At 70.5% G+C, this 53,448-nt stretch carries 62 protein-coding genes (2 of these 62 only partly in view); 26 read left to right on the top strand and 36 right to left on the bottom strand.

Going from position 1 to position 53,448, the window contains the following annotated elements; genetic code table 11:
• A protein-coding gene (locus tag V5F53_RS14070) for a Gfo/Idh/MocA family oxidoreductase (RefSeq protein WP_393995232.1) crosses the window boundary here: on the bottom strand, positions 1 to 893 show its 5' portion. Its footprint begins 91 nt before the window's first position; only the first 893 of its 984 coding nucleotides appear in the window; its start codon is at positions 891 to 893; its stop codon lies off the left edge, out of view.
• A gap of 277 nt (positions 894 to 1,170) precedes the next feature.
• On the opposite strand from V5F53_RS14070, the gene panD reads away from it, so the two are divergent.
• Positions 1,171 to 1,626 carry an aspartate 1-decarboxylase gene (gene panD, locus V5F53_RS14075; RefSeq protein ID WP_393995231.1) on the top strand — a complete coding sequence of 152 codons (456 nt, stop codon included), beginning with the start codon at positions 1,171 to 1,173 and terminating at the stop codon, positions 1,624 to 1,626.
• A gap of 68 nt (positions 1,627 to 1,694) precedes the next feature.
• Here panD and V5F53_RS14080 read toward each other — a convergent pair whose 3' ends face one another.
• Positions 1,695 to 2,387, bottom strand: a complete 693-nt coding sequence (locus V5F53_RS14080) for an outer membrane protein (protein ID WP_393995230.1) — start codon at positions 2,385 to 2,387, stop codon at positions 1,695 to 1,697.
• Positions 2,388 to 3,181: 794 nt separating this feature from the next.
• Here V5F53_RS14080 and uvrC point away from each other — a divergent pair.
• The 5 genes from uvrC (at position 3,182) to V5F53_RS14105 (ending at position 7,864) form a co-directional block, all read left to right on the top strand.
• Entirely contained in the window at positions 3,182 to 5,365 is a 2,184-nt protein-coding gene (gene uvrC, locus V5F53_RS14085; protein ID WP_393995418.1) for an excinuclease ABC subunit UvrC, read from the top strand.
• Between the two features lie 96 nt (positions 5,366 to 5,461).
• Entirely contained in the window at positions 5,462 to 6,106 is a 645-nt protein-coding gene (gene pgsA / locus V5F53_RS14090) for a CDP-diacylglycerol--glycerol-3-phosphate 3-phosphatidyltransferase (RefSeq protein WP_393995229.1), read from the top strand.
• Positions 6,103 to 6,354 (top strand): molybdopterin converting factor subunit 1, encoded by a 252-nt coding sequence (moaD, locus tag V5F53_RS14095; protein ID WP_393995228.1) that lies wholly within the window; start codon positions 6,103 to 6,105, stop codon positions 6,352 to 6,354. The genes pgsA and moaD overlap by 4 nt, the downstream gene beginning before the upstream one ends.
• A gap of 3 nt (positions 6,355 to 6,357) precedes the next feature.
• Complete coding sequence (locus tag V5F53_RS14100) at positions 6,358 to 6,879, top strand: molybdenum cofactor biosynthesis protein MoaE (RefSeq protein ID WP_393995227.1); 522 nt, start codon at positions 6,358 to 6,360, stop codon at positions 6,877 to 6,879.
• A gap of 442 nt (positions 6,880 to 7,321) precedes the next feature.
• Positions 7,322 to 7,864, top strand: a complete 543-nt coding sequence (locus V5F53_RS14105; RefSeq protein ID WP_393995226.1) for a hypothetical protein — start codon at positions 7,322 to 7,324, stop codon at positions 7,862 to 7,864.
• A gap of 272 nt (positions 7,865 to 8,136) precedes the next feature.
• Here V5F53_RS14105 and V5F53_RS14110 read toward each other — a convergent pair whose 3' ends face one another.
• On the bottom strand, positions 8,137 to 8,388 hold the full coding sequence (locus tag V5F53_RS14110) for a hypothetical protein (protein WP_393995225.1): 252 nt from the start codon (positions 8,386 to 8,388) through the stop codon (positions 8,137 to 8,139).
• Positions 8,389 to 8,811: 423 nt separating this feature from the next.
• Here V5F53_RS14110 and V5F53_RS14115 point away from each other — a divergent pair, with 423 nt between their 5' ends.
• A complete protein-coding gene (locus tag V5F53_RS14115) occupies positions 8,812 to 10,233 on the top strand; it encodes an MFS transporter (protein WP_393995417.1) in 1,422 nt (473 codons plus the stop codon).
• A 656-nt stretch (positions 10,234 to 10,889) separates the two neighbouring features.
• Here the strand turns inward: V5F53_RS14115 and V5F53_RS14120 are convergent.
• From V5F53_RS14120 to V5F53_RS14130, 3 genes are all read right to left on the bottom strand, one after another.
• A complete protein-coding gene (locus tag V5F53_RS14120) occupies positions 10,890 to 11,633 on the bottom strand; it encodes an RlmE family RNA methyltransferase (RefSeq protein ID WP_393995224.1) in 744 nt (247 codons plus the stop codon).
• Entirely contained in the window at positions 11,630 to 12,877 is a 1,248-nt protein-coding gene (locus tag V5F53_RS14125) for a Ppx/GppA phosphatase family protein (protein ID WP_393995223.1), read from the bottom strand. The genes V5F53_RS14120 and V5F53_RS14125 overlap by 4 nt, the downstream gene beginning before the upstream one ends.
• Positions 12,878 to 12,992: 115 nt before the next feature.
• Entirely contained in the window at positions 12,993 to 13,742 is a 750-nt protein-coding gene (locus V5F53_RS14130) for a transaldolase family protein (RefSeq protein WP_393995222.1), read from the bottom strand.
• 162 nt (positions 13,743 to 13,904) lie between these two features.
• On the opposite strand from V5F53_RS14130, the gene V5F53_RS14135 reads away from it, so the two are divergent.
• Entirely contained in the window at positions 13,905 to 14,264 is a 360-nt protein-coding gene (locus tag V5F53_RS14135) for a hypothetical protein (RefSeq protein ID WP_393995221.1), read from the top strand.
• Between the two features lie 598 nt (positions 14,265 to 14,862).
• On the opposite strand, the gene V5F53_RS14140 is transcribed toward V5F53_RS14135, so the two are convergent.
• The 7 genes from V5F53_RS14140 to V5F53_RS14170 form a co-directional block, all read right to left on the bottom strand.
• Positions 14,863 to 15,249: a DUF2023 family protein gene (locus V5F53_RS14140; RefSeq protein ID WP_393995220.1), complete on the bottom strand. Its 387-nt coding sequence runs from the start codon at positions 15,247 to 15,249 to the stop codon at positions 14,863 to 14,865.
• Positions 15,228 to 15,710 (bottom strand): flavodoxin FldA, encoded by a 483-nt coding sequence (gene fldA, locus V5F53_RS14145; protein ID WP_393995219.1) that lies wholly within the window; start codon positions 15,708 to 15,710, stop codon positions 15,228 to 15,230. Before fldA ends, V5F53_RS14140 begins: the two co-directional genes overlap by 22 nt.
• Positions 15,711 to 16,139: 429 nt before the next feature.
• Positions 16,140 to 16,349, bottom strand: a complete 210-nt coding sequence (locus tag V5F53_RS14150) for a hypothetical protein (RefSeq protein ID WP_393995218.1) — start codon at positions 16,347 to 16,349, stop codon at positions 16,140 to 16,142.
• Positions 16,318 to 16,611 carry a BrnT family toxin gene (locus V5F53_RS14155; RefSeq protein ID WP_393995217.1) on the bottom strand — a complete coding sequence of 98 codons (294 nt, stop codon included), beginning with the start codon at positions 16,609 to 16,611 and terminating at the stop codon, positions 16,318 to 16,320. The genes V5F53_RS14150 and V5F53_RS14155 overlap by 32 nt, the downstream gene beginning before the upstream one ends.
• A 155-nt stretch (positions 16,612 to 16,766) precedes the next feature.
• Positions 16,767 to 17,786, bottom strand: a complete 1,020-nt coding sequence (ilvC, locus tag V5F53_RS14160) for a ketol-acid reductoisomerase (protein ID WP_393995216.1) — start codon at positions 17,784 to 17,786, stop codon at positions 16,767 to 16,769.
• Between the two features lie 97 nt (positions 17,787 to 17,883).
• The gene (ilvN, locus tag V5F53_RS14165) at positions 17,884 to 18,399 is read right to left on the bottom strand and encodes an acetolactate synthase small subunit (RefSeq protein WP_393995215.1); all 516 of its coding nucleotides are present in this window, start codon (positions 18,397 to 18,399) and stop codon (positions 17,884 to 17,886) included.
• A 78-nt stretch (positions 18,400 to 18,477) separates the two neighbouring features.
• Positions 18,478 to 20,226 carry an acetolactate synthase 3 large subunit gene (locus V5F53_RS14170; RefSeq protein ID WP_393995416.1) on the bottom strand — a complete coding sequence of 583 codons (1,749 nt, stop codon included), beginning with the start codon at positions 20,224 to 20,226 and terminating at the stop codon, positions 18,478 to 18,480.
• Between the two features lie 664 nt (positions 20,227 to 20,890).
• Here V5F53_RS14170 and V5F53_RS14175 point away from each other — a divergent pair.
• The 7 genes from V5F53_RS14175 to lpxK all read left to right on the top strand — a co-directional run bounded on the left by V5F53_RS14175 (position 20,891) and on the right by lpxK (position 26,916).
• A complete protein-coding gene (locus V5F53_RS14175) occupies positions 20,891 to 21,382 on the top strand; it encodes a hypothetical protein (protein WP_393995214.1) in 492 nt (163 codons plus the stop codon).
• Between the two features lie 8 nt (positions 21,383 to 21,390).
• Entirely contained in the window at positions 21,391 to 22,356 is a 966-nt protein-coding gene (gene ubiA, locus V5F53_RS14180; RefSeq protein ID WP_393995213.1) for a 4-hydroxybenzoate octaprenyltransferase, read from the top strand.
• Between the two features lie 178 nt (positions 22,357 to 22,534).
• Entirely contained in the window at positions 22,535 to 23,401 is an 867-nt protein-coding gene (locus tag V5F53_RS14185; RefSeq protein WP_393995212.1) for a 3'(2'),5'-bisphosphate nucleotidase CysQ, read from the top strand.
• A gap of 19 nt (positions 23,402 to 23,420) precedes the next feature.
• The gene (locus V5F53_RS14190; RefSeq protein WP_393995211.1) at positions 23,421 to 23,660 is read left to right on the top strand and encodes a DUF4170 domain-containing protein; all 240 of its coding nucleotides are present in this window, start codon (positions 23,421 to 23,423) and stop codon (positions 23,658 to 23,660) included.
• Between the two features lie 228 nt (positions 23,661 to 23,888).
• On the top strand, positions 23,889 to 24,605 hold the full coding sequence (locus V5F53_RS14195; protein WP_393995210.1) for a lysophospholipid acyltransferase family protein: 717 nt from the start codon (positions 23,889 to 23,891) through the stop codon (positions 24,603 to 24,605).
• Positions 24,602 to 25,900, top strand: coding sequence for a 3-deoxy-D-manno-octulosonic acid transferase (locus V5F53_RS14200; protein ID WP_393995209.1), 1,299 nt, complete (start codon positions 24,602 to 24,604; stop codon positions 25,898 to 25,900). The genes V5F53_RS14195 and V5F53_RS14200 overlap by 4 nt, the downstream gene beginning before the upstream one ends.
• Entirely contained in the window at positions 25,897 to 26,916 is a 1,020-nt protein-coding gene (gene lpxK, locus V5F53_RS14205; protein ID WP_393995208.1) for a tetraacyldisaccharide 4'-kinase, read from the top strand. Before V5F53_RS14200 ends, lpxK begins: the two co-directional genes overlap by 4 nt.
• A 605-nt stretch (positions 26,917 to 27,521) precedes the next feature.
• Here lpxK and V5F53_RS14210 read toward each other — a convergent pair.
• Both V5F53_RS14210 and xseA read right to left on the bottom strand, forming a co-directional pair.
• Positions 27,522 to 27,749, bottom strand: coding sequence for a DUF2093 domain-containing protein (locus tag V5F53_RS14210; RefSeq protein ID WP_393995207.1), 228 nt, complete (start codon positions 27,747 to 27,749; stop codon positions 27,522 to 27,524).
• A gap of 97 nt (positions 27,750 to 27,846) precedes the next feature.
• On the bottom strand, positions 27,847 to 29,526 hold the full coding sequence (gene xseA, locus V5F53_RS14215; protein WP_393995206.1) for an exodeoxyribonuclease VII large subunit: 1,680 nt from the start codon (positions 29,524 to 29,526) through the stop codon (positions 27,847 to 27,849).
• A gap of 150 nt (positions 29,527 to 29,676) precedes the next feature.
• Between xseA and purD the strand changes: the two genes are divergently transcribed.
• The 4 genes from purD to V5F53_RS14235 all read left to right on the top strand — a co-directional run bounded on the left by purD (position 29,677) and on the right by V5F53_RS14235 (position 32,719).
• Positions 29,677 to 30,939, top strand: a complete 1,263-nt coding sequence (gene purD / locus V5F53_RS14220; protein ID WP_393995205.1) for a phosphoribosylamine--glycine ligase — start codon at positions 29,677 to 29,679, stop codon at positions 30,937 to 30,939.
• 8 nt (positions 30,940 to 30,947) lie between these two features.
• A complete protein-coding gene (locus V5F53_RS14225; RefSeq protein WP_393995204.1) occupies positions 30,948 to 31,379 on the top strand; it encodes an acyl-CoA thioesterase in 432 nt (143 codons plus the stop codon).
• 108 nt (positions 31,380 to 31,487) lie between these two features.
• Positions 31,488 to 32,066 (top strand): DUF1214 domain-containing protein, encoded by a 579-nt coding sequence (locus tag V5F53_RS14230; RefSeq protein ID WP_393995203.1) that lies wholly within the window; start codon positions 31,488 to 31,490, stop codon positions 32,064 to 32,066.
• Positions 32,063 to 32,719: a DUF1254 domain-containing protein gene (locus V5F53_RS14235; RefSeq protein WP_393995202.1), complete on the top strand. Its 657-nt coding sequence runs from the start codon at positions 32,063 to 32,065 to the stop codon at positions 32,717 to 32,719. Before V5F53_RS14230 ends, V5F53_RS14235 begins: the two co-directional genes overlap by 4 nt.
• A 22-nt stretch (positions 32,720 to 32,741) precedes the next feature.
• Here the strand turns inward: V5F53_RS14235 and V5F53_RS14240 are convergent, their stop codons facing one another.
• The 4 genes from V5F53_RS14240 to V5F53_RS14255 all read right to left on the bottom strand — a co-directional run bounded on the left by V5F53_RS14240 (position 32,742) and on the right by V5F53_RS14255 (position 35,843).
• Positions 32,742 to 32,975: a hypothetical protein gene (locus tag V5F53_RS14240; RefSeq protein ID WP_393995201.1), complete on the bottom strand. Its 234-nt coding sequence runs from the start codon at positions 32,973 to 32,975 to the stop codon at positions 32,742 to 32,744.
• Between the two features lie 150 nt (positions 32,976 to 33,125).
• A complete protein-coding gene (locus tag V5F53_RS14245; protein WP_393995200.1) occupies positions 33,126 to 33,470 on the bottom strand; it encodes a DUF1491 family protein in 345 nt (114 codons plus the stop codon).
• A 100-nt stretch (positions 33,471 to 33,570) separates the two neighbouring features.
• Positions 33,571 to 34,332 carry a peptidoglycan-binding domain-containing protein gene (locus tag V5F53_RS14250; protein WP_393995199.1) on the bottom strand — a complete coding sequence of 254 codons (762 nt, stop codon included), beginning with the start codon at positions 34,330 to 34,332 and terminating at the stop codon, positions 33,571 to 33,573.
• Positions 34,329 to 35,843 (bottom strand): ATP-binding protein, encoded by a 1,515-nt coding sequence (locus V5F53_RS14255; protein WP_509212389.1) that lies wholly within the window; start codon positions 35,841 to 35,843, stop codon positions 34,329 to 34,331. The genes V5F53_RS14250 and V5F53_RS14255 overlap by 4 nt, the downstream gene beginning before the upstream one ends.
• A 239-nt stretch (positions 35,844 to 36,082) precedes the next feature.
• On the opposite strand from V5F53_RS14255, the gene V5F53_RS14260 reads away from it, so the two are divergent.
• The 3 genes from V5F53_RS14260 (at position 36,083) to V5F53_RS14270 (ending at position 38,089) form a co-directional block, all read left to right on the top strand.
• Complete coding sequence (locus V5F53_RS14260) at positions 36,083 to 36,496, top strand: DUF5330 domain-containing protein (protein WP_393995197.1); 414 nt, start codon at positions 36,083 to 36,085, stop codon at positions 36,494 to 36,496.
• 189 nt (positions 36,497 to 36,685) lie between these two features.
• Entirely contained in the window at positions 36,686 to 37,111 is a 426-nt protein-coding gene (locus V5F53_RS14265) for a SufE family protein (protein WP_393995196.1), read from the top strand.
• A 282-nt stretch (positions 37,112 to 37,393) separates the two neighbouring features.
• Entirely contained in the window at positions 37,394 to 38,089 is a 696-nt protein-coding gene (locus tag V5F53_RS14270; RefSeq protein WP_393995195.1) for a lysozyme inhibitor LprI family protein, read from the top strand.
• A 120-nt stretch (positions 38,090 to 38,209) separates the two neighbouring features.
• On the opposite strand, the gene V5F53_RS14275 is transcribed toward V5F53_RS14270, so the two are convergent.
• The 6 genes from V5F53_RS14275 to V5F53_RS14300 all read right to left on the bottom strand — a co-directional run bounded on the left by V5F53_RS14275 (position 38,210) and on the right by V5F53_RS14300 (position 42,571).
• Positions 38,210 to 38,833, bottom strand: a complete 624-nt coding sequence (locus V5F53_RS14275) for a 2,3-bisphosphoglycerate-dependent phosphoglycerate mutase (RefSeq protein ID WP_393995194.1) — start codon at positions 38,831 to 38,833, stop codon at positions 38,210 to 38,212.
• A 19-nt stretch (positions 38,834 to 38,852) separates the two neighbouring features.
• Positions 38,853 to 39,680 (bottom strand): 4-hydroxy-tetrahydrodipicolinate reductase, encoded by an 828-nt coding sequence (dapB, locus tag V5F53_RS14280; RefSeq protein ID WP_393995193.1) that lies wholly within the window; start codon positions 39,678 to 39,680, stop codon positions 38,853 to 38,855.
• A gap of 30 nt (positions 39,681 to 39,710) precedes the next feature.
• Positions 39,711 to 40,352, bottom strand: coding sequence for a DUF1330 domain-containing protein (locus V5F53_RS14285; RefSeq protein ID WP_393995192.1), 642 nt, complete (start codon positions 40,350 to 40,352; stop codon positions 39,711 to 39,713).
• A gap of 43 nt (positions 40,353 to 40,395) precedes the next feature.
• Entirely contained in the window at positions 40,396 to 41,136 is a 741-nt protein-coding gene (gene pyrF / locus V5F53_RS14290; protein WP_393995191.1) for an orotidine-5'-phosphate decarboxylase, read from the bottom strand.
• A gap of 141 nt (positions 41,137 to 41,277) precedes the next feature.
• Complete coding sequence (locus tag V5F53_RS14295) at positions 41,278 to 41,880, bottom strand: class I SAM-dependent methyltransferase (RefSeq protein ID WP_393995190.1); 603 nt, start codon at positions 41,878 to 41,880, stop codon at positions 41,278 to 41,280.
• 67 nt (positions 41,881 to 41,947) lie between these two features.
• The gene (locus tag V5F53_RS14300) at positions 41,948 to 42,571 is read right to left on the bottom strand and encodes a TetR/AcrR family transcriptional regulator (RefSeq protein ID WP_393995189.1); all 624 of its coding nucleotides are present in this window, start codon (positions 42,569 to 42,571) and stop codon (positions 41,948 to 41,950) included.
• A 79-nt stretch (positions 42,572 to 42,650) separates the two neighbouring features.
• Here V5F53_RS14300 and V5F53_RS14305 point away from each other — a divergent pair, with 79 nt between their 5' ends.
• Entirely contained in the window at positions 42,651 to 43,637 is a 987-nt protein-coding gene (locus V5F53_RS14305) for an NAD-dependent epimerase/dehydratase family protein (protein ID WP_393995188.1), read from the top strand.
• Positions 43,638 to 43,651: 14 nt separating this feature from the next.
• Here the strand turns inward: V5F53_RS14305 and dnaJ are convergent, their stop codons facing one another.
• Both dnaJ and dnaK read right to left on the bottom strand, forming a co-directional pair.
• On the bottom strand, positions 43,652 to 44,800 hold the full coding sequence (dnaJ, locus tag V5F53_RS14310) for a molecular chaperone DnaJ (RefSeq protein WP_393995187.1): 1,149 nt from the start codon (positions 44,798 to 44,800) through the stop codon (positions 43,652 to 43,654).
• A gap of 275 nt (positions 44,801 to 45,075) precedes the next feature.
• Complete coding sequence (gene dnaK / locus V5F53_RS14315; protein WP_393995186.1) at positions 45,076 to 46,974, bottom strand: molecular chaperone DnaK; 1,899 nt, start codon at positions 46,972 to 46,974, stop codon at positions 45,076 to 45,078.
• Positions 46,975 to 47,192: 218 nt separating this feature from the next.
• On the opposite strand from dnaK, the gene pncA reads away from it, so the two are divergent.
• Complete coding sequence (gene pncA / locus V5F53_RS14320) at positions 47,193 to 47,867, top strand: bifunctional nicotinamidase/pyrazinamidase (protein ID WP_393995185.1); 675 nt, start codon at positions 47,193 to 47,195, stop codon at positions 47,865 to 47,867.
• 53 nt (positions 47,868 to 47,920) lie between these two features.
• Here the strand turns inward: pncA and V5F53_RS14325 are convergent, their stop codons facing one another.
• The 3 genes from V5F53_RS14325 to V5F53_RS14335 form a co-directional block, all read right to left on the bottom strand.
• Entirely contained in the window at positions 47,921 to 48,304 is a 384-nt protein-coding gene (locus V5F53_RS14325) for a VOC family protein (RefSeq protein ID WP_393995184.1), read from the bottom strand.
• Between the two features lie 103 nt (positions 48,305 to 48,407).
• Positions 48,408 to 49,016, bottom strand: a complete 609-nt coding sequence (locus tag V5F53_RS14330; RefSeq protein WP_393995183.1) for a hypothetical protein — start codon at positions 49,014 to 49,016, stop codon at positions 48,408 to 48,410.
• A gap of 12 nt (positions 49,017 to 49,028) precedes the next feature.
• Positions 49,029 to 49,670 carry a hypothetical protein gene (locus V5F53_RS14335; protein WP_393995182.1) on the bottom strand — a complete coding sequence of 214 codons (642 nt, stop codon included), beginning with the start codon at positions 49,668 to 49,670 and terminating at the stop codon, positions 49,029 to 49,031.
• 142 nt (positions 49,671 to 49,812) lie between these two features.
• Here V5F53_RS14335 and V5F53_RS14340 point away from each other — a divergent pair, with 142 nt between their 5' ends.
• Both V5F53_RS14340 and V5F53_RS14345 read left to right on the top strand, forming a co-directional pair.
• Positions 49,813 to 50,382 carry an alpha-ketoglutarate-dependent dioxygenase AlkB gene (locus V5F53_RS14340; protein WP_509213013.1) on the top strand — a complete coding sequence of 190 codons (570 nt, stop codon included), beginning with the start codon at positions 49,813 to 49,815 and terminating at the stop codon, positions 50,380 to 50,382.
• Positions 50,383 to 50,457: 75 nt separating this feature from the next.
• Positions 50,458 to 51,417 (top strand): hypothetical protein, encoded by a 960-nt coding sequence (locus V5F53_RS14345; RefSeq protein ID WP_393995180.1) that lies wholly within the window; start codon positions 50,458 to 50,460, stop codon positions 51,415 to 51,417.
• Here V5F53_RS14345 and fdhE read toward each other — a convergent pair.
• From fdhE to V5F53_RS14375, 6 genes are all read right to left on the bottom strand, one after another.
• On the bottom strand, positions 51,372 to 51,758 hold the full coding sequence (gene fdhE, locus V5F53_RS14350; RefSeq protein ID WP_393995179.1) for a formate dehydrogenase accessory protein FdhE domain-containing protein: 387 nt from the start codon (positions 51,756 to 51,758) through the stop codon (positions 51,372 to 51,374). The two genes, V5F53_RS14345 and fdhE, sit on opposite strands and share 46 nt — an antisense overlap.
• Positions 51,755 to 52,237 (bottom strand): hypothetical protein, encoded by a 483-nt coding sequence (locus tag V5F53_RS14355; RefSeq protein ID WP_393995178.1) that lies wholly within the window; start codon positions 52,235 to 52,237, stop codon positions 51,755 to 51,757. Before V5F53_RS14355 ends, fdhE begins: the two co-directional genes overlap by 4 nt.
• An 89-nt stretch (positions 52,238 to 52,326) precedes the next feature.
• The gene (locus V5F53_RS14360) at positions 52,327 to 52,500 is read right to left on the bottom strand and encodes a hypothetical protein (RefSeq protein ID WP_509213020.1); all 174 of its coding nucleotides are present in this window, start codon (positions 52,498 to 52,500) and stop codon (positions 52,327 to 52,329) included.
• Complete coding sequence (locus V5F53_RS14365; protein ID WP_393995177.1) at positions 52,466 to 52,756, bottom strand: formate dehydrogenase N subunit beta transmembrane domain-containing protein; 291 nt, start codon at positions 52,754 to 52,756, stop codon at positions 52,466 to 52,468. Before V5F53_RS14365 ends, V5F53_RS14360 begins: the two co-directional genes overlap by 35 nt.
• 27 nt (positions 52,757 to 52,783) lie before the next feature.
• Positions 52,784 to 53,134, bottom strand: coding sequence for a 4Fe-4S dicluster domain-containing protein (locus V5F53_RS14370; RefSeq protein WP_393995176.1), 351 nt, complete (start codon positions 53,132 to 53,134; stop codon positions 52,784 to 52,786).
• Positions 53,131 to 53,448: the 3' portion of a molybdopterin dinucleotide binding domain-containing protein gene (locus V5F53_RS14375; protein WP_509212394.1), read on the bottom strand. The gene runs 102 nt beyond the window's last position; 318 of the gene's 420 nt are visible here — the last part of the coding sequence; its start codon lies off the right edge, out of view — the gene reads right to left on this strand; it ends in the stop codon at positions 53,131 to 53,133. Before V5F53_RS14375 ends, V5F53_RS14370 begins: the two co-directional genes overlap by 4 nt.

Below are 53,448 nucleotides of genomic sequence, written 5' to 3' on the forward strand. Positions count from 1 at the left end.
CCGGTCACCTCCGGCGCGCGGCCGCCGCGGACGGCGGCCAGGAAGCTCTCAAGCTCGGAGCGCAGCGGCTCGGCATAGGCCACCGGCAGATGGCGGGTGGAATAGGAACCGTCGGGCCGATAGTCGAAATGCTCGGTCACCTGGCGGGTGAGCAGGTCGCCGATGACATACTTCTTGGCGGTGGCCACGTGCACCGTGCGCGCCTTGAAGGGGGTGAGCCAGTTGGTGTTGATGTGGGCCAGCACGCCCGACGCGGTGCGGAACTGGAGCAGGGCGATGTCCTCGCGCGCCGCCAGCGCCGCCGAGGTCTGCGGCTGCACCTCGATGATCTCGGAATCGGTCAGCCAGCGGATCAGGTCGATGTCGTGCACGGCGAGGTCGATCACCACGCCCACGTTGGACATGCGCGGCGGAAACGGGCCGACGCGGGTGAACGCCACCGACAGGATGTCCTCGCCGCGGATGGCTTCCTTCACCGCCCGCACCGCCGGATTGAAGCGCTCCACATGGCCGACCATGAGGGTCACGCCCTTCTGGCGGGCGGCCTCGACGATCTCCCGCCCCTCCTCCACCGTGGAGGCCACGGGCTTTTCCACCAGCACCGAGCAGCCGGCGGCGATCACGTCGAGCGCCACCGGGTGATGCAGATGGGTCGGCGCCGCCACCACCACCGCGTCCAGACCGAGGTCCAGCAGCGCGCGATGGTCGCCCACCGCCGCGCAGCCGAGGAAACTGGCCACGCGCTCGGCCTGGGCCTGGTCGGGGTCGGCCACCGCCACCAGCTCGACGCCGGACAGGTCCGACAGGACGCGGGCATGGTTGGAGCCCATGATGCCGATGCCTGTGACACCGACGCGAAGAGCACGCGCTTCAGGCGCAGCCGGGTGAGCCATGACAGCCCTCACTCCCTTTTTCACGAAGCCGGCTCCTAGCACGACAATCGAGGAAGAAGCGAGGCAAGGTGCCGAAGTGCCCCGGTGGCCCCGTTCAACAATTGCGTCCCCGTGTTACCGGCCGGCGCCCTGACGTCGCGGCCGCCGTCGATGGCGGGCACCCCCCGGCGCGCGCCCGCCCGTCCGGCTTCCCACCGGCACGCACGCCGGCTAAAGGACGCGCAAAGGCATGCGCCAGCGCATGTGCCACACCAGCGGAACCAGGCGGGAACCACTCATGCGCAAGATCGTCGCCGGCAAGCTCCACGGCATCACCGTCACCGGGGCCGACCTCAATTACCATGGGTCCATCACCCTCGACCCCGACCACTGCGAGGAAGCCGGCATCCTGCCGATGGAGTTCGTGGAGATCTGGAACCGCAATTCGGGGGCGCGCATCTCCACCTACGTCATCCTGGGGGAGCGCGGCTCGCGCTGCTGCGTGCTCAACGGCGCCGCCGCCCGCACCTGCCAGCCCGGTGACGAGGTCATCATCTGCAATTCGGTCTATGTGTCGGAGGCGGAGATTCCAGCCGTGCGGCCGCGCGTACTCACCTTCGACAAAGACAACCACGTCACCGGCCGGCTGGTCTACGAGGTCGAGCGGGCGGCCGACGGGCGCTGGCGCTTTTCCATCCGCGACGAGACCGGCACCGCCTTGCCCGTTCCCCTGCGCAGCGCGCCCCGGGCTTAAGGCCCGCCACATGCGAAAGGGGCTCCCCGGCGCTGGCCGGGGAGCCCCTTTTTCGTCCGCCGGAGCGATCAGAACTTGTAGTTCACGCCGGCCTTGACGGTGTTCAGGGTCACGCCGCCCGTCACCGACTCGCCGCTCGGGTAGGTCACGGTCTTGTCGCCCAGGTCGATGTAGAGATACTCGGCCTTGACGGTCCAGTTGTTGGTGAGGGCGTATTCGGCGCCGCCACCCACGGTCCAGCCCCAGCGCACGCCGTCGGAGGACACCGCCCACGGGCCGGTGAAGCCGGTCTTGCCCCAGGCCGCGCCGCCGGTGAAGTAGGGCAGGAAGCGGTCGAAGGCATAGCCGAGGCGACCGCGGATGGTGCCGAAGTAATCGACGTTCGAAGACGCGGTGAAGCCGCCGGCCGGGCCGCCCACCAGCAGGCTCTCCTTGCCGATGTCGGCGAATTCGAGATCGGCCTCGGCGCCCACCACCACATTGTTGGCGAACTGGAAGTTGTAGCCGGTCTGCAGGCCGCCGATGAAGCCGTTGGAACTGCCGACGTCATAGCCGTAGGTGAGGCCACCGGACGTGGCGGAGAACGAGTTGGACGCAAAGCCCCAGCCGACGTTGCCGCCGACGTAGAAGCCAGTCCACGAGAACAGCTGCGCCGGCATAAGAGCGGCCTTCACCGGATAGCGCGTGGACAGATCGGCCGCAGAGGCCGAGCCAGCCAGCAGAGCGAGGGCGGAGACACCCAGCAGGGCACGCTTCAACATGACGAATACCTTCTTGCTTCAGATCGGCTCGCCCGAGGACGATCGCCGACGATGGGAGACTTCATACAGGCCCCGGCGACACGCGTCTGTAGCCATCGCGCCACACCGGGAAAATCAAAAACGGCACGGGTGTGGCAAAACATTTCCAAATGATTGACACACCAAGTCGGGTCCCATGTGAAACAAGGCACCAACACGAGGCTGCCACCGTTGCGCCTCATTCGATGACACCTTCATGCGCACCAAAACTTGAACGGATAGTTGAGAGAGAGGAGTTGAATAGTTCACCAAGCCGCCGAACCCGCCACTTCAACCCAAGCGCGAGACCGCTCCATCCACAGACTTACGCATGGATACTCCAGGAGCGCCCGTCCGCGCCGCTTGCCCACAGGCCAACGTGAGCACTCTCGCAGGAGAAATTTGCCCAATGGTGGCGGTAGCGACGCCCTCTCGGCTTACGGTGAACGCGGCGTAAACGGGTCACGCCATTGAGACATAATGGAAACCCGCCATCGGCCGGGCCCCGGCGGAGCGGGCCGGCCCGCCGTTCCGTCGCCATGGTTGACGGGCCCCTACCCTGCGACGGCGCCGCGCCTCTGGCTCTCGCGCGCCCGACTGCCTAAGTTGCGGCCATGACCGGCAGACGCCCCAAGGATCCCCCCGAGCTCACGCGCCCCGCGCCCGATGCCCTCCCCCCGCGCGTCGCGCTCGACGCCGAGGCCGAGGCGCCGGAGACCCGCGCCAGCCTCCCGCCCGAGCCCGGCGATGACGACGACGCCGACGATCCCGCGCCGCTGCCCGGCGACGAGGCCGAGGCCGAGGCGCCTGCCGCCGCTACCCTGGCCACCGGCCGCGCCGCCATCGTGCGGGCGGTGAAGCTCGCCCCCACCGGGCCCGGCGTCTATCGCATGCTGGCCGCCGACGGCGCGGTGCTCTACGTGGGCAAGGCCAAGAGCATCAAGAAGCGGGTGCTGAGCTACACCCGGCCGGTGGGGCACACCAACCGCATTGCCCGCATGATCGCGGCGACGGTGAGCATGGAGTTCGTCTCCACCCGCACCGAGCCGGAAGCGCTGCTGCTGGAGGCCAACCTCATCAAGCAGCTGAAGCCGCGCTTCAACGTGCTGCTGCGCGACGACAAGTCGTTTCCCTACATCCTCATCACCGCCGACCACGCGGCGCCGCAGATCACCAAGCATCGCGGCGCGCGCAACCGGCCGGGCGACTATTACGGGCCGTTCGCCAGCGTGTGGGCGGTGGACCGCACCATCAACGCGCTTGAGCGCGCGTTCCTGCTGCGCTCGTGCTCCGACAGCTATTTCGAGAACCGCTCGCGCCCCTGCCTGCTGCACCAGATCAAGCGCTGCGCCGGGCCGTGCACCGGCGAGATCGACACCCGCGACTATGCCGAGCTGGTGCGGGAGGCGAAGGCGTTCCTCTCCGGCCGCTCCCGCGCCATCAAGGAGGAATTGGCCAAGGAGATGGAACAGGCGGCGGAGGAACTGGAGTTCGAGCGCGCCGCCCGCCTGCGCGACCGCCTCGCCGCACTGTCCGCCGTTCAGGGCTCCCAGGGCATCAACCCGCGCTCGGTGGAAGAGGCGGACGTGTTCGCCTGCCACCAGGAGGGGGGCGCCACCTGCATCGAGGTGTTCTTCTTCCGCACCGGCCAGAACTGGGGCAACCGCGCCTATTATCCGCGCGCCGACCGCTCGCTGGATGAAAGCGAGGTGCTGGGCGCCTTCCTGTCCCAGTTCTACGAGGACAAGCCGGCGCCGCGCCTGATCCTGCTCTCCCACAAGGTGGAGGAACAGGCCCTGCTGGCCGAGGCGCTATCCGAAAAGGCCGGGTTCAAGGTCGAAATCGCCGCGCCCCAGCGCGGCGAGAAGCGCGATCTGGTGGACCACGCCATGCAGAATGCCCGCGAGGCACTGGGCCGCACGCTGGCGGAAACCGCTACCCAGGCCCGGCTGCTGGAAGGGGTGGCGAAGGTGTTCGCCCTGCCCCACCCGCCCCGGCGCATCGAGGTCTATGACAATTCCCACATCATGGGCACCCATGCGGTGGGCGGCATGATCGTGGCCGGGCCCGAGGGCTTCCGCAAATCCCAGTATCGCAAGTTCAACATCAAGTCGGCCGACATCGTGCCCGGCGACGATTTCGGCATGATGCGCGAGGTGCTCACCCGCCGCTTCTCCCGCCTGCTGAAGGAGGCCCCGCGCGCCGGCGCCCCGGCCCCCGCCACAGCCGGGAGCGAGGACCAGGACCAGGACCAGGACACCCCAACCGCCCCGGCGCCGGCCCTCCCCTCGCCCGGCCCCGATCCGCAGGCGGGTGCGCACGCCCTTCCGGCGATTCGCCCTCCCGCCGGCCGACCCGGCCAGGACACGCCGGACACCGAGGACATGAACACCGAGGGCCCGGAGACCGACGGTCCGGAGGCGGATGGCCCCGACATCGACAGTCCCGACACCGATAGTCCCGACACCGACAATCCCCTGCCCGACGCCGACGGGGCCTCGCCCTGGCCCGACCTGGTGCTGATCGACGGCGGCCTGGGCCAGCTCAATGCGGCGCGCGCGGTGCTGGACGCGCTGGGCATCACCGACGTGCCCCTGGTGGGCATCGCCAAGGGCCTCGACCGCGAGGCCGGGCGCGAACAATTCTTCCTGCCCGGCAAGACGCCGTTCCGCATGGAGCCGCGCGACCCGGTGCTGTATTTCATCCAGCGCCTGCGCGACGAGGCCCACCGTTTCGCCATCGGCTCCCACCGCGCCCGGCGCAGCAAGGGCATATCGGAAGCCGGGCTGCAAACCATTCCCGGCGTCGGCCCCACCCGCAAGCGGGCGCTGCTGCGCCATTTCGGCACCCTGAAGGCGATTGAGCGGGCGTCCCTCGCCGATCTGGAGCAGGTGGCCGGAATCAATGCCGCCACCGCGAAGGCGGTTTATGATTACTTCCACGAGCGCCCGGCGAACTGAGCGGGGAACCCGCCACAATCGGGTTTCGCCGCCGCTCCGCGCGAATTAAACAGGGGGGGATCGCGACACCCCCACCGCTTTGGCGAAGTGACGAGCATGGCCGACGCTGCAACGCGCACCAAACCTTCCCCGCCGCCCACCGCCGCGTCCGGCCGGGGCCATGCCCTGTCGGTGCCGAACCTGCTCACCTATGCGCGCTGCGTGGCGGTGCCGCTGGTGGCGGCCTGCCTGTTCTGGTCCGACATCCTGCATGGCGGCATCTGGCTGCGCTGGGTGGCGCTGGCCCTCTACATCGCGGCGGCGGTGACCGACTTCTTCGATGGCTATCTGGCCCGGGCGTGGCAGCAGCAATCGGCCATCGGCCGCATGCTCGACCCCATCGCCGACAAGCTGCTGGTGTCCACCTGCCTGCTGATGCTGGCCTCCGACGGCACCATCCGGGGCTGGTCGCTATGGGCCGCCATCGTCATCCTGTGCCGCGAGATCCTGGTCTCGGGCCTGCGCGAATTCCTGGCGGAACTGCGCGTGTCGGTGCCGGTGTCGCGCCTCGCCAAGTGGAAGACGACGCTGCAACTGGTGGCGGTGGGCGTGCTGCTGGCAGGCCCGGCGGGCGAGGCGGTGCTGCCCGGCGTGACCCTGGTGGGCCTGACCCTGCTGTGGATTTCCGCGGTGCTGACCCTCTACACCGGCTACGACTATTTCCGCGCCGGCGCCCGCCATCTGGTGGAGGACGAGCGATGAAGATCCTCTATTTCGCCTGGCTGCGCGAGCGGGTGGGGCTGGCCGAGGAAACCCTGGACCCGCCGCCGGCGGTGGTGACGGTGGCCGATCTCGCCCGCTGGCTGGCGGGGCGCGACGACGGCCATGCCGCCGCCTTCGCCGATCCGGCGGTGGTGCGCGCCGCCCTCGACCGGCGCCACGCCAAGCCGGACACCCCCCTTGGCCAGACCCGCGAAGTCGCGTTCTTCCCGCCCATGACCGGGGGCTGATCCATGACCGCCATCGACGCCGGGGCGCCGTTCCGGGTGCAGGTGCAGGCCGAGCCGTTCGACACCGCGGCGGAAATCGCCCGCCTGTCCGCAGGCCGCGACGACATGGGGGCGGTGGTGACCTTCACCGGCCTGTGCCGCGCCGATGCCGGCGACACGCCGCTGACCGCTTTGGTGCTGGAGCATTATCCCGGCATGGCGGAGGACGAGATCGCCCGCCACCTGGAGGAGGCCCGCCGCCGCTGGCCTCTGCAGGGCGCCACCATCATTCACCGCCACGGCCGCATCGTGCCCGGCGCCCCCATCGTGCTGGTGGTCACCGCCGCGGCCCACCGCGAGGCCGCCTTCGCCGCCGCCGCCTTCCTCATGGACTGGCTGAAGACCAACGCCCCGTTCTGGAAGAAGGAGGAGCGCGCGGCCGGCGGCGCCTGGGTGGCGGCGAAGAGCGCGGACGACGCCGCCGCCGCGCGCTGGCGAGCGCCTGACGAGGACGCGCCCGGCACACCCGGCGGCGCGCCCACCTGAGATCGCCGAGGGGCCACCCAAAGCGTCCGGCCACGGGGCTGGAAACGCCTGAAAAGAAAGGGAATAGCCCCGCGTCCGCCGCAGGTCCGGGCCTCACCCGGCCTTGCCCCGGCGGTTCTCCACCACCGGCGCCCAAAGCGGCTGACGCAACGCCCGCAAGGGCCCGCGCGGCCCGCTCCGACTTCGTTAAGAACTGGTTAACACCCGCGCCGGCGCCGGAAGAGACTAATTTTCTCATATATATCAATGGATTGAAATTGACGACGGTCCGCCATCGGCGCCCCGCGCCCGGCCGCGGCGACGACCGGCCCGGGCGGGCTCCCTTTGAAAGTGGTCGACAACTGGGTAAAACAAATGTGAGACGACCCAATCGTCATCCGCATCCAAGGGAAAAGTGGGCACGCTCGGGTCAACGATGTCCTTGATGGGGTGGAGCTGAGTGATGGAAAATCCGCGCGTATTTGTGTACCAGTTCGCCACCGGCGCCCAGTGGGCCGCCGGGGACAGCGTGGAGACTTATCTCCGCCGCCTGCTGGATGTGGATTTCATCCAGAATCTGCGTGCCGACCGCCTGGCGGCGCTGAGCACTTTCCTTGATGAAGCGTTCCAGCTCGCCCATTCCCTGGGCTGGACCGGGTCCGCCCGCGAGGCGCCGCAGATGTTCTCGCTGCCGGGCACGCCGGTGGACGAGGAAGTCTACATGATTGCCTGGGAGCAGGAGGACGGCATCGCCTTCATCGCCTCTCCCTTCCCGCTGCCCTGGCTCGACGCCAAGGCCTCGCGCACCACCGATTCCGGCCGCGCCGTGCCGATCGGCACCGCCCGCCCGGCGCCCGCCACCCGCGCCCAGCCCCTGGAAGTGGCTCCGGCCAGCGCCCGGGAGGACGCCCGCGACCCTTTTTCGGATTTCATTCGCCGCGATGAGGCCGCGCGCCTGACGCGCGAGCCAGGCCAGGACGAGGAGGGCGGGCGCCGCTTCTTCTGACCTTCGGCCAGCTCCGATCCGCGCCCCGGACACGCGCCAGGGCCCGCTCCAGAATCCTGGCCCACGTTCCGGCTCAAGCGCGCGGGGAGGCCTTTCGCCTCCATGGCCCCATCAGGACCTGCCGCGCTTCCGCGCCGCATCGGCGGGGAAGCGCCCGGCGCCCGGGCCGGCCTCCAGGGCCCCGTGGATCAACGCGCCCGCGCCGTCCTCCCCGCGTCGCCCGGTGTAACAGTCCCTCAAGATGCGCAGGCCGCGGCGACAGGCACCGGCGCTCAGGACCGGCCGCCCGGCGGCGGCGCATCGCGACGTGCGATGGCCTCCAGCATGCGGCGCTGCCAGCGATCGTTGCGCTTCATGTGCACAGAGATCAGCGCGTGCGCGGAGGGCAGCAGCAGGAACAGCGGAAAAACCAGCCCCAGCAGCACGCACGGCACGATCATGATGAGATTGGCCACGGCCGAGACCGGCTGGCCGTTCAGCAGAAGACCCAGCGGCGGCAGCAGCGCCGCGAGCAGATAGACCATGGTGCCCGCACCTCCCGGACCTGCGCTGGCATCAGGACAGGTCTCCCCCGATATGGGCCCCTTCGCCGTCGCCGCAAGCGGCACGGCGCCCCGGATGCGGGCCTCGCCGGCCCGTCCGGGACGGATGGGCACCCAGGTTTCTTCCCGTAGTCCGCTCGGGCGCGGGCGGGCGCGCAACGCGAATCGCCGCTGCCTCGCCGGCGATGGACGTGGCGGTCCATTCTGGAGCGGCCCCGAGACGCTCACGCCGGACTTTCGCCGGCATCGGCGCCGGCCGGAGCCGCTTCGCCGCCCGCGCGGAGGGGCCCGATCCGCCCGCCACGCGGCCCATGGCGAGATGGCCGCGCCCCGCCTCTTCATCCGCCGGCGAAAGTGACCTAAGAAGCGCCACCCCGCCAGGATGTCGCCGTGCCCCGCCTCGCTCTGCCCCAGCAGGTCCTCATTCCCCTGATCGTCGCCTGCGCCCTGTTCATGGAGCAGGTGGACGCGACGGTGATCGCCACCTCCCTGCCCGCCATCGCCGCCGACCTTCATGAGGACCCGGTGGCGCTGAAGCTGGCGCTCACTTCCTACCTGCTGTCGCTGGCGGTGTTCATCCCGGCCAGCGGCTGGGCGGCGGACCGCTACGGCGCGCGCACCGTGTTCCGCTCCGCCATCGTCATCTTCACCGTGGGCTCGGTGTTGTGCGCCCTGTCCACCACGCTCGCCGATTTCGTGCTCTACCGCATCATCCAGGGCCTCGGCGGCGCCATGATGGTGCCGGTGGGCCGCCTCGTCATCCTGCGCGCGGTGCCCAAGTCCGAGCTGGTGTCGGCGCTGGCCTGGCTCACCATCCCGGCGCTGCTGGGACCGGTGATCGGCCCGCCCCTGGGCGGCTTCATCACCACCTATTTCGACTGGCGGCTGGTGTTCCTCATCAATGTGCCGATCGGCGTCCTCGGCGTGTTCCTGGCCACCCGCTTCATCGAGAACGTGCGCGCCGAGGACGTGCCGCCGCTTGACCTGAAGGGCCTGGTGCTCTCCGGAATCGGCCTGGCGGGGGTGGTGTTCGGCCTCGCCATGCTGGGCCAGCACCTGGTGCCGCTGTGGACCACGCTCGCGGTGACCGGCCTCGGCGCGCTGGCGCTGGCGGCCTATGTGCACCACGCCCACCACACGCCGCACGCGGTGCTGGACCTGAAGCTGCTGCGCTACCCCACCTTCCGCGCCTGCATAGTGGGCGGCTCGCTGTTCCGCATTGGCATCGGTGCCTTGCCGTTCCTGCTGCCGCTGCTGCTGCAGCTGGTGTTCGGCCTGTCGCCCTTCGCCTCGGGGCTCATCACCTTCTCCGCCTCGGCTGGCGCCATCGTCATGAAGGTCACCGCCGCCCGCATCCTGCGGCGGCTCGGCTACAAGCGGGTGCTGACGGTGAATGCCGTGGTGTCGGCCGGCTTCATCGCCCTCTACGCGCTGTTCACGCTGCAGACGCCGACCTGGCTCATCGTCGGCCTCCTGCTGGTGGGCGGGTTCCTGCGCTCGCTCCAGTTCACCGCCCTCAATGCCCTGAGCTACGCCGAGGTGCAGGACAAGGAAATGAGCCACGCCACCTCCTTCACCAGCGTGGCGCAACAGGTGGCGCTCTCGACCGGCGTCGCCCTGGCCGGGCTGGTGCTGGAGATGATGCGGTCCGCGCGCGGCGAAAGCCATGTGACGCAGGACGATTTCGCGGTCGCCTTCCTGCTGCTGGCGGCGATCAGCGCCCTCAGCGTGTTCCATTTCGTGCTGCTGCCCCGGAACGCCGGCTCCCAGCTCACCGCCAAGAGCGCCGACCTCGCCGACCCCCGCGGCGAGGTCGAGCAGCAGTGAGCGACCTGGAACGCCGCTCGCCACCGGCCCGGCCGCGCCCCGTCCCCCGTCCTCCGCCCCCCGCACCGCGTGACAGGGCCCAGAACCGCCCGCGCCCACCAGTCATCCCGGCGCCCGGCCGGCGGCTGAACAGCTGGGCGCGTGGGCCTGCAGCGATCACGCTCAGGGGATGACTGGCCCGGCGACAGCGGAGCGCACTGGCAGGATGCCCCAGGGACGGCATGGCCCTGGGGCGGATGGCGTAGCCGCGCAAGGCCACAGGCGTTGGACGGCTCCGGGCCTGATGGCCCCGCGGCGCCAGATGGCGCAGCCCCACGACAGAACCGGCGCCAGATGGTGCACGGGTTGAAGGGCGCGGCAGCGTCGGAGCGAGCTGGCCGGATGGCGCAGGGGCGGCATGCCCCCCCTGGACCGGATGGCACAGCCTCGCAAAGCCACAGCCGTTGGATGGCTCAGGGCCTGACGGCCGGGCGGCGCCGGATGGCGCAGCCCCACGACAGAACCGGCGCCGGATGGTGCACGGGGTGAAGAGCGCAGCGGCACAGGCGACGGATGGCACAGCGGCGCGGGAGCCGGCCTCGGCTCGCGCGAACGGCGCGCCGGCACCGCGAGACTCTGAAGGCCTCAGGCGTGCGCAGCCTGGTGCGCGCTCGGCCTCAGGCCTGCGCCGCCTCGTCCTCCGCCCCCGACACCTCCCCCGCATCGCCCTGCGCCCGGCCACGGTAGCCGGTGGCCAGCACGTAGAGCTCGGCCGAATCGGCGCGGCTGGCCGCCGGCTTCACATGCCGCACCTGGGCGAAATCCCGCTTCAAGTCGGCCAGCAGCGCGCCTTCGGTACCGCCCTGCAGCACCTTGGCGAGAAACGCGCCGCCGGGCGCCAGCACCTGCCGGGCGAAATCCACCGCCAGCTCCACCAGGGCGACGATCTTCAGGTGATCGGTCTTCTTATGGCCGGTGGCGTTGGCCGCCATGTCGGACATCACGAGGTCGGCCGGCCCGTCCAGCAGGGCCAGCAGCCGCTCCGGCGCCTCGGGCGCCAGGAAGTCCATCTGCGCGAACACGACGCCGGGAATGGGCTCCATCTCCAGCAGGTCGATGGCGACGATCTTGCCGTGCCCGGCCTCCAGCCCGATCTTGCGCGCCGCCACCTGGCTCCAGCCGCCGGGCGCGGCGCCGAGGTCGAGCACGCGCATGCCCTTGCGGAGCAGATGCACCTTCTCGTCCATCTCGATCAGCTTGAAGGCGGCGCGCGACCGCCAGCCCTCGCGGCGCGCGCGGGCCACGTAGGGGTCGTTGAGCTGGCGCTGCAGCCATTTCTGCGACGAAGTGGTGCGGCCGCGCGCGGTCTTCACGCGCACCTTCAAGGGCCGCCCATCGGGCCCGCGGGTGGGGGTGGTCACGACCGTGCGTCCTTCCTGCGGGGGCGGCCGGGGGCGGCCGGGCCGCCCTTGGTCCGGCCCCGGCCCAGTGCCGCCGGAGCCGCCGCCGGAGCCGCCGCCGGCGGGGAAACGATCGCCGCCGCCGGCTGGGCGCCGGCATCCGCCGGGCGCTGGCGGCGCCATGCGCCGTCCGCCCGCATCAATTGAACCAACATGCCTTCCCTCAAGCCCCGATCGGCCACGCGCAGGCGCTCGGCCGGAAACACCGCGCGCACCGCCTCCATGATGGCGCAGCCCGCCAGCACCAGATCGGCCCGCTGCGCGCCGATGCACGGATTTGCCACCCGGTCCTCGAACGACATGCTCATCAGCCGGTCCATGACCTCGCCGATGCAGGTGTCGCTGAGCCAGGCGCCATCCACCCGGGTCCGGTCATAGCGATGAAGCCCCAGGTGGATGCCCGCCACCGTGGTCACCGTGCCCGAGGTGCCGAGCAGGTGCAGCCGGTAGGGCGGGCGGAAGCCCCAGCTCTCGCGCACGCCTTCCAGCATGCCGCGCACCTCGTCCACCATGTCGCGGAAGACATCGGGCGACACCCGCACCCCGCCATGGCGCTCGGACAAGGATACCACTCCCACCGGCAGCGAGATCCAGGCGCGGATGCGCGCGCGCGGCGGGCCGTCGTCGCCGGCGGAGCGGCGGCCGAGCCACACCACCTCGGTGGAGCCGCCGCCAATGTCAAACAGCACCGCGCCGTCGCCGCGCGGATCCACCAGCGGCGCGCAGCCGGCGGCGGCGAGGCCCGCCTCGGTGCGGCGGTCCACCACTTCCAGGTCGAGCCCGGTGCGCGCCTTCACCTCGGAGCAGAACTCGGTTCCGTTGACAGCGGCGCGGCAGGCCTCGGTGGCGATGATGCGGGCGCGGGTGACGCCGCGCTGGCTCATCTTGATGGCACACACCTCTAGCGCCGCCGCGGCCCGTTCCATGGCCGCGTCGCAGAGGCGTCCGGAGGCGGTCAGCCCCTCGCCCAGGCGCACGATGCGGGAAAAGGCATCCACCACGCGGAAGCTGCGGGCAGTGGGCCGTGCCACCAGCAGGCGGCAATTGTTGGTTCCAAGATCGATGGCGGCATAGACCGCCTCGTCGCGCGCGCCCTGCGGCTCCCCGCCGCGCCGCGCCTGCGGCGGTCGCCCGCCACGCGTCTCGCTCCCCGACTGGGAAGACGGCTCCGAGCCCGGTGCGGACCCGTGCGTCTCGTCCCTCATGTCGATCCCCTCGCCAAAAGGCGGAATGTGCGCTCAGGCCAGCGTGCACGCCGCACCCTGGCTGCGCCTTGGAGATCAGTCTACCAGCGCATGCCGCCGGCGCAATGGCGCTCGCTCACGCGGCGGCCTCACGGCCGGGGATATGCAAAGCGAGCCCGGCCGCCTCGACATCGGCGCGGAACGCCTTGACCGCGCCGAGCGACAGCTCGGCCGCGGTGCGGGTGCCCAGGTCCGGCAGCTTCTTCAGCACGTCGGCGGGGGCGGTGATGATGTGGCAGCCCATGCGGTCGGCCTCGATCACGTTCCACACCTCGCGGGTGGAGGCCCAGATGACCTCCACATTGGCGGTCTGGCGCGCCAGCTCCACCGCCCGCGCCACCGCCGGCGCGTAGTCGAGGCCGAGGTCGGCGAGGCGGCCGGCGAACACCGAGATGCAGGCCGGGGCCCCGCCGGCCAGGGCGGCGACGCCCGCCTCCACCTGGGGCAAATCGAACACGGCGGTCAGGTTCACCTTGACGCCCGCGGACGACAATTCGCGCACCAGCGGGAACAGCGGCTCGCCGGAGGTCAGGCAGACCGGCAGCTTCACATAGACATTGGCGCCCCAGCTGGCGATCAGCCGCGCCTGGCGGCGAATCTCCGGCACGTCGTCGGCGATCACCTCGAACGACAGGTGCCGGTCGGGCACCGCCTCCACCAGGGCGCGGGCGTGGGCCTCGTAGTCGGTGACGCCAGCCTTGCGCAGCAGGGAGGGATTGGTGGTGAAACCGGCGATGTGACCGTGCCGGGCCATGTCCACGATCTGCGCCTTGTCCGCGCCGTCGGTGAACAGCTTCACCTTGAGCGTGTCGAGGGTCACCGCCATCCGTCCGTCTCCCGCCGATTGGCGCCGGCGGCGCCGAGACGCCCCGCCAGCATTCATGTTTCGTTGACCATGGGACAAAGTCGCCCCGCTTCGCAACCATGATGAAACCCCTTCAGGGCACCTTCATGACCCGTGGGTCAAAGGACCATGAGGGCTTTGGGGATGATCTCGGCGGATATGGTGGAGCGCATGGCGCGGGCGATGCACGCCTTTTCCCGCACCCGCTATCCGCTGCTGGAGCCGTGGGAGGAGATCGCGCCGGAACGGCGCGCCTACCAGCGGCAGCTCGCCGCCCACGCCCTGCAGGCGCTGACCGCCCACGACATCATCGAGATCACCTCCCACGCCGCGCCGCAGATCGTGGCCCTGCCGGTGGAGCCCAACCCGTGGGCCATCGCCGAGCTGCAGGAGGCGGCCATCGCCGACAACGGCACCGCCAGGGACGCGCGCCGCCGCTACCGGTCCCTGCTCGCCTCCGCCTCGCTGCCGCTGGCCACCCGCTATTCCGACGCCGCCACCTGAGGTCACGGGCCCGGTCTCCGACCCGAGCCAGATGCCGGCGCCACAGGCTGGAACCACGAGCTGATGCTGAGCACCCGCGTCGACAGCCCTGCGCGGTGGATTCGTCCACAACCGGTTCGTCTGCAGGGAATTCACGCCGGCGCCGTGCGGGGTTGACCGAACGCCCATCGGTCGAGCGCACTGATCTTGGACGTGTGGCGCCGCGCCCCGCGCGGAGGTGATTCGCCCCAGGGCTGCGGCTCCGACGGAAGTGAGGGACGCGCCATTTCGCCCGGAACCGGCCGGGGTGGCACGCCATGCGAACGGAGGGCTGATACGGCAAGCAGGCGCGGGCCGGGCGCACCATCGGCGCCGGCAGGTGCAATGCCGGGCCGCGCGTCGGCGGCCCCCTCGAAACACCGCGCGCCGATGGGAAGGACCGCCCGATCGCGCCAGAGGCCAGGCGAACCGCATCCGAAAGCCGGCGCGCGCGGCGATGCGGTTCCCCCGTGACGAATGATGCGTCCCGCCGACGACCCGGGCCCCTGGACCGCGCGAGCAGCACGCCCATGGCGCTCACGCCACCGCATCTCCGCCGCGCCCGGCGGAGATGCGGCGCTCATTCGGCGGCGATCGCCAGCGGGCAGCGCGCGGCCTCGGCCGCGAGCTTGCCCAGGAAGCGGCGGCACTGCTGCTCCCGGTCATAGCCGAGCAGGGTGCCCAGCATGAAATCCTCCTCCGGGCTCAGGAGGTTGAGCGGCTTGGTGACGAAGCTGCGCGCCACCGCCACATAGGCCTCCCGGCCGAAGAAGACATTGACCTTGGAGGACCCCACCTTCTGCACGAAGTGGTCGATGCCGTCGTCGCGAAGCTTCGCGACGACGGGAGCGGATTCGATGAGCCCGAGGGTCATCAGGAACAGGCCCCGCACACCACGCCCGTATTCGTACAGGTGGTGGTGAAAGAGCCGGAGCGCGACCGGATCTACAGCAGCTTGCTGAGCCATGCCGTGACCCGCTTCTCGGTCATGCCCGACTGGCCGTCCTGGTCCAGGGCAAGGCCAACGAACTGCCCGTCCCGCTCGGCGGTGGAGTTCGAGTAGTCGTACCCGGCAGTGTCGGTGAAGCCGACCACCACGGCGCCGAGCTCGGTCACCTCGTCATAAAGGATGCCCATGGCATCCACGAAGCTCTCCGGATAGGTGGCCTGGTCGCCGGTGCCGAACAGGGCGACCTTCTTGCCCCCCAGCTTGGCCCCGCGCAGCTTGTCGATGTTCTCTTCCCAATCGGTCTGGAGGGTGCCGTCGCCATAGGTGGGCGAGCCGAGGATCAGAAGGTCGCACCCCTCGAAATCGGCCTTGGTGGCGGCCTTGATGTCGACGCTGCGGCCCTGGCACTTCTTGGAAATCTTGGAGGCGACACCCTTGGTCGCGCCGCCGTCCGATCCGAAGATGACGGTAACATTCATGGGTCGAGTCTCTTTATTGAATTGTTCAAAATCAGATGACGGGCGCCGCGCGCAGAGGTGGGCACCCAAATCTTCAACACTCGAAGCCTAAAAAATGGCTCAAGTGTTCACAAGATAGGACAACACCGAATTGTGTCAAAGAAAAACTTATGATAGCTGGCGAACCATCGAATAAACGCGTTTTCGAGAACGAATTTAAATTGAATTATTGTTTTTAGTTATTCTGATTTAAGCCAAGCGCCGCACCAGGCACGCCGTCGCACCGCCGCCTGCGGTCACCGCCGCGCGGATACCCCACCGCCGCAGAAATTTCCGGAAGCCTGAGGATCTGCTGTGGCGTCGAAACCCGGCCGCGCGCGCCATCACGTGATCCCGGACCCATCTGGGGCCTGCGGTGACGCAAAGAAGGGGGTGCAGAGAAACCCGCTCTTACTCTGCCGCTTCCTTGGGGGGCTTGCGCCGGCTCTTGGCCGGGATGACGAGATCGAACTCGGCGAGTTGCTCGTCCGTGGGCCAGGTCATATCCGTGTCCCAGGCCCAGTGCGCGCGGATTTCGTCGTCCGACATGGCGCGCAGCTTGTCCCAGTCGACCTCCTGGATCGCTCGGTCAGCTTCCTCCAATTGCTTCTTGGTAGGCACGCCGCTCACTCCGCTTCGCCATTCTCAAGGATATGGCGCGACGCCGACCCTTCCACCATGTCCATACGCACAATAGCACATCCTCACCGATGGCGGCGAGAGTCTCGAAGCGCATCTCGGGGTCCGGAGATTTGGAAGACTGCCGGTCGAGGCGTGGGCGACCGTCGAACAGGCGGCTGGAAATGGAGAGTGGCAAACCGTGCTTCTCACGGTTTGCCACATCCTTGTTGTCATCCCATTCGAGATCGTCCGTCTCGCCCATGAAGTGTCTCGCCAATCAGCAATTCACCTCAGAATAGACAACCTCACTCCGGAGAGTCGGTCGGAGCCGACTGCTTCCCACCCCCACTGCAACCTTATTGGGGATAACGAGAGCGGTGGAAAGGGAACAGGGATAACTTCGGGGATAACCGCCCCTCAGTTCTTGGTCTTGTCCACCAGGGCCTTGGCCTTGATCCAGGGCATCATGGCGCGCAGCTTCTCGCCGACTTCCTCGATGGGGTGGGCGTTGACGCGGGCGCGGGTGGCCTTGAACGAGGTCTGGCTCACCTTGTTCTCCAGCATCCAGTCGCGGGTGAACTTGCCGGACTGGATGTCGGTGAGCACCCGCTTCATCTCCGCCTTGGTCTCGGGGGTGATGATGCGCGGGCCGGTGACGTATTCGCCATATTCGGCGGTGTTGGAGATGGAGTAGTTCATGTTGGCGATGCCGCCCTCATAGATGAGGTCGACGATCAGCTTCACTTCGTGCAGGCACTCGAAATAGGCCATCTCCGGGGCGTAGCCGGCTTCCACCAGGGTCTCGAAGCCGGCACGGATCAGTTCCACCAGGCCGCCGCACAGCACCACCTGCTCGCCGAACAGGTCGGTCTCGCACTCTTCCTTGAAGGTGGTCTCGATGATGCCGGCGCGGCCGCCGCCGATGGCGGAGGCGTACGACAGGCCGAGGTCATGGGCATTGCCCGAGGCGTCCTGGGCGATGGCGATGAGGCTGGGCACGCCGCCGCCACGCAGGTATTCGGAGCGCACGGTGTGGCCGGGGCCCTTGGGGGCCACCATCAGCACGTCGAGGTCCTTGCGCGGCTCGATCAGGTTGAAGTGCACGTTGAGGCCGTGGGCGAACAGCAGCGCCGCGCCTTCCTTCAGGTTGTCGTGCAGGCTGTCGCGATAGATGTCGCCCTGGAGTTCGTCGGGGGTGAGCATCATCACCACATCGGCCCACTTGGCGGCCTCGGCGGGGGAGAGCACCTTGAAGCCCTCGGCCTCGGCCTTCTTGGCGGTGGCCGAACCGGGACGCAGGGCGATCGCGACATCCTTCACGCCGGAATCGCGCAGGTTGAGCGCATGGGCGTGGCCCTGGCTGCCGTAGCCGATGACAGCGACCTTCTTGCCCTTGATGAGGTTCAGGTCGGCATCGCGATCATAATAAACGCGCATCAGTGTCTCCTTACGGGCGTCGTTTTTGAATTCAATTGGCCGCGCCGGCGTCTTTGCACCGGATCGCGGCCGATGGGAATGGGGTTTCAGCGCTCTCTCACAGGGCCTTGGGCCCGCGCGAGATGGCGACCACGCCGGTGCGCGCCACCTCCACCAGGCCGAGCGGCTCCATCAGGTGGGCGAACTGGTCGATCTTGTCGGTCTTGCCGGTGATCTCGAACACGAAGCTCTCCCGCGTCGCGTCGATGACGCGGGCGCGGAACGCCTCGGCGAGACGCAGCGCCTCGGAGCGTGCCTCCCCGGTGCCGCGCACCTTCACCATGGCCAGCTCGCGCTCCAGGCCGAAGCCCTCCACGGTGAGGTCCTGCACCCGGTGCACCGGCACCAGCCGGTCGAGCTGGTTGCGGATCTGCTCGATCACCATGGGCGTGCCGGTGGTGACGATGGTGATGCGGGACAGGTGGCTTTCCCGGCTCACCTCGGACACGGTGAGGCTGTCGATATTGTAGCCGCGGCCGGAGAACAGGCCGATGACGCGGGCGAGCACGCCCGGCTCGTTGTCCACCAGGACCGAGAGGGTGTGGCGCTCGATGGTCTCGGGAGCTTCAGACATGGATGGCTCGAAATGGGAGGCGGCGGAAAATCCCTCCCCCGCGCGGGGGAGGGCCGAAGGACGGTGGCGGCGGCCGGCTCACACCAGCATCTTGCCCTCGTCGGTGATGGCCGCGTCGAGATCCACCGCCATGTCGCCGAGGATCATCTCGTTGTGGGCGCGGCCCGAGGGGATCATGGGGAAGCAGTTCTCCTGCTGGTCCACGATGCAGTCGAAGATCACCGGCTTCTTCACCGTGATCATCTCCTTTATGGCCGCGTCGAGGTCAGCCGGCGTGTCGCAGCGGATGCCGACGCCGCCATAGGCCTCCGCCAGCTTCACGAAATCGGGCAGCGCCTCGGAATAGGAATGGGAGTAGCGCCCGCCGTGCAGCAGCTCCTGCCACTGGCGCACCATGCCCATGTATTTGTTGTTCAGGATGAACACCTTGACCGGCAGGTCGAACTGCATGGCGGTGGACATTTCCTGCATGTTCATCTGGATCGAGGCTTCGCCCGCAATGTCCACCACCAGCGCGCCGGGGTGCGCCTTCTGCGCGCCGATGGCGGCGGGCAGGCCATAGCCCATGGTGCCGAGGCCGCCGGAGGTCAGCCACCGGTTCGGCTCCTCGAAGTGGAAGAACTGCGCCGCCCACATCTGGTGCTGGCCCACTTCGGTGGTGATGTAGACGTCCTTGTCCTTCACCGCATTGTAGAGCCGCTCGATGGCGTATTGCGGCTTGATGATGCTGTCGGAGGCCCGATAGGCGAGACAGTTGCGCGCCCGCCAGCGATCGATCTGCGCCCACCAGGACTCCAGCGCCGCCTTGTCGAGGCTGAGGCCGCGGGCCTCCCACGCCCGGGAGATGGCGCCGAGCACCCGCGCCACGTCGCCGATGATGGGCAGGTCCACCTTGACGTTCTTGTTGATGGACGACGGGTCGATGTCGATGTGGATCTTCTTCGACCCCGGCGCGAAGGCATCGAGACGGCCGGTGATCCGGTCGTCGAAACGCGCGCCGATGCACACCATCACGTCGCAGTCGTGCATGGCGAAGTTGGCTTCATAGGTGCCGTGCATGCCCAGCATGCCCAGCCACTGCGGATCGGACGCCGGAAAGGCGCCGAGGCCCATCAGGGTGGAGGTGACCGGCACGCCGGTGGCGCGGGCGAAGGCGCGCAGCAGGCGGCTCGCCTCCGGCCCGGAGTTGATGACGCCGCCGCCGGTGTAGAAGATCGGCCGCTTGGCGGAGGCGATCAGCTCCACCGCGGCGGCGATCTGCGCATCCTCGGCGTCGAGCCTGGGCCGGTAGGTCTTGTGCTGGATGTTCTCGCGGCCGACATAGGTGCCGGTGGCGAACTGCACGTCCTTCGGAATGTCGACGACCACCGGGCCGGGCCGCCCGTTCTGCGCCACGTAGAACGCCTCGTGCAGCGTGCGCGCCAGGTCGTTCACGTCGCGAACCAGATAGTTGTGCTTGGTGCACGGACGGGTGATGCCCACCGTGTCGCACTCCTGGAACGCGTCGTTGCCGATGAGGTGGGTCGCCACCTGCCCGGAGATGCAGACGATCGGGATCGAATCCATGAGCGCGTCGGCAAGCCCGGTCACCGCATTGGTGGCGCCGGGGCCGGAGGTGACGAGCACCACGCCCACCTTGCCGGAGGAGCGGGCATAGCCCTCCGCCGCATGCACCGCCGCCTGCTCGTGGCGCACCAGGATATGCTCGATGGCATCCTGGTGGAACAGCGCGTCATAGATCGGCAGCACGGCGCCGCCGGGATAGCCGAAGATGTGCGCGACCCCCTGGTCGGCGAAGGCCTGGATCACCATCTCGGCGCCGGTCATGGTCCGGCCGGTGGCCGGGCCCGACGGGGTCGCGCTGGCGGTGGTGGCGGTGGTGGCGCTGGTGGTGGTGACGCTGGCAGTGGGGACACTGGTCATGGCGTTGGAACTCCCGCGGCGCATGGCGCCGAACCTCTTGCAGTCATCGCGCGATGCCGCGAACCGAAGGCGCGCGGCGGTTCAGAAACGACGAAGGGGCCCCAAGGGCCCCTCGTCGCGCGCCACGTTCGTTCGAGACAGCCGCTTCAGGCTGGGCCGATCGTGGCGCCCCCGGATACGAGAAGAATAACGATATTGCGCATGGCGACGCAGTCCCTTCCAAAAGTTGCGCGAACGTACCGACGCCGCCGCATGCCGTCAAGCGCTGATCGCGTCACGATTGGCGGCGCGGAAGCGCCGCCCCGCCATCCTCGCCTCGCCCTCCCGCCACCCGCGCGCGTCCGTCCTGGCGCCTCCGCCCTGGCAAGCGCGGCGCCGGATCGCGCCGGCGCGGAACCAGCGCAAGACAGCGGCCTTCACCGCGCGGCAAGCGCATGTTAGGACCTTCGTGCCAGGCTGCCGTTGCGTCCTTCGGCATTTGCGCCGGGTTCGCCGCGATATTGCCCCATGTCTGCGCTCTGTATATCAAGAGCCCGCAAGGGGCGGACAACAGATGAGGCTGTGCGCGATGCAGAAGATGACGCTCGGGGTTGCGGCGGTCGCCGTCGTGAGCGCCCTTTCCATCGCCACGGCGTGGGCGGATTGCCAGAGCGACGTGGTCGCCGCACGCTCGGAGCTGGAACAGCGGGGCAAGGCCCTGAACGAGGCCGGCAAGAAGAAGGCCGACCCGCAGACCCTGTGTCCTCTGTTCCGCGCCTTCTCCACGGCCGAGGCCAAGTGGGTCAAGTTCCTGACCGAGAACAAGGACTGGTGCCAGATCCCCGAGCAGGCGATCAAGCAGGCGGCAACCAGCCAGAAGAAGACCAACGAGATCCGTGACAAGGTGTGCCAGGCCGCCGCCAACGGCGGTGTGCAGGGCGGCGGCGGGCCGGTGAAGCCCCCGGCCCAGGGCTCCCTGTCCAGCGCGCTCGGCGTCACCACCGGCTATTCTCTCGGGTCCGGCGGCGAGGGCAAGAGCGGCGTGTTCGACACCCTCAGCGGCAACGTCCTCCAGAAATAGGCGCCGCCTTGAGCACGCAGGACGGCTCCGTGGGAGCCACCGTCGCCGACGCGCCCCCGGACAATTGGGTGGATCGCCACGCCCCCGCGCTGGTGCGCCCCTACCTGCATCTGGCCCGGCTGGATCGGCCCATCGGCTCCTGGCTGCTTCTGCTGCCCTGCTGGTGGTCCACGGCGCTCGCCGCCATCGCCGCCGATGCACCCTATCCCGACCCGGTGCTGCTGGGGCTGTTCGCCATCGGGGCGGTGGCCATGCGTGGTGCCGGCTGCACCTGGAACGACATTCTCGACCGCAGGATCGACCGCGCCGTGGCGCGCACCCGTTCCCGCCCGATCGCCTCCGGTGCCGTGGGGGTGCCGGCCGCCCTCGCCTTCCTGGTGTTCCAGGCGCTGGTGGGCCTGGCGGTGCTGCTGTGCCTGCCGCGCTTCGCCGTCGTCACCGGCATCGCCTCGCTCGGCGTGGTGGCGGTCTATCCGCTCATGAAGCGCATCACCTCGGTGCCGCAGCTCACCTTGGGCATCGCCTTTTCCTGGGGCGCGCTGATGGGCTGGGCCAGCGTGTTCGACACCATTTCCGACCCGGCGCTGCTGCTGTTCGCCGGCTCGGTGGTGTGGGTGTTCGCCTATGACACCATCTACGCCCACCAGGACCGCGAGGACGACGCCATCGTCGGCGTGCGCTCCACGGCGCTGCTGTTCGGGCGCAACACCGGCCTGGCGGTGGCGCTCAGCTACACGCTGGTGGTGATGCTGTTCGCCGGCGCCTTCCTGCTGGTGCCCACCGGCCTGTTCGCCATGCTGGGCCTGATCGGCTTCGCGCTGCACCTGCGCTGGCAGGTGGCCAAGCTCGACATTGATGATTCCGGGCGCTGTCTCACCCTGTTCCGGTCGAACCGCGACGCCGGCCTCATCCTGTTCGCCGGCCTTGCCCTCGACACGTTCGCGCCAACCGTCCTGCGACTGATCTTCCCTTAGGCATGCACAACAATGAGGCAAGTTCACCCCCTCCCCGTGGCAGAAATTTTCTTCGTTGTATACCAATGAATTGCGATGTGTTTCACACCTTGACGCCGGTCATTAGCCCACTTTTCAGGCGCTTAGCAGCCACAAGGCGCATTGCCTTCGCGCCCGCGTCCTCCTATGTGGCGACACCATGAGCCTAGAGCCTGTCAGCGCCGCCGCCGGAGGGGCCAGCACCCCGCGCCCGGACGACGAAACCCTGGCCCGCCACCTCGCCGAGGTGGTCGCGGGCGCCGGGGAACTGGCCCGCTCCATGTATGGCGCCGGCCTGAAAACCTGGACCAAGGACAACCAGTCGCCGGTCACCGAGGCCGATCTCGCCGTTGACCGCTTCCTCCACCGGCACCTCACCGCCCTCGCCCCCGGCTATGGCTGGCTGTCGGAGGAGACCGCCGACGATCCGGCCCGCCTCGATGCCCGCCGGGTGTGGGTGGTGGACCCCATCGATGGCACCCGCGGCTACATGAACGGCGCCCCCGACTGGGCGGTTTCGGTGGCGCTGGTGGAGGATGGACGGCCGCTGCTGGCGGCCCTGTTCGCCCCCATGCTCGACGAAATGTTCGTCGCCCGCCGCGGCGCCGGCGCCCGGCGCAACGGCGTCAGGGTGAAGGTCGCCCCCCGTGCCGAGCTGGAGGGTGCCCGCGCCGCCGGCCCCGCCGATGCCCTCGACGCCATCGCCCGCACCGCCGCCATCGCCCGCCTGCCGCGCGGACATTCCCTGGCGCTGCGCATCGCCAGGGTGGCCACCGGCGAGGTCGACCTCGCCGTGTCCCGCGCCGACAGCCACGACTGGGACCTGGCCGCCGCCGACCTGCTGGTGGAGGAAGCCGACGGGCGCCTCACCACCTTCGACGCCGCGCCGCTCGTCTACAACCGTCCCGTGCCGCGCCACGCGCCGTTGCTGTGCGCGGGCCGCGCCCTGCATCCGGTGGCGCTCGCCGCCGCCGCCCGCGCCCAGCTTTTCGCCGCCCCACACGGTGCGGCCCAACCCCGCCCCTGACCCACCAGTCGGACACGCCATGACCAGCAAGCAACTGCCTCACCTCGTCTTCGGCGGCGAGCTCATCTCCCTCAACGGCACCGATTTCAAGGACCTGTCGAAGCTCGACATCGTCGGCATCTTTCCCGACTATGCCAGCGCGGCGGCGGCCTGGAAGGCCAAGTCCCAGCAGAACGTGGACAATGCCATGATGCGCTATTTCGTGGTCCACCTGCACCGCCTGCTGGACCCCGAGACCGGCACGGCCCAGGAAGGCTGAGCTGGGGAGGGCTGAGCTGGGGAGGGCTGAGCTGGGGAGGGCGGAGCTGAGGGGGCTGAACACGCGCTGCCGGCGCGCGGCCAGCCCACGCGCCGCCAGCCGAAATGCCCGCCGGGCAGGCACCCGCGCGCTCCCGCCCTTGGACTGGAGCGCGAGAGCGGCTATGGATGACGCCGTGCGCGGCCATCCATGGCCGCATGCCTCTCACGACAGCGAGCAAAAAGAACAATGTGGCGGCGACTGAGGACCAACCGCGCGTTTCAACTCGCGGCGGGGACGACTTTTGCTTCATACTTCAAGCTGGTGGCCCGCACCACGCGGTTCGTCATCGAACCGCCCGACATTTTCGACACCATCGACGCGGACCTGCCGGCCATCCTCACCTTCTGGCACGGCCAGCACTTCCTGACCCCGTTCGCGCGCAAGCCCCACCACCGCGCCAAGGTGCTCATTTCGCGCCATGCCGACGCGGAGATCAACGCCATTGCCGCCGAGCGGCTGGGCGTCGGCACCATCCGCGGCTCGGGCGCCACCTCGCGCCGCGACTTCCACCGCAAGGGCGCGGTCTCGGCCACCTATGAGTTGCTCGCCACGCTGGAGGCCGGCATCAACGTAGCCATGACCGCCGACGTGCCCAAGATCGCGCGCAAGGCCGGGCTCGGGGTCGTTACTATTGCACGGTACTCCGGACGGCCTATCATCCCGGTCGCCATGGCCACCCGACACCGCATCACCCTGAAGAGCTGGGACCGCGCCAGCCTGAACCTGCCGTTCGGCCGTGGCGCCGCCGTGGTGGGCGCGCCGCTGTTCGTGCCGCGCGACCTGGATGACGCCGGCCTCGCCGCCGCCCGTGACGAACTCCAGGCCCGGCTGGAGGCCGTGACCCGGCGCGCCGAGGCGCTGGCCCATGGCCGCGCCGCCACGGCCCGCTCGAGGCTGGCATGAAGCGCTCGCGCACGCTGCCCGTCACCCTGCGCCTCTATCGAAGCGCCAGCTCCGCCGCCGCCTTGCTCACGCCCGCCTGGCTCAGCTACCGCGTGCGCAAGGGGAAGGAAGACCCCCAGCGCCTGTCCGAGCGGCGCGGCTATGCCAGCGCGGAGCGGCCCGACGGCCCGTTGATCTGGGTGCATGGCGCCAGCGTCGGCGAGGTGACCTGCGTGCTGCCGCTGATCGAGCGCCTGCGCGCGCGCGGCTTCGAGGTGCTGCTCACCTCCGGCACCCTCACATCCAGCAAGATCGCCGCCCATCGCGCGCCGGACGGGGTGATCCACCAATTCTGCCCGCTGGATGCCGCCGGCTTCGTGAAACGCTTCCTCGACCATTGGCGGCCGGACTTGGTGCTGCTCGCCGAATCCGAGCTATGGCCCAACCTGCTGTCCGAGCTGAGCCGGCGCGAGACGCCGGTGGTGCTGGTGAACGGCCGCCTGTCGCCGCGCTCGGCGCAGCGCTGGGCCAAGCTGCCGGACAGCGCGCGTGCCCTGCTCTCCCGCGTGGACCTGTGCCTCGCCCAGAGCGACGAGGACGGACTGCGGTTCCGCGCCCTCGGCGCCGAGCGGGTGGAGGTGTGCGGCAACCTCAAGTTCGACGTGCCGCCGCCGGGCGCCGACCCGGACGACTTCGCCGAGTTCGCCGAGAGCATCGGCAACCGCCCGGTGCTGCTGGCCGCCTCCACTCATACCGGCGAGGACGAGCTGGTGATGGAGGCGCACGCGCTGCTGACCGAGCAGATTCCGGAGCTGCTCACCGTCATCGTGCCCCGCCATCCCGAGCGGGGCGATGCCATCGTCGCCCGCGCCGAGGCCGCCGGCTGGGCCGCCGCCCAGCGCAGCCGCGACGAATTGCCGGCATCGGATGCCGATTTCTACGTGGCGGACACGGTGGGCGAGCTTGGCCTGTTCTACCGGCTGGCGCCGGTCTCCTTCGTGGGCGGCTCGCTGGTGGCCCATGGCGGCCAGAACCCGATCGAGGCGGTGAAGCTCGGCTCGGTGGTGCTGCACGGCCCCCACGTGGAAAATTTCGCCGAGACCTACACCCATCTCGACAGCCATTACGGCGCCCTGCCCATAAGCGATGCCGAAACCCTCGCCCGCACCGCCCTCGCCCTGCTGCGCGACCCCGACCTGCGCGCCCAGGCGGCGGCGCAGGGGCTGAAGACGCTGGAAGCCCTCGGCGGCGCCCTGGACCATACGCTGCGGGCCATCGAGCCCTATCTCATCCACATCCGCCTCCAGAACCGATGAAAGGCCGCGCCCCCGGCTTCTGGTGGCGTCCGCCGGGGCTCGCCTCGGCGCTGCTGGCACCCATCGGCGCCATGGTCGGCGCCACCACTCTCCACCGCATGGCGCGGCGGGGCGAACAGGTGCCGGTGCCGGTGATCTGCATCGGCAATCCCACCGTGGGCGGCGCCGGCAAGACCCCCACCGCCATCTGGTGCCTCGACCGCCTCGCCGCCGCGGGTGGCCGGCCGTTCGCGCTGCTGCGCGGGCACGGCGGCGCGGTCACCGCCCCGGTGCTGGTCGATCCGCTCCGTCACGATGCCGACGCAGTGGGCGACGAGGCCCTGCTGCTGGTCGGCCATGCCCCGACCCTTGTCGCCGGCGGCGACCGCGCCGGCGGCGCCCGCCGGGCGGTGGCCGAGGGGGCGAGCCACATCGTCATGGACGACGGGTTCCAGAATCCGAGCCTCGCCAAGGACGCAAGCCTGCTGGTGGTGGACGCCGCCGTGGGGGTCGGCAACGGCGCGGTGCTGCCGGCCGGCCCGCTGCGGGCGCCGCTGGCGCCGCAGGTCGCCCGCGCCGATGCCGTGCTCCTGATCGGCACGGGGCCGGCCGGCGAGCAGGTGGCCCGGGTGGCCGAGGGGCTTGGCCGCACCGTGCTGCGCGCCCGTCTGGCACCATGCCCGTCGGCGGTGGCGGCGCTGCGAGGCCGGCCGCTGCACGCCTTCGCCGGCATCGGCCGGCCGGAGAAGTTTTTCTCAACCCTGGAGCGGAACGGGCTGGACCTGCGCGCCCGCACCGTCTTCCCCGACCACCACCGCTTCGCCCTGGCGGACCTCATCGCGCTGAAACGAGCGGCCGAACGCGCCGGCGCGACCCTGGTGACCACCAGCAAGGACATGGCGCGCCTCGGCACGCCGGACCTGAGCGCGCTCCGCGACGGGATCGCCGTCCTGCCCGTGACACTCGCGCCAGACGTGCCGGCGGCCCTCGATGCGCTTCTGGAACTCGCGGCAACGCGCGCACGCGCGCGCCGCTGACGCGCGCTATCGCCCCCGGCCCCGCCGCGGGGCAAGCCTCCCCCCTTCGCCGGCAACACCGCCATCGAGGGGACCTGCGGCCAAGACATGCGAGGCCACAAAACCGAAGCCCGAGGGGTTTCAGGCGAAACGGATTCGGGGCCAGAAGGATTTGAGGCCGGACGGACCTGACCACGCCCTCACACGCAACGGACGGCAACCTGGATCGGCGCCGCGTATCTGGCGCAAGGCATCTCTCCGGCTCCCCATCGGTGTTGGGAAAGCCGCCTGACCTCCGCGCAGCCCTGCCCGGGCGGGACAGGAGGTCCCCACCGCCCGGCACGCCGAGACAGGCCGGAAACCCGCCGGCCCTTGCCGGATGTGCGCGAGCCGGCCGCGAGCGCCGTGATCGACCGATGACCGGGGCAGGCGGCCGCGCATCGCCGCCCGATAGTGACGCCATGCCCCGCGGCATGTGCGCGCCCAAGCCGGCCCGTCCGCAAGGTCGGAAGGCGCCATGACGGCGCCACCACCCGCGGCAAGGAGCATCCGCGCCCGGGGGAACGAGGCTTGTCCCGCCAGGGCAGTTCCATCCTCCGCCGCCAGCCGCGAGCGGGCAGGCGTGCTCAGCCGACGGGGCGGCCGCGCTCCTGGACACGGGCCAGCACCGCCTCGGGGCTCACATAGGCTTCCTGCAGGTCCACGCTCCAGTAGCGCAGGTCGTCGAGGGGAATGGCCTGCCCGGTCACCGCGCAGCGCACGAAGCTGCCCGGACGGACGATGCGGAACTCCCCGTCGAGATACCGCAACTCCGCCTCGCCGAGCGGCTCGGGGAAGCGTTCAAATCGGTTCATCACTTTGCCAAACGTCCTGAAAAAGGGAGATGAGCATAGGCCCTCCCCGAGACGGGCGAAAGAGGCCCGGACCAAAGACGTCCATCCCATGGCGGCCTCAATCGAACAGGGTCGGCCCCGGGTCCGGCTTCCGCCCCCGGCGCGCCGGCGCGCGGCGGACGGGAGCCGGCGGCGCGCCGGTCCCGGTGGCGAGGCCGGTGTCGGACGGCACGACGGGCGGCGAAGCGCCCGGCCCCGGTTCCGCTCCGCTCGCCGCGCCCAGCCCTCCAGCAAGAGTCTGCGCCGTCACCCGGCCATCGGCGAACTCAAGCTCGATCGGCACCCCCGCGCCCAGCGCCGCCGCCCGGCGCACCGCCCGCCCCTCGCCGTCACGCACCAAAGCGAAGCCACGGTCCAGCACGCCGTGATAAGACAGAGCCCCGAGCAATTGCGACACTCCGTCGAGCCGCCGCCCCTCGTCGCGCAGCCGCCCGTCCACCGCGCGGCGGGCGCGCAGGGCCAGCGCCGCCACCTGCTCGGCGCGCCGCGCGTGGAGGTCGCGCTGCGCCCGCAGATGGGCACCCCGCGCCGCCGCGAAGCTCTGGCCTGTGGCCTTCAGATGCTCGCGCGCCTGCCGCAGCGTGGCGCCTGCCGCCCGCGCCAGCCGGCCGGCAAGGCCCTCGACCCGCTCGCTGGCGCGCTCGAAGCGGCCGCGCAGGGCGAGCGGCGACAGCCGCGCCCCGGCCTTGAGCAGGCGCAGCCGGTGCGCCGCCGCATTGGCCTTCAGGGCGCGCGGCAGGCGGTCGCCCACCGCGTCGAGGCGCTGGCGGGGAATGGCGAACAGGTCTTCCGGCGTCGGCAGCAGCCGGGCCAGGGACCGCAGGTCGGCGCGGCGCCGGTCCAGCAGCCGCAGCGGCGCGCCGGCCAGGCGGGCACCGAGCCCTTCCACCGCCGCCACCAGGTCGGCGCGCACCGGCACCACCATTTCGGCGGCGGCCGTGGGGGTGGGCGCGCGCACGTCGGCGGCGAAATCGATGAGGGTCACATCGGTCTCGTGGCCCACGGCGGACACCAGCGGAATTCCGCTCTCGGCGGCCGCCCGCACCACCGCTTCCTCGGAGAAGCCCAGCAGGTCTTCCAGCGAGCCGCCGCCGCGCGCCACCACGATGACATCCGGGCGCGGCACCGGCCCGCCCTCGGGCAGAGCATTGAAGCCGCGAATGGCGGCCGCCACCTCGGCGCCGGAGGTCTCGCCCTGCACCCGCACCGGCCACACCACCACCCGGCGCGGGAAACGGTCGGCCAGCCGGTGCAGGATGTCGCGAATCACCGCCCCGGTGGGCGAGGTGACCACGCCGATGACGGTGGGCAGATAGGGCAGCTCCTGCTTGCGGGCGGCGTCGAACAGGCCCTCGGCGGCGAGCCGGCGCTTCCGCTCCTCCAGCATGGCCATGATGGCGCCGGCACCGGCGAACTCGAGCGCCTCGATGACGATCTGGTAGCCGGACTTGCCGGGATAGGTGGTGAGCCGGCCGATGGCCACCACCTCCAGCCCCTCCTCGGGGCGCACCCGCAGGCGCTGGAAGGTGCCCTTCCAGACCACCGCATCGAGCCGGGCGCCGGCATCCTTCAGGCTGAAATAGGCATGGCCCGAGGAATGCGGGCCGCGATAGCCGGAAATCTCGCCGCGCACGCGCACGTGGCCATAGGCCTCCTCCACCGTGCGCCTGAGGGCGGCGGACAGCTCGGACACGCTCCATTCGGGCGCGTTGCCGCGCGGCTCGGGACTCTCGACCATCGAATCAATTCAAATCAGAAAGCGGAGTTTCAGCATAGCCCGGCGCCCCCCCATGCGGCGAGCGCAGAGCCGAGGCCCTTGTATGCGCGCGCCCGAGCCGATAGCGAAGAGCCTCAACGATCAACAACAAGACGTGAGGCTGGAGCGCCGATGAACATCCTGCTGCTCGGTTCGGGAGGCCGCGAGCATGCGCTCGCCTGGAAGCTGGCGCAGAGCCGGAATCTCGGCCAGTTCTATGCCATGCCGGGCAACCCCGGGATCGCCGAGCATGCGGAGCTGATCGAAGGCATTCCCCTGTCGGCGCACGACACGCTGGTGGCTTGGTGCAAGGACCATCACATCGACTTCGTGGTGGTCGGTCCCGAGGCGCCGCTGGTGGCCGGCCTGGTGGACCGTCTCAGCGCCGCCGGCATCCCCGCCTTCGGCCCCACCGCCGCCGCCGCGCGGCTGGAGGGCTCCAAGCTCTTCACCAAGGAATTGTGCAAGGCCCATTCCATTCCCACCGCCGCCTTCGGCCGCTTCGACACCGCCGCCGCGGCCACCGCCTACGTGCGGGCCCAGGGCGCGCCGATCGTGGTGAAGGCCGACGGCCTCATGGCCGGCAAGGGCGTGGTGGTGGCCCTCACCGTGGACGAGGCGGTGGAGGCGGTGGAGCAGGTGTTCACCGGCGGCGGCACCGAGGTGCTGGTGGAAGAGTTCATGGAGGGCGAGGAAGCCAGCCTGTTCGCCCTGGTGGACGGCGAGACCGTGATCCCGTTCGGCAGCGCCCAGGACCACAAGCGTGCCTTCGACGGCGACCTCGGTCCCAACACCGGCGGCATGGGCGCCTATTCCCCCGCCCCGGTGCTGACCCCGGAGCTGGAGCGCCGCGCCCTCGACGAGATCATCCGCCCCACCGCCCGCGCCATGGTGGCGGCCGGCACGCCGTATCGCGGCGTGCTCTATGCCGGCCTCATGCTCACCCAGGATGGCCCGAAGCTGGTGGAGTACAATTGCCGCTTCGGCGATCCCGAATGCCAGGTGCTGATGCCGCGCCTCGCCAGCGACCTGGTGGAGCTGCTCCACGCCACCGCCACCGGCCGCCTCGCCGAGGTCGCGCCCGCCTGGCACGATGTGAGCGCCATCACCGTGGTCTATGCCAGCCGCGGCTATCCCGGCCCGCACCAGACCGGCAGCGTGATCTCCGGCCTCGACGCGGCGGCTCGCGACGATGTGCTGGTGTTCCAGGCCGGTACCCGGCGCAAGGGCGGGGCCCTCGTCTCCAACGGCGGGCGGGTGCTGAACGTCACCGCCACCGGCGCCAGCCTCGGCGCGGCGCGGGACAAGGCCTATGCCGCCATCGCCCGGATCGACTGGCCGGATGGCTTCTACCGCTCCGACATCGGCTGGCGCGCCCTGGACCCGGCCTCGTGAGCGCCGGCATGAGCCCCCCCGCCAAGCCCCCGCTGCCGATCCTGGACGACTTTCCCCTGAAGTCGTTCGACACCATCCGCTTCGGCGACACCGACAAGCAGGGCCATGTCAACAACGCGGTGTTCTCCAGCTACCTGGAGACCGGCCGCTCCCAGATGCTGATCGGCCCCGGCCACCGCGCGGCGCCGGAGGGCCTGTCCTTCGTCATCGTGCGGCTGGTCCTCGACTACCGGGCGGAGATCATCTGGCCGGGCACGGTGGAGATCGGCACCCGCGTGTCATCCCTGGGCCGCAGCTCGGTGGGCATCGTGCAGGGGCTGTTCCAGAACGGCGCCTGCGTCGCCACCGCCGACACGGTGCTGGTGCTGTTCGATCCCCTGGCGCGCCGCGCCGCAGAGCTGCCGCCGCAGAGCCGCGACTTCCTCGCCCGCTACATGTGACGGCCGCGCACGCAGGGAACGGCGGCGGGTCCCTTTGCCCGGCGCCGATTGTGCTCTACTGAAGGGCGTCGCGCCTCCTCGCGGGGGAGATATAGCCGGAACGGTGCCGTGCGCCTCTTGCCTCTCGCCTTCACCCTCCTCGTCGCCATCGTGCTGGGGCTGGGCGTGACCTTGTTCATGGTCACCCATTCGCGCGGGCTGGACACGGTGCGCGCCGGCGCCTGGCACGGCTGGCCGCGCTCCGGCACCGTGAAGGCCGATCCCTATGCCCGCGCCGCCGTGGCCCGGTCCGGCGAGCTGCCGCTGGAGTTGGCCGACGGGCTGCTGTTCCTCGCCACCACCGACGACAAGGGCCAACCCCTGGACGGCCGCTGCGAGACCCGCATCGTCGGCGCCCTGCCCCAGGCCCGGCTGTGGACACTCAGCGTGATGGACGAGGCCGGCCGCTTCATCCCCAACGACGCGGAGCGCTACGGCATCACCAGCGCCGAGGCGCTGTACACCGCCGACGGCGCCCTCGACGTGCGCCTGTCGCCCCGCGCTCGGCCCGGCAACTGGCTGCCCACCGGCGCCCGCGGCCGGCTGCAGGTGGCGCTCCGGCTCTATGACGCGCCGTTCTCCTTCACCTCCGGGGCCGGCGATGCCGCCACCGCCCTGCCGCGCATCGTGCAGGAGGCCTGCCCGTGAGCCTGTTCGATCCGTTCAGCCTGCGCGTGCCCCGGCCCGGCACGGTCGGCCCCCGCGTGGGCGGCTGGGTGCGGCGACATTTGGAGCGTGTCAACTGGCTGTGGCCGGCGGGCCTGCTGCTGCCCATCGCCGTGGCGCTGGTGCTGGCGGCCATCGCCCATATCGTCTCGATCCTGGCCATGCCGTCGCTGGCGGAGCACAATGCCTTCGCCCGCCTCTCCGAGTTCATCGACAGCAACGAGATGAAGGCGCTGCCCGACCCGACGCCCGGCGCGGCGGTGCTGCCCATGCAGGACCCGGCGTTCGTGACCGCCGTGTGCCTCTATGATCTCAACGACAAGCCGCTCAAGGTGCGGGTGCCGGCGACCGCCGACTATACCTCGGTGTCGTTCTACACCGACCAGGGCCTGGCCTTCTACGCGCTGTCCGACCAGGCGGCGGGCAAGGTGATCGAGCTCGACCTGATGAACGCCAACCAGAAGGCGGCCTTGCCGGAGGACGAGGAAATCACCGCCGCCGACCGGCTGGTGATCGAATCCCCCTCCCAGGAAGGCATCGTGCTGGTGCGGGCCCACGTCCGCGATCGCGGCATGCGCGAACTTGTGCGCCGCCAGCTGGAGGCGGCCACCTGCGGTTCCGCCAACGGACCATGATGCCGAAGCGGGCGCGCGCCCTTCAGCCGCAGCGACCGGCGGGGCCGGCGCCGCGCTCCGCCCGCGCCCGACCGACCGGACACGGGGCCTGATCCGCCGCCGCCGGCGGCGGCGCGGCTGCCGACTCCGCGTGGCGCTCGATGCGCACCACCGGCAGGATCACCACCCGCGGTCCCGACACCTCCACCCGCGAACCCACGCTGGCGGACCGGTCCGTTGCCGCGCGCGCCGAGGGAAATGCAATGACAGTGCTCATGCCCTGGTCCTCCAGTGCGGCAGCCATGACCACAACGTCGATCGCGCCGTTATGGTTTCAAGATGCTTAACGGAGTGTGAACGCTGCCCTTGCGGCACACGGCGCCCCCCCGGCCGGCACCGCGCGGGGCAGCGGCGCCGGCGCCCCGCCTCAGGGCTCCACCACATCCAGGAAATGCCGGCCCTTGCGGTCCTCGATCTCCACCACGTAGAGGTCCGGATCGAAGCGGGCCTCCCTGGCGAGGCGCGCATCCGCCTCCGCCTCGGGGCTGCCCGGAGGCACCAGCAGGCAGAACTTCCGGTCACCGGCGTCGTCGGCGCCGAACGCGGTCTGCGGCGCCGGGCCATAGAGCGCGGCGGTGCCGTCGAGGGGAGTCACCTTCACGAACACCGCCCCCGCCTCCTCGGCGCCCCGCCGGGCGACGACGCCGTAGGCGCCCTCCACCTGGGCCCGCCGCAGCAGGGCCGAAACGAATATGCCGCTTTTCAGTCGCATGGCTCTCCCGCCGGCCCATGAGCGTGGCAGATCGGCCGTCCATATAAGCCGGCCCTCGGCGGGAGGGAACCCGTTCGCCGTGGGCGCGGGCGCGACGCCCTCAATTGATGGCCAGCCCGGACACCGCCCCCAGCTCGCGCACCAGGCGGTCCGTCACCTCCCCGTCGGCCGGCAGCTTGCGGTCGCGCTCGAAACGCTGGATCGCCTGCCGGGTCTCCGCGCTCATGGCGCCGTTCACCTTCAACGGTCCGTAGCCGAGCTTGGCAAGGGCCCTCTGGACCGCCAGCACCCGCGGCGACGACGGCACATCGGCCGGCGGCCGGATCGGCAGCGGATCGCCGGACGATGCGGCGGACGCGGTGCCGGCGGGCACGCTGAGGGGCCCGGTGGCGTCGAGGGCGCCGGTCTTCAGCGACGGGCGCAGGCTCGCCACCGGACGCGGCGCGGCGATGGCACCGGCCGCCGCCTCCTCCGCGCTCACCGGCTTCAGCGGCGGCGTCATGCCGGTGACCGAGGTCTTGGAGGCGAGATAGCCAAGCGCCCCGGTGCTGGCGCCGGCTGCCCCGGCGGCGCCGCGGGCATTGGGATTGACCGGCGGCAGCGGAATCGAGGTGCTGCGCACCGCCTTCGCCTTGTCGCCGGCCACCGGCGCGCCAGACCCGAGCAGCGCCACCCCAGGCGCCGGCGCCTGCAGCATCAGCGCATTCGCCACCACCGCGCCGCCGGCCGCCACCACCACGGCGGCGACCAGAAAATCCAGGACCTTCAGGCGCCGGTCGCCGCGCGGTGGCGGCGGCGCGAACGGGTCGTCGGCCACATGGATGGCGGGCGCGGCGAGCGCGGGTGCGGTATCAAGCCTCATGCCATCCTCCTTGCGCGGGCCTCGGCGGTGCGCCGCGCCGGAAAGGCCGCCACCACGTCATCGTCCCGCTTGTCTTCGCTCCTGGGTGAGGCGCCGGCGGCGCGCTCCAGCGGCCGCGCCGGCGCCAGCGGCAGCGTCACGCTCACGGTGGTGCCCCGGCCGGGCGCGCTTTCCACCCGTAACGTGCCGTCGTGCAGCTTCACCAGCCCCTTCACCACGGCAAGGCCAAGGCCGCTGCCGCGCGCCCGCTGGGTCAGTTCGCCGGTCTGGAAGAACGGCTCGCCGAGCCGCGCCACATCCTCCGGCCGCATGCCCGGCCCGGTGTCGCGCACGCGCAGCACCAGCCGGTCCGCCTGGCGCCGGGCGGTCAGTTGCACCCGCCCCCCGTCAGGCGTGAACTTCACCGCATTGGACAGGAGGTTCAGCACGATCTGCCGCAGCGCCCGCCGGTCGGCGGCGAGCGGCGGCAAGGCGGAGGCCACCAGCGTGCGCACCCGCACCGCCTTGCGGGTCGCCTCCAGCGTCACCATCTCGCCGCAGCCCGACACCAGCTCGGCGATGTCGATGGCCTCCGGCTCCAGGGCATAGGCCCCGGCCTCGACCCGGGACAGGTCCAGGATGTCGTTGACGAGCCCCAGCAGGTGCTGGCCGCTGTCGTGAATGATGCGGGCGTACTCGGCCTTGCGCGCGTCGTCCATGGGCGCGCCGCTGTCCGTGGCAAGCAGCTCCGAGAAGCCCAGAATGGCGTTGAGCGGGGTGCGCAGCTCGTGGCTCATGGCGGCCAGGAACCGGCTCTTGGCGGCGTTGGCGGCCTCGGCGTCGGCGCGGGCGCGGGCCTCCTCGTCCACCTTCTGGCGGGACACGCGGACCTCGCGCCAGACCAGCCGCGCCCGCCCCTCGGGCGCCGGCAGGCAACGGATCTCCAGGGGCAGAAAGCCGGTGCCGGCGGATTCCGGCGTGCAGCTCAGGCGCACGTCGCAGGCCACCGTCCGGCGCCCCTGGGCGGCCACCCGCACCGCCGCCAGGAAGGCGGGACGATCCGCCACCAGCACCCGGCCGAACAGGGCCGGCCCCATCAGCGCCTCGCGCGGGGTGCGCGCCAGCGCGCCGGCCTGGCTTTCCAGCCGCACCACCTCGCCCTGGGCGTCGTGCACGCTCACCAGCACCGCACCGGTCCGCAGCTCGGCGTCGGAGACGCCGCTGGCGGCGCGCGCCACGCCCGCCGCCATGGCCGCAAGCGCCCCGCACAACAGACCGGCGGCCAGCAGCGACAGCGCATCCGCCGGATCGCCGGCGAGCAGGCCCGAGGCCTGCGCCACCAGCACCGCTCCGGCGCTGGCCAGCGCCAGCGCGCCGAGCCCGCCGAGCACCGCCGCCATCATGCGGCCGAGCACGGCCAGGCGCGGCAGGCCCTCGGCCTCGGCCTGCGACGGCCCGGCGAGCGCGGGCGCGGCGTCGCCGTGCCCCTCGAAACCGCGTGGCCGCACCATGTTCCTCTCAAACGCCGGCATGGGGAGAGACTCGTTCCCCTGTTGTCGTGGAATAGCTGCACTCTGGCACGCAGGCTTTAAGCGAACGCTAAGCCGCAGCCGCCACGCCGGCCCGAGCGTTAACGATGTCTTGAAAAGACGGGGCCGCCCCGGCCCGCGCGCCGCCACCGGCCGGGGCGGCGATGGTATGGTCGCAAGGCGATGCGCCTCTGGCCCCGGTCCGCGCGGACCGGCCGGCGGCATGACCTGACGAGGGGGCCATGTTCTTCCTGCTGCGTGTGGCGTTCTGGGTTGCCCTGGTGCTCCTGCTGCTGCCGCTCGGCCTCAAGGGCACCAGCGGCCAGGACGTCAATGTGTTCGATGCCTTCGGCGCGGTCCAGGCCGTGGTCGCCGACGCCCGCGGCTTCTGCAGCCGCCAGCCGGACGCCTGCGCCGTGGGCGGGCAGATGGCGACCCACCTCGTCGAGAAGGCCCAGGCTGGTGCCAAGTGGCTCTCGGACACCCTCACCAGCCACGATCCCAACGCCGCGCCGGCGGCCGAGGCCCCCGCCGCCGGAAGCGCCGGCGCCCAGGGACTGACGCCGCAGGACCTCGCCCCCGCCTGGGGCGGCGGCGACAAGGTGCAGCCCGCCGGCCCCGCTCCCCAGCCGCCGCCGGCCAGGAAGCCGAGCTGACGTCCCAGTTCTGACGTCCCAGTTCTGACGTCCCTTGTCGCCAGCCCGGCGCGCCGGGCCGCGAGGTTCCTTTTGCCCCATCGCCGGTCTCGCGATATGCTGGGTGATGCATTGCACAGCACGCCGCCTCAGCGGCGCCCATTGCTCACCACCCATAGGCCCGGCGCATTGGACGAAGGGACCGGTTTCATGACCACCAAGGACGACCTGATCGCGGATTTCGAGTTTCTGGACAATTGGGAAGACCGCTACCGGCACGTGATCGAGCTCGGCAAGGCCCTGCCGCCGTTTCCAGAGGCCGAGCGCAACGACACCAACAAGGTGCAGGGCTGCGCCAGCCAGGTCTGGCTGATCGGCGAGCTGAAGACCTCGCCCAAGGGCACCGTGCTCGAATTCCAGGGAGATTCGGACGCCCATATCGTCAAGGGCCTGGTGGCGGTGCTGCTGACCCTGGTGTCCGGCCAGTCGCCGAAGGACATTCTGGAAACCGACGTGCTCGGCATCTTCCGGCAGATCGGGCTGGAGGGCCATCTCACGCCGCAGCGCTCCAACGGCCTGCGCTCCATGGTGGAACGCATCCGCACCCACGCTCGCGCCGCCCTCGCGGCGGCCTGATCCGTCCGCCGCGCCGCCGGCCTCCGCCGGCGGAGGCGCCCGGGTTACCCTGGCCGCTTCAGCCGAACGCCCGCACGGCACAGGGGGCAGCGCCGCTCGGCGCCAGCTTTCCCTTGCCGTCCTCCCCCATGCCGCCGTGAAAATGCTATCCAGGCGGCACGGCGCATCGGCTTGCCCGCCCTGCGCCCACATCGGCGGCGGCGAGCCGCCCAGTCGGGAGGACGATCCATGCCCTTCACCCCATCCGTCGCGCGCCCCGGCCCTCGCGTGGCCCGCTGAGCCATGACTGCAGGCAGGCGCGCCCGCGTCGGCGCGCCAAGACCGCCCTGGTGGCGCTGGGGGATCCCCCTCGGGGCGCTGGCGGTGGCGCTCAGCCCGCTCGTGATGCTGGCGCTGCGGCCTGACCCGCCCGGCCCTGCGCCAGCCCTCGCGCCCGGCCCGCTCGCCGAGGCCCGGGATATCGCGCCGGAGCCGGCAGTCCTGTCCGCCGAGGCCACGGCCCTGTCCGAACCACCCGGCACCCAGGCGGACGCCCCCCGATCGCCCGCCGGAACCGCGCCCTGCCCGCGCGATTCCATCCCCGCCGGGGCCTACAGCCGCTGCCTCTACGACACCATCCGCGCCAGCGAGCAGGCCCTGGAGGCGGCGGTGGCCAATGCGCTGGGGGTCATCTCGGGCCGCGACGATCTCGCCCCGGCGCAACGCAACCGCTGGAAAGGCCAGCTCGACGAAGCCCAGTCGCGCTTCCTGCTCTTTCGCAACTTCGACTGCCAGAGCGTCGCCCCGTTCGAGGGCGCGCGGGGCATCGGCAATTTCGAGGCGCGGGCTCACTGCCTGATCGTCGGGAACACCCGGCGCGCGGACGAGCTGGCCGCGCGCTACCCCCGCCCCCCGGCCGCAAGCACCGCCGGCGGCGCCACCGGCCCCCGGGACCAACCCGGCACCTGGACCCACGCGGTTTCACCCCTCCTGGACTAGCCCCCTCAAACGCAACGGCCCCCGTCGCCAGCGACGGGGGCCGTTGCGTCATCCGGTCGCGCCGCATCGCCGGCGCCCTGACCTCCGCGGGTGCGCGGGGGTCCTGCGGTCCGCCCCGGCTCAGGCGGCGAGGTCGAGCTTCTCCGCCACGGTGGAATCGCCGTTCAGGTGGTAGATGATGGGCGCACCGGTGCTGATCTCGCGCTTCAGGATGCTGTCCGGCGTGTGCCGTTCCAGCACCATGACGAGGGCGCGCAGGGAATTTCCATGCGCGGTCACCAGGGTGCGGTTGCCGCGCAGCACGCTCGGCAGGATTTCCTGCACGTAATAGGGCAGCGTCCGCGCCACCGTGTCGCGCAGGCTCTCGCCGCCGGGCGGGGGCACGTCGTAGGACCGGCGCCACAGATGCACCTGCTCCTCGCCCCACTTGGCGCGGGCGTCATCCTTGTTGAGGCCGGAGAGGTCGCCATAGTCGCGCTCGTTCAGGGCAGCGCTCCGCACCGGCTCCAGCGCGCCCTGCCCCATCTCGTTGAGGATGAGGGCGCTGGTGTTCTGGGCGCGGGTGAGGGCGGAGGTGAAGGCGGCGTCGAACACCAGGCCTTCCGCCTTCAGCCGGGCACCGGCGCGCCTGGCCTCGGCGACGCCCTGCTCGGTCAGCGCCGGGTCACGCCAGCCGGTGAACAGGTTCTTGAGGTTCCACTCGCTCTGTCCGTGGCGGACGAGCACGAGGATACGGTCGGACATCACAAGCTCCGCAACCCAATCAGAAATCGGAAAGGCCGAGCACGTCGGCCATGGAATAGAGGCCCGGCGCGCGGCCCTTCAGCCAGCGTGCCGCCACCAGGGCGCCATGGGCGAAGATCATGCGGTCCTCCGCCTTGTGCACCAGCTCGATGCGTTCCGCCGGGCCGGCGAAGATCACGGCGTGCTCGCCCACCACCGAGCCGCCCCGCAGGCTGGCGAAGCCGATGGCGCCGGGCTTGCGCGCCCCGGTCTGGCCGTCGCGCCCGCGCTCCGACCACGCGTCCAGCTCACGGTCGCGCCCCTGCGCCGCCGCTTCCCCCAGCAGCAGGGCGGTGCCGGAGGGGGCGTCCACCTTCTTGCTGTGGTGCATCTCGAGGATCTCGATGTCGAAGCTGTCGTCGAGGCTCGCGGCCACCCGGCGCGTGAGCGCCGCGAGCAGATTGACCCCGAGGCTCATGTTGCCGGACTTCACGATGGCGGTGCGCGCGGCGGCAGCGGCCAGCGCCGCGTTGTCCTGGGCCGAGAAGCCGGTGGTGCCGATCACCAGCGCCGTGCCGGTTTCGGCCGCCCGCTCCGCCAGCCGCACCGAGGCGGCCGGGGAGGAGAAGTCGATCACCACATCGGACGCCGACAGCAGGGCCGCGACGCCGGGAGCGACATCGCTCTCCACCGTCACGCCCTGCGCGGCGATCCCCGCCACCGCCCCGGCGTCGGCACCGACATGGGCGCTGCCGGCGTGCTCCAGCGCGCCGGCGAGCACCAGCCCCGTCTGCTCGGCGATGGCCTTGATCAGGGTGCGGCCCATGCGGCCACCAGCGCCGGCGATGACGATGCGCAGGTCGGACATGCGTCTGCTCCTTGGGACTTGCGGCGCCGCTCAGGCGGCCGGCCGCCGGCCCGCGTGGCCGGAAATGATGATGAGATCCCCCTCGGCCGCCAGCTTGCGATGGGCCAGGGCCTGCTGGTAGGCGAAGGAATGGTAGCACGCGCGGGCGCTGGCGATGTCGGGGAAGGCGACCACCACATACCGCTCCCGACCCTTGCCCTCCAGCACCGAGCTGCGACCGCCGCGCACCAGGAACCAGCCGCCAAACGCCGCCAGCGCCTCCGCATTGGCAGGGCGGGCCGCCTCGTAGGCGGCGGCGTCGATCACGTCCATGCGCACCATCCAATAGCCGCGCGGAAAATCCGGCGTGCTCTCCGGCGGGGCGGACGGGCTCGGCTGGGGGCCCTCATAGCCTTCCACCACCGCCAGATCGGCGATGGCGCTATCACCCCGCAGGGCCGCCACCCGCCGATATTCCGGCGAGGCGTAGGCGTCGAGCGCCGCCTCGTAGGACGGCCATTCCACCAGCACGTTGCGATGACGCTTGATGCCTTCGAGATGATCGAAATCACCGCCGGCGATGAGGAACCGGGCCTGGCGCTCGGCCAGGAAGGCCACGTTGGCGCTCGCATAGGTGACGAAATCGACCGGATTGACCACGTCGATGTTGATGAACCAATACCCCTTGGCCATGGCTTCCCCCTTGCTTGTCGCCCGTTGCCGCCGCCCCGCCCGCTCAGGCGCCGGCGAGCTCCGACAGGATCGCCCGCGCCGCCTGCCGGGGGTCCGGAGCGGCGGTGACCGGCCGGCCCACCACGATCATGTCGGCCCCCGCGGCCACGGCCTCGGCGGGGCTTGCCACCCGCTTCTGGTCGCCCACCTCGGCGCCGCGCGGGCGCACCCCCGGCGTCACCACCAGGCCATCGGGGCCCAGCACCCCGCGCACCATGCGCGCGTCGGTGGGGGCGCAGATGACACCGGCGACACCCGCCGCGCGGGCATCGCCGGCGCGGCGCCGCACGGTATCGGTGACGCCCGCGGCATAGCCGGCGGCAGCGAGGTCGGCATCGTCATAAGAGGTGAGCACGGTGACGCCCAGCACCTTCAGCGCGCTGCCGGCGGCACCGCGCGCGGCCGCGGCCAGGGTCTGGGGATAGGCATGAACCGTGAGCAGGCTGACGCCACGGGCGGCGGCGGCGGCGGTGGCCCGCTCCACCGTATTGCCGATGTCGTGCAGCTTGAGGTCCAGGAACACGCGCTTGCCGGCGCCGATGAGATCAGCGGCGAGGTCCAGCCCGCCGGCGATGGTCAGCTCCAGGCCGATCTTGTAGAAGGTCACGTCGTCGCCGAGCTGCCACACCAGCGCTTCGGCCGCGCTCACATTGGCATAGTCCAGGGCAACGATGAGGCGCTCGCGCGCCGCCGTGAGACGCTGCTGGCCGTCCCGCCCCTCCTCGCCCGAATGCCCCGCGCTCATGGCCTCTCCTCGATTGCATCGGCGGACCCGTGAACGGCCTCGCCACGACACGCCACCCGCTCCTGGCGGGAGAATGCCCCCGGAGGCCTAGCCGCCGCATTGGCGGCAGGCAAGCGCGGCGGCCCGACCGCCCGGGCGGCGTCAGGGCCGGTGGTAGACCCACACCCGCGCCGGCGGCAGGTTCATCCACACGCGGGGGGACACCTTGCCCTCGATCTTGCCGGGCACCAGGGGCACCGGCGTGACCACAGCATAAGTGAACTGCACGAACGGGGCATCGGAGACCGACAGGTCGAACGCCTCGTTCACCATGCGGTGGCGCTCACCCTGCGGCATGGTGAACAGCGGCAACGACGAGATGGTGCCCACCGCCTTGCCGGGCAGCCGGTCGCCGAGGGTCTTGCGCATGGCATAGGCATCGCCCTGGATGACGGTGACGCCAGGATAACGCAGGCGCAGCAGGGCGCAGAATTCCGGATTGTACTCGATGAGGAAGAGCCGCTCGGGCGCGAAGCCGCGCGCCAGCAGCGCCTTGGTCACCGGCCCGGTGCCCGGCCCGAGCTCGATCACCGGGCCGTCGGACCGCGGATCGAGATAGCTCGCCATCATCTTGGCGAGGCCGGGGCTGGACGGGGAGACCGCGCCCGTCTTCAGCGGGTTCCGGAACCACGACTGCAGGAAGCGAACTTCGTCGTGCAAGCCCGGCTTGTGGGCAGATTTGCGCGGCTCTCGGGAATGTAACATCAGCGGCACCTCGGGCGCCCGGCCATCGTCAAGGATGTCAGGCGATTAGACGGGAAAGGGGCGATGGTCAAGGTTGCTCGTCCGCCCGCAGCACCCCATGCAGGAGCGAGTCGAGGGCGGTGGCCAGCACGTCTTCCTCCGGCGCCGCGAGAAAGGCGGAGCAGGTCATCTTGAGACTGACGAGGCCGTGCAGCAGCACCCAGAAGGTGACCGCGAGGGCGGCGGGGTCCGCGCCCGCGCGCAGCCGGCCGGCGGCGTCGAGATCGGCGAACACACGCGCCAGCAGGGCAAAGGCGGCGGCACCGGCCTCGTCCTCGCCACCCAGGGCGCTGGCCGCGAAGCCCGGTTCCATGAAAATCAGCCGGTAGGTTTCCGGCTCCGCGCGGGCAAACGCCACATAAGCCGCGCCCAGTGCCGACAGCCGGCGCAGCGGATCAGCCTCCCGCGCCGCGCGGGACAGGTGGGCATGAAGGGAACGCATGCCAGCCCCGCCCAGTTCGCGGGCGATGGCTTCGCGGCTCTCGAAATGCAGATAGAGCGCCGCCGGCGAATAACCCGCCGCGCCGGCGATGCGCCGCATGGTAAGCGCCGCGAATCCCTCATGGAGAACGATATCGCGCGCCGCAAGGAGGATGCGGGCCCGCGCATCCTCCTTGCGGCGGGCGCGGGGATCAGAACTCGGCGCGGCCACGATGCCTCCTCGCCCGGTTGACATGAACATCGTTTAGTTTATGAACAACGTTCAGTGAACGATGTTCAGGATCTTCTCTATGATCAATGTCCCCGCCCCGCAAGGCGCCCTTTCCGCAACATCCTCCCCGTCTCCGCGCATCGCCCTGCTCGGCGGCACCGGTCCCGTCGGCGCCAGCATCGGCGCGGCCCTCACCGCCGCCGGCCAGCCGTTCGCCGTGGTCAGCCGCGCCGCCGGCGCCGCGCCGGGACCGGCAAGGCGCACCTGGGACCCCGGCGACCTCGCCAGCGTGCGCGCCGCTGTGCGTGGCATCGACACCCTCGTCTACATGGTGGGCGTGCCCTATGACGCCTTCCATCTGCACCCGCGCTTGATGCGAACCACGCTGGAGGCCGCGCAGGCCGAGGGCGTGCGGCGCCTGCTGCTGATCGGCACCGCCTATCCGTTCGGCCGGCCACATACGCCACGGGTGAGCGAAAGCCACCCACGCACGCCCCACACCTTCAAGGGCCGCATGCGCAAGGAGCAGGAGGACCTGGTGATGGAGGCCGGCGCCAGCGGCCGGATCGCCACCTCGATCCTGCGCCTGCCGGATTTCTACGGGCCGGGGATCAGCCGCAGCTACCTCGCCGACATCTTCGCCGCCGCCGCGACCGGACGGCGGGCCAAGGTGATCGGCCCCATCGACACCCCGCATGAGTTCGTCTTCGTGCCGGACGTGGGACCGACCGTGCTGAAGCTGCTGGAGCGGCCGGACGCGTTCGGACCCGCATTCAACCTGGGCGGCGCCGGCACCATCACGGTGCGCGAGGTGGCGGAACAGGCCTTCATGCTGGTGCGCCGTAATCCCCGCCTGCTGGTGGCGAACCGGCTGCTGCTGCGACTGGCCGGCCTGTTCGATCCGGTGCTGCGGGAAACGGTGGAGATGCACTATCTGATGACCGACCCGGTCATCTTCGACGACAGCGCCCTCGCCGCCGTCATCGGCCCCCTCGCCAAGACCCCCTACGCCCAGGGCATCGCCCGCTGCATGGACGCGGCGCAGCGAGCGGCGCGCCAGGCCTGAGCCCAACCACCGCCTCAGGCGCCCTCGCCTGGGGCGCCCTGGAAAAACTCCTTCACCTTGGAGAAGAAGCCGGTGGATTCGGGATGGGTCTCGCCCGAGCATTCCTTGTCGAACTCGGCCAGCAGCTCGCGCTGCCGCTTGGTGAGCTTCTGCGGCGTCTCGACCACCACCTGCACGTACATGTCGCCATGGTTGCGGGTGCGCAGGATCGGCATGCCCTCCCCCGTCAGGCGGAAGCGCTTCTGCGACTGGGTGCCCTCGGGGATCTTCACCTTGGTCTTCTCGCCGCCGATGGTGGGCACTTCCACCTGCCCGCCGAGCGCGGCGGTGACCATGGAAATGGGCACCCGGCAATAAAGGTCCGCCCCCTCCCGTTGGAAGAAGGCGTGGGGTTCCAGCGACAGGAAGATGTAGAGGTCGCCCGCCGGCCCGCCGCGCACGCCCGCTTCGCCCTCGCCGCCCAGGCGAATGCGGGTGCCGTCCTCGACGCCGGGGGGAATCTGCACCGAAAGCGTCCGCTCGCGCGTGACCCGGCCGGCGCCACCGCAGGCCCCGCACGGGTCCTCGATCACCGAGCCGCGCCCCTGGCAGCTCGGGCAGGTGCGCTCCAGGGTGAAGAAGCCCTGGGCATGGCGAATCTTGCCCGCGCCGCCGCAGGTGCGGCAGGGCTTGGGCGCGGTGCCGGCCTTGGCGCCACTGCCGTTGCAGGCCTCGCAGGTGACGGACGAGGGAATCTTGATCTGCGCGGTCTTGCCGGAATAGGCCTCTTCCAGCGTGATTTCCATGTTGTAGCGCAGGTCCGCGCCGCGCCCGCGGGTCTGCCCGCCGCCGCCGCCGCCACGCCCGCGGCCCATGGTGCCGCCGAACAGATCGTCGAAGATATCGGCGAAGGAAGAGGCGAAATCGTTGCCGAAGCCCGGGCCGGCGCCGCCGCCATTCTCGAAGGCGGCATGGCCGAAGCGGTCGTAGGCCGCGCGCTTCTGCGGGTCCTTCAGAATCTCATAGGCCTCGCTGACTTCCTTGAAGCGGACCTCCGCTTCCGGATCGCCCTGGTTGCGGTCCGGGTGCCATTTCATGGCGAGCTTGCGGTAGGAGGCCTTCAGCACCGTCTCGTCGGCGCCGCGGTCGCACCCGAGGGTCTCATAAAAATCGCGCTTGGCCATGCTCGCTCTTCACCCGCCGCAATCGGCCTTGTCCCCCGCTCCGGCGCAAGGTCCCTCCGGCGGCTCCGGGCCGAAGCCGGACGCCAGCTTGGAACCTTGACGCCCGGGGAATCGCCATCGGCGAGCCCGGGAGCCGGCGGGTTCATCCTTGATCGGTCATCGGTCGCCACGGCCCGGCGAAAGCCGGGCGCAGCGGTTGAAATGCCACGCGCCGCCTGCCAGGGGCCGGCGGCGTTCCAGGGGATCGGCGGGCGCCAACGCCCGCCGCCACATCGTCAGGCCGACTTCTTCTTGTCGTCGTCGACTTCGGTGAACTCGGCGTCCACCACATCGTCCTGGGCCTTGGAGGCCCCGGCCTCGCCCTCGCCGGTCTGGGCCGCGTACATGGCCTCGCCCAGCTTGAGCGACACCTGGGCCAGGGCCTGGGTCTTGGCCTCGATGGCCTCCACATCCTCGCCGCCGAGCACGCCCTTCAGGTCGGCGATGGCGGTCTCGATGGCGGTCTTCTCGGTGGCGCCCACCTTGGAGCCGTGCTCGGAGAGCGCCTTCTCGGTGGAGTGGACCAGCGCCTCGCCGTGGTTCTTGGCTTCCGCCAGGGCCTTGCGCTTCTTGTCCTCGGCCGCGTGGGCCTCGGCGTCCTTCACCATCTTCTCGATGTCCGCATCATTCAGGCCACCCGAGGCCTGAATGCGGATCTGCTGCTCCTTGCCGGTGCCCTTGTCCTTGGCGGAAACCTGCACGATGCCGTTGGCATCGATGTCGAAGGTCACCTCCACCTGCGGCACGCCGCGCGGCGCCGGCGGAATACCGACGAGGTCGAACTGGCCGAGGATCTTGTTGTCCGCCGCCATCTCGCGCTCGCCCTGGAACACGCGGATGGTGACCGCGGTCTGTCCATCTTCCGCCGTAGAGAACACCTGGCTCTTCTTGGTGGGGATGGTGGTGTTGCGGTCGATGAGGCGGGTGAACACGCCGCCCAGCGTCTCGATGCCCAGCGACAGCGGGGTCACGTCGAGCAGCAGCACGTCCTTCACGTCGCCCTGGAGCACGCCGGCCTGGATGGCGGCGCCGATGGCGACCACCTCATCCGGGTTGACGCCCTTGTGGGGCTCCTTGCCGAAGAACTGCTTCACCACTTCCTGGACCTTCGGCATGCGCGTCATGCCGCCCACCAGCACCACCTCGTCGATCTGCCCAGCGGTCAGCCCGGCATCCTTGAGGGCGAGCTTGCAGGGCTCGATGGTGCGCTGGATCAGGTCTTCCACCAGCGCCTCGAACTTGGCGCGGGTCAGCTTCAAGGTCAGGTGCTTCGGCCCGGTGGCATCTGCGGTGATGAAGGGCAGGTTGATCTCGGTCTGGGTCGCCGACGACAGCTCGATCTTGGCCTTCTCGGCGGCTTCCTTCAGCCGCTGGAGGGCCAGCTTGTCGTTGCGCAGGTCGATGCCCTGCTCCTTCTTGAACTCGTCGGCCAAGTAGTTCACCAGGCGCATGTCGAAGTCTTCGCCGCCGAGGAAGGTGTCGCCGTTGGTGGACTTCACCTCGAACACGCCGTCGCCGATCTCCAGCACCGACACGTCGAAGGTGCCGCCGCCGAGGTCATAGACCGCGATGGTGCCGGCCGACTTCTTGTCGAGGCCATAGGCGAGCGCCGCCGCGGTGGGCTCGTTGATGATGCGCAGCACCTCAAGGCCGGCAATCTTGCCGGCGTCCTTGGTGGCCTGGCGCTGGGCGTCGTTGAAGTAGGCGGGAACCGTGATGACGGCCTTTTCCACCTTCTCGCCCAGGTACGACTCGGCGGTTTCCTTCATCTTCTGCAGGATGAAGGCGGAAATCTGCGAGGGCGAATACTTCTTGCCGTCGGACTCCACCCAGGCGTCGCCATTGTCGGCGCGCACGATGTGGTAGGGCACCAGCCCCTTGTCCTTGGCGACGGTGGGATCATCGAAGCGGCGGCCGATGAGGCGCTTCACCGCGAAGAAGGTGCGCTCCGGATTGGTCACGCCCTGGCGCTTGGCCGGCTGGCCAACGAGGCGCTCGCCATCCTCCGTGAAGGCGACGATGGACGGAGTGGTCCGCGCGCCCTCGGCATTCTCGATGACTTTCGGGGCCGAGCCCTCCATCACCGCAACGCACGAATTGGTGGTGCCGAGGTCGATACCGATGATCTTGGCCATATAGTCTCTCCTTGCCGGCAGACCGGCCGGGCCCTTGCGGCGCCCGCCTGGGACAGGCCGCGGGCCCCTCCCGCAGCCGATCCGCCGGCCCCCTTCGCTTGAAATTGGGGTTCGTCGCGAAAACGACGATCGAGGCGGATATAGGGGGGGTGATTTGGCGCCGCAAGGCGTGCTACCTGGCTAGCGGCCCTTTTTCACGTCCCCGCGAGGATGCCCCCATGCCCGCCACTCGCCATGCCGCCGCCGCAGGCGGCCCCCCCGGCGGCGGCGGCGAGCGCAGCGTGCTCGTCGCCGTGGATCTCCAGGTGGACTTCCTGCCGGGCGGGGCGCTGGCCGTGCCCGGCGGGCACGAGGTGGTGCCCGAGGCCAACCACCTGGCCACACGCTTCCGCAACGTCGTCCTGACCCAGGACTGGCACCCGGCGGACCACGTCTCGTTCGCCTCCAACCACCCCGGCAAGGCCCCCTACGACACCATCTGCCTGCCCTACGGCGAGCAGGTGCTGTGGCCGGACCACTGTGTCCAGGACAGCATCGGCGCCCGCTTCGCCACGCGGCTGGAGATCCCCCACGCCCAGCTCATCATCCGCAAGGGCCACCACCGCGGCATCGACAGCTATTCCACCTTCTACGAGGCCGACCGCGCCACCCCCACCGGCCTGACCGGATACCTGCGGGAGCGGGGGATCGACACCGTCTATCTGCTGGGCCTCGCCACCGATTTCTGCGTCGCCTGGTCGGCGGTGGACGCGGCCCGGCACGGCTTCACCACCTATGTGGTGGAGGATGCCTGCCGCGCCATCGACGTCAACGGCTCACTGGAGCGGGCCTGGGCGCAGATGAACGCCGCCGGCGTGCGCCGGGCGCGCTCCGCCGACCTCGCCGCGGCCTGAGCCGGGCGCCAGCGCCCGGCCCGCCATGGCCGAGACGCCGGCGCCACGCCTCGTCACCCCTCGTCGGCCGTCATCCAGCCCAGGGGGGCGCCGGTGGCATCGGTGACGATGGCGATACGGCCGATGCCGGGCACCTCGAACGGCGGGCGAATCACGTGGCCGCCATTGGCTTCCAGCAGCTTCAGCCGGGCCTCCAGGTCATCCACGTTGAGATAGGGAAACCAGTGGGGCGGCACCTCCGGCGGCAGCAGGTCGGTCTTGTCCATCAGGCCGGCCACCGGCTCGTCGCCGAGATGGGCGACGAAATAGGCGGGGCCGCCGCCCTCGGACGGCATCTCCGCGAAGGTCCAGCCGAGGGTGGCGCCATAGAAGGCCTTGGCCTTCTCCACATCGTCGGTAAGCAGCTCGTTCCAGTAGAATTTGCCGTGCTGGGCCATGGGCGTCCTCCTGGTGCGGCGACGGAACCGCGATCGATCCGCGCCAGCGCCCATCTCGCACGGACCGCCCCGCCCGGCAACGCGCAAGCGTCCGCGCACCGCCTCAGAACAGGTTGATGCGCGCCGGGATGAGGCCGGCGCCGGACGATGGCCGGAAATAACCGACCAGCACGCCGCCGTCTTTCAGTTCCAGCACCCCGTCGGAAGCGTTGCCAATCTTCAGGTCGATCTTTGTGCCCTGGATGCGGATCCTGTGATCGCTGCCGCATTCTGAGTTCGTGGAAAGATTGACGCAGCCTTCGACGGGGAACGACAGCCCGGTGGAGAGCGCCAGGACCCCCTGGTTTTCGCGCACGTATTGCCGCGCGCGTTCAGCGAGCTGCGGCGTCTCCTGCAGCTCCAGCCGGAGGGTCTTGGCCTGGTAGAGGATCTGCGCCAGGATGATCGAGCGCAGCATCGGGCTGTCCGCCGCCGCCAAGGCCTCCTTCATCGCCTGCTCGCGCACCTGGGGGCGGTCGTCGCAGATGACGGTCTCCAGGGCAAAGCCGCGGTCGAGCTCAGGAACCCTGGGGTCCTTCACCTGATCCAGCAGCGCCTTCACCTGCACATTGTCGATGCGCGCGAAAGCGCAGCCGGCCCGCGCCTCCAGCGCGAGGCATAGCCCGCCCGCCACCACGACTCCCCAGAGGATCGCCCGTGTCGTCTTTCCCATGTTCAGCCCCACCTATTGCCCCGAATGACCGGAGAATCGTTCGCGCAGGGATATCGCCGCGACCGGACCCTCGTCCCCCACCACCGTCAGCGTCACCTGGCACCCCGGCCAGAGCTCCTGAGCGACGCCGAGGGTGAGCACCTGCTCAAAAACGCCGCTGCCCGGACGGCCCGGAACCGGCGCGGGCGCGCGCAAGGTGGCCTGGCGCGGCCGGCCGGCCATGGGCCGCCACGGCGTCAGCTCAAACGCTTCCACCCCGCACAAGGGAAAGGCCTGCCCCACCGCCACGTTGCGCGTGCGCTCGGAAGGCAGCGGCGGCCGCCGAGCGGACGCGTCGGGGACGACGGCAGGCCCAGCGACCGGCGCGGCCACCGAGGCGGAGGCCGGGGCCGGTGGTGCCTCCGCCATCGGTATTGCGCCCGGGGAGACCGCGACGACACCGGGAACGGTGACGGTGTTGGTGATGTTGAATTGTGGCGCCGGCGGCGGGGCTCCGCCGCCCAGCAGCGGCACGATCCATTGCAGCACCCCGGCCACCGCCGCCAGGAGGGCGGTGATCGCCGCAAGGTAGGCGAGAATCCTCCTGTCCCGCTCTGACGGAGACCTGTGGTCCGGACTATCTTTGGAGGGTTCGGCGCGCTGCGCTTCCGACATGGTTCCAAGCCCCGTGTGCGTGCCGCTGGTCTCAACCGCAGGGCCGGCATCACACCACAACACCCAAGGTCAGGACAACCTGAGCGACACAAATACACCCCCCATCGCCCTCGCTCCCGGCGCGCTCTGGTATCCTGGCGCCATGGACGGGCGGGAACAGGCGGAACTGCTGGCCGATATCCGCGCGGTGCTGGCCGAAGCGCCGCTGTTCACGCCCACCATGCCGCGTTCCGGCAAGGCCTTTTCCGTGCGCATGAGCAATTGCGGGCCGCTGGGCTGGGTCTCCGACAGCGCGGGTTATCGCTACCAGGCCTTTCACCCGGACACCCGAGCGCCCTGGCCGCCGCTGCCGGCCCGCCTCCAGGCCGCCTACGCCCGCTTCGGCGGCACCGGCGTTCCGGCCGAGGCCTGCCTCATCAATTATTACGCGCCCGATGCCCGCATGAGCCTGCACCAGGACCGGGACGAAGCCGACCTCACCGCGCCGGTGGTGTCGATCTCCCTGGGCGACAGCGCCCTGTTCCGGCTCGGCGGCGACACCCGCGCCGGGCCCACCCGGTCCATCCGCCTCGCGTCCGGCGACGTGTTCGTGCTGTCCGGCCCGAGCCGGCTCGCCTTCCACGGGATCGACCGCATCCTCGGCGGCTCCTCGCGCCTGCTCGCGGAAGGCGGGCGCTTCAACCTGACATTGCGGCGGGTGACGACGCCATGACATTCGTGGCACCTTGCGCCGGCGTTCGCGGCGGACGATTCGTCGCGCGCGATGCGCCCAAGGGGAGCCAGCTCGATGCCTCGTGGCCTGCCGCGCCGTGGATTGAACGGGCTCGCTGCCCTCGGTCTCATGGTCCTGACGCTGCTCATGTCCGCCGCCGGCCACGCCGGCGAGGCGATCTTCCCGCGCGGATCGGTGGTGGGGCTGGCGCCGCCGCCAGGGCTGGTGGAAAGCACCACCTTCTCCGGCTTCGAGGATCGCGCCCGCAACGCCTCCATCCTGATCGTGGACATGCCGGCGGAGGCCTATCCCCAGCTCGAGGCCGGCTTCACCGACGCCGCGCTGGCGGCCAAGGGCGTGAGCGTGGAGCAGCGCGGCCCCTTCGCCCTGCCCGACGCCAAGGCCTACCTGGTCACCGGCACCCAGAGCGCCGGGCCGTTCCGCGTGCGCAAGTGGATCCTGCTCGCCGGCACCGATGTCGCCACCGCTTTGGTCACGGTTCAGGTGGCGGAAACCGATGCCGCCGCCCTCCCCGACGCCGAGGTGCGCGCCGCTCTGGCCACCCTCGCCTTCCGCTCGCCCGAGGCGCAGGTCGCGGCCTTGCCCTTCACGGTGACCGACCTCGCCGGCTTCCGCGTGGTGCGCACCTTCGGCGGCTCCACGGTGATGCTCACGGACGGCCCCAAGAACGTGATCGAGGGCGTGGAGCAGCCTTACTTCGTGGTCTCCGTGGCCCATGGCGCCCCGCGTGAGGACGAGCGGCGCCAGTTCGCTCTCAGGGCCCTGTCCACCCTCGCCGGTCTCAAGGACATGCGGCTGGAGCGGGCCGAGCCGCTGCGCATCGCCCAGATTCCGGGCTTCGAGGTGATGGCCCAGGCGGTGGACGCCAAGACCGGGGAACCGGTGAAGGTGGTGCAGTGGATCCGCTTCGGCCAGACCGGTCACATGCGCATGGTCGGCATCTCGCGGCTCGATGCCTTCCCCGAGGTCTATCCGCGCTTCCGCGCCATCCGCGACGGCGTCGATCCGCGCTGAGCCGCAGCCGGCGGCGGCGCCACGCCCGCGAGGCGGGAGAGCAGGCCATCGAGGATCGGTATCCAGGCGCCGGAGCGGGCCAGTTCCAGCCGGTCGATGCGCCCGTCGCGGGACGGTAAGGCGGCGCCGTCGGCCACCTGCGCCGCCATCGCCTCGGCCACGTCGGCGGCGAAGCCCAGGTGATCGGCACTCTCATGCCCCCGCGCCAGCACCCGGAGGCGGGCGGCGCGACGGGCATAGAGCTCCGCCGGACGCGGCGGCAGCACCGGGTCGACATGCGGCGCGCCGACCGCGTTGCGATCGAACGCGGCCACGTCGATGGCGAAGGCCGAGGGGATCATGCCCGCAGCCTGCCCAGCGGCGCCGGACGCTCCCTGGCCTTCAGCTCCTCGTACCAGCGGTCGTGATGCTGGCGCGCCCAGGCCGGGGAGACATGGCCCGTGGCCATGCCGATGATGGACCCGCGCCCCCAGATCGTCAGATAGGGGTGGCCGAGGATCAGCCCCTGCCGAGCAAGGCGTGGACGAGGATGGAGAGCCGCGCCACGGGAATCGGGAAGAAGGCGCGAATAGGCCCGCCACATGGTGAGACCCGACGCCAGCAGCACGCTGATGGACGCTATGATGAGCCGGAACAGCACCTTCTGGCCGGCATTATACTTGCCTCTGCGCAGACTTGCCGATCCGCAGACTTGTCGATGCGCAGACTTGTCGATCCGCATCCGCTCGCCATGCCGGTCCAGCACCCCCTCCGTGATGCGGCGGAACCAGATGAGGTCGGTGCGCATGAACAGATTGTGGCGGTAGAAGCGCGCGAACATGAAGCACAGCACCAAGAACACCACGATGCCGAGGATGGGAGACAGGATGCGGGCGAGCTGGGGCGTGCCCAGCAGGCCCTTGAACCGGCTCAGCGACGGGCAAACCAGGACAGGCCCGACAGCGCGGTGAAGAAGAAGCAGATCACCAGGAACCAGTGGCAGAGCCGCTCGGCGAACGTGGTGCGCAGGATCTGTCTCCGGTCTTGGACATGGCTGCTCTCCCGCGCCTCACGAGGCCTTGCGGCAGGGGTGGCTGACCACATCCGCCGGGGGGGCCTTCGGGTGGCCGGCATCGCCGCCCCGACCGTCGTCATCCTCCACCACAGTGGGGCCGACGCGGATGAAGGGGGTGATCATGCCCGCCACCGCCGCCAGGGTGGCCACCACCGCCACCGGCTTCAGCCATTCCGTCCAGCCGCGCACCACCGGGCCGATCCGCGGATCCCAGGGCAGGCCGGCATAGGGTTCGGACGTATCCGTGTGGTGCAGCGCATACATCACATGGGTGCCGCCCAACATGGGTGCCGCCCACGCCCCTGCGGATCGTCAAGACCGGCGTTCCCGTCGCCGCGCTCCTTCAGCGCGCTCACGCGGGTATCGGCCAGCATCGTCATGGCCTCCCTGGGCCCGAAGGCGATGGCGCCGGTGGGGCAGGTCTTCACGCACGCCGGCTCCTTGCACCCCCACCCGGTCCGAACACAGGGTGCACGTGTCGGCCGTGTTGTCCCCCGTGGAGATGCGCGGCACATTGGACGGGCGGACAGCCAGGCAATAGCCGCAGCCGATGCAGGTGGTGACGTCGATCAGCTTCGACACCTCGGCCTGGTGGCCGTGCACCTGCGGCGCCGGCAGCCGATCGGAGGTGGCGGAGCGGCGGACGATGTTCCGGGTGTTCATGACTGCGCCGCGTCGAGCTTCTCGACCTTCACCGGAAACGCCTTGAACTCAGGCGTCTGCGAGTTGGGGTCGTCCACCCCCCGGGAGAGGGTGTTGGCGAGGTGGCCCCTGCGGGCCGTCGCTTCGAAGCCCCAGTGGCAGGGAATGCCGATCTGGCCGACCTCCTGCCCGGCCACCTTCAACGTGCGCAGGCGCTTGGTCACCGCCGTCTTGGCGGTGATGAAGCCGTGCTTGGTGGTCACGTTGACCGTGTCGCCGGGGCCGATGCCCTTGGCCACGGCCAGTTTCTCGCCAATCTGGATGAACTGCTCCGG

The sequence above is a fragment of the Xanthobacter cornucopiae genome, assembly GCF_043195065.2.
Classification (GTDB): Bacteria; Pseudomonadota; Alphaproteobacteria; order Rhizobiales; family Xanthobacteraceae; genus Xanthobacter.

Coding starts and splice junctions, on each gene's coding strand:
- panD (WP_393995231.1), top strand. CDS start 1,171: ATGCGCAAGATCGTCGCCGGCAAGCTCCACGGCATCACCGTCACCGGG.
- V5F53_RS14080 (WP_393995230.1), bottom strand. CDS start 2,387: ATGTTGAAGCGTGCCCTGCTGGGTGTCTCCGCCCTCGCTCTGCTGGCT.
- pgsA (WP_393995229.1), top strand. CDS start 5,462: ATGGCCGACGCTGCAACGCGCACCAAACCTTCCCCGCCGCCCACCGCC.
- moaD (WP_393995228.1), top strand. CDS start 6,103: ATGAAGATCCTCTATTTCGCCTGGCTGCGCGAGCGGGTGGGGCTGGCC.
- V5F53_RS14100 (WP_393995227.1), top strand. CDS start 6,358: ATGACCGCCATCGACGCCGGGGCGCCGTTCCGGGTGCAGGTGCAGGCC.
- V5F53_RS14105 (WP_393995226.1), top strand. CDS start 7,322: ATGGAAAATCCGCGCGTATTTGTGTACCAGTTCGCCACCGGCGCCCAG.
- V5F53_RS14110 (WP_393995225.1), bottom strand. CDS start 8,388: ATGGTCTATCTGCTCGCGGCGCTGCTGCCGCCGCTGGGTCTTCTGCTG.
- V5F53_RS14125 (WP_393995223.1), bottom strand. CDS start 12,877: ATGAGGGACGAGACGCACGGGTCCGCACCGGGCTCGGAGCCGTCTTCC.
- V5F53_RS14130 (WP_393995222.1), bottom strand. CDS start 13,742: ATGGCGGTGACCCTCGACACGCTCAAGGTGAAGCTGTTCACCGACGGC.
- V5F53_RS14135 (WP_393995221.1), top strand. CDS start 13,905: ATGATCTCGGCGGATATGGTGGAGCGCATGGCGCGGGCGATGCACGCC.
- V5F53_RS14140 (WP_393995220.1), bottom strand. CDS start 15,249: ATGGCTCAGCAAGCTGCTGTAGATCCGGTCGCGCTCCGGCTCTTTCAC.
- fldA (WP_393995219.1), bottom strand. CDS start 15,710: ATGAATGTTACCGTCATCTTCGGATCGGACGGCGGCGCGACCAAGGGT.
- V5F53_RS14155 (WP_393995217.1), bottom strand. CDS start 16,611: ATGGGCGAGACGGACGATCTCGAATGGGATGACAACAAGGATGTGGCA.
- ilvC (WP_393995216.1), bottom strand. CDS start 17,786: ATGCGCGTTTATTATGATCGCGATGCCGACCTGAACCTCATCAAGGGC.
- ilvN (WP_393995215.1), bottom strand. CDS start 18,399: ATGTCTGAAGCTCCCGAGACCATCGAGCGCCACACCCTCTCGGTCCTG.
- V5F53_RS14170 (WP_393995416.1), bottom strand. CDS start 20,226: ATGACCGGCGCCGAGATGGTGATCCAGGCCTTCGCCGACCAGGGGGTC.
- V5F53_RS14175 (WP_393995214.1), top strand. CDS start 20,891: ATGCAGAAGATGACGCTCGGGGTTGCGGCGGTCGCCGTCGTGAGCGCC.
- V5F53_RS14185 (WP_393995212.1), top strand. CDS start 22,535: ATGAGCCTAGAGCCTGTCAGCGCCGCCGCCGGAGGGGCCAGCACCCCG.
- V5F53_RS14190 (WP_393995211.1), top strand. CDS start 23,421: ATGACCAGCAAGCAACTGCCTCACCTCGTCTTCGGCGGCGAGCTCATC.
- V5F53_RS14195 (WP_393995210.1), top strand. CDS start 23,889: ATGTGGCGGCGACTGAGGACCAACCGCGCGTTTCAACTCGCGGCGGGG.
- V5F53_RS14200 (WP_393995209.1), top strand. CDS start 24,602: ATGAAGCGCTCGCGCACGCTGCCCGTCACCCTGCGCCTCTATCGAAGC.
- lpxK (WP_393995208.1), top strand. CDS start 25,897: ATGAAAGGCCGCGCCCCCGGCTTCTGGTGGCGTCCGCCGGGGCTCGCC.
- V5F53_RS14210 (WP_393995207.1), bottom strand. CDS start 27,749: ATGAACCGATTTGAACGCTTCCCCGAGCCGCTCGGCGAGGCGGAGTTG.
- xseA (WP_393995206.1), bottom strand. CDS start 29,526: ATGGTCGAGAGTCCCGAGCCGCGCGGCAACGCGCCCGAATGGAGCGTG.
- purD (WP_393995205.1), top strand. CDS start 29,677: ATGAACATCCTGCTGCTCGGTTCGGGAGGCCGCGAGCATGCGCTCGCC.
- V5F53_RS14225 (WP_393995204.1), top strand. CDS start 30,948: ATGAGCCCCCCCGCCAAGCCCCCGCTGCCGATCCTGGACGACTTTCCC.
- V5F53_RS14240 (WP_393995201.1), bottom strand. CDS start 32,975: ATGAGCACTGTCATTGCATTTCCCTCGGCGCGCGCGGCAACGGACCGG.
- V5F53_RS14245 (WP_393995200.1), bottom strand. CDS start 33,470: ATGCGACTGAAAAGCGGCATATTCGTTTCGGCCCTGCTGCGGCGGGCC.
- V5F53_RS14250 (WP_393995199.1), bottom strand. CDS start 34,332: ATGAGGCTTGATACCGCACCCGCGCTCGCCGCGCCCGCCATCCATGTG.
- V5F53_RS14255 (WP_509212389.1), bottom strand. CDS start 35,843: ATGCCGGCGTTTGAGAGGAACATGGTGCGGCCACGCGGTTTCGAGGGG.
- V5F53_RS14260 (WP_393995197.1), top strand. CDS start 36,083: ATGTTCTTCCTGCTGCGTGTGGCGTTCTGGGTTGCCCTGGTGCTCCTG.
- V5F53_RS14265 (WP_393995196.1), top strand. CDS start 36,686: ATGACCACCAAGGACGACCTGATCGCGGATTTCGAGTTTCTGGACAAT.
- V5F53_RS14270 (WP_393995195.1), top strand. CDS start 37,394: ATGACTGCAGGCAGGCGCGCCCGCGTCGGCGCGCCAAGACCGCCCTGG.
- V5F53_RS14275 (WP_393995194.1), bottom strand. CDS start 38,833: ATGTCCGACCGTATCCTCGTGCTCGTCCGCCACGGACAGAGCGAGTGG.
- dapB (WP_393995193.1), bottom strand. CDS start 39,680: ATGTCCGACCTGCGCATCGTCATCGCCGGCGCTGGTGGCCGCATGGGC.
- V5F53_RS14285 (WP_393995192.1), bottom strand. CDS start 40,352: ATGGCCAAGGGGTATTGGTTCATCAACATCGACGTGGTCAATCCGGTC.
- pyrF (WP_393995191.1), bottom strand. CDS start 41,136: ATGAGCGCGGGGCATTCGGGCGAGGAGGGGCGGGACGGCCAGCAGCGT.
- V5F53_RS14295 (WP_393995190.1), bottom strand. CDS start 41,880: ATGTTACATTCCCGAGAGCCGCGCAAATCTGCCCACAAGCCGGGCTTG.
- V5F53_RS14305 (WP_393995188.1), top strand. CDS start 42,651: ATGATCAATGTCCCCGCCCCGCAAGGCGCCCTTTCCGCAACATCCTCC.
- dnaJ (WP_393995187.1), bottom strand. CDS start 44,800: ATGGCCAAGCGCGATTTTTATGAGACCCTCGGGTGCGACCGCGGCGCC.
- dnaK (WP_393995186.1), bottom strand. CDS start 46,974: ATGGCCAAGATCATCGGTATCGACCTCGGCACCACCAATTCGTGCGTT.
- pncA (WP_393995185.1), top strand. CDS start 47,193: ATGCCCGCCACTCGCCATGCCGCCGCCGCAGGCGGCCCCCCCGGCGGC.
- V5F53_RS14325 (WP_393995184.1), bottom strand. CDS start 48,304: ATGGCCCAGCACGGCAAATTCTACTGGAACGAGCTGCTTACCGACGAT.
- V5F53_RS14330 (WP_393995183.1), bottom strand. CDS start 49,016: ATGGGAAAGACGACACGGGCGATCCTCTGGGGAGTCGTGGTGGCGGGC.
- V5F53_RS14335 (WP_393995182.1), bottom strand. CDS start 49,670: ATGTCGGAAGCGCAGCGCGCCGAACCCTCCAAAGATAGTCCGGACCAC.
- V5F53_RS14340 (WP_509213013.1), top strand. CDS start 49,813: ATGGACGGGCGGGAACAGGCGGAACTGCTGGCCGATATCCGCGCGGTG.
- V5F53_RS14345 (WP_393995180.1), top strand. CDS start 50,458: ATGCCTCGTGGCCTGCCGCGCCGTGGATTGAACGGGCTCGCTGCCCTC.
- fdhE (WP_393995179.1), bottom strand. CDS start 51,758: ATGATCCCCTCGGCCTTCGCCATCGACGTGGCCGCGTTCGATCGCAAC.
- V5F53_RS14355 (WP_393995178.1), bottom strand. CDS start 52,237: ATGTTCGCGCGCTTCTACCGCCACAATCTGTTCATGCGCACCGACCTC.
- V5F53_RS14360 (WP_509213020.1), bottom strand. CDS start 52,500: ATGTGGTCAGCCACCCCTGCCGCAAGGCCTCGTGAGGCGCGGGAGAGC.
- V5F53_RS14365 (WP_393995177.1), bottom strand. CDS start 52,756: ATGTTGGGCGGCACCCATGTGATGTATGCGCTGCACCACACGGATACG.
- V5F53_RS14370 (WP_393995176.1), bottom strand. CDS start 53,134: ATGAACACCCGGAACATCGTCCGCCGCTCCGCCACCTCCGATCGGCTG.